Annotated in this window: 53 protein-coding genes (2 of these 53 running past the window's edge); 32 read left to right on the top strand and 21 right to left on the bottom strand. The window is 70.2% G+C overall.

The genetic code is table 11. The features are described 5' to 3' along the window. The 3 genes in view from AA0Y20_RS03510 to AA0Y20_RS03500 are tightly spaced (each overlapping or abutting the next) and all read right to left on the bottom strand, a layout consistent with a single transcriptional unit that may run on beyond the window. A protein-coding gene (locus tag AA0Y20_RS03510; RefSeq protein ID WP_412937505.1) for a carbohydrate ABC transporter permease crosses the window boundary here: on the bottom strand, positions 1 to 566 show its 5' portion. Its footprint begins 400 nt before the window's first position; the window shows 566 of its 966 coding nt (coding positions 1–566); its start codon is at positions 564 to 566; its stop codon lies beyond the left edge, outside the window. Next, the gene (locus AA0Y20_RS03505) at positions 563 to 1,510 is read right to left on the bottom strand and encodes a carbohydrate ABC transporter permease (RefSeq protein ID WP_218125786.1); all 948 of its coding nucleotides are present in this window, start codon (positions 1,508 to 1,510) and stop codon (positions 563 to 565) included. Before AA0Y20_RS03505 ends, AA0Y20_RS03510 begins: the two co-directional genes overlap by 4 nt. After that, positions 1,507 to 2,832 carry a glycoside hydrolase family 125 protein gene (locus AA0Y20_RS03500; protein ID WP_412937502.1) on the bottom strand — a complete coding sequence of 442 codons (1,326 nt, stop codon included), beginning with the start codon at positions 2,830 to 2,832 and terminating at the stop codon, positions 1,507 to 1,509. The genes AA0Y20_RS03505 and AA0Y20_RS03500 overlap by 4 nt, the downstream gene beginning before the upstream one ends. Before the next feature lie 195 nt (positions 2,833 to 3,027). Here AA0Y20_RS03500 and AA0Y20_RS03495 point away from each other — a divergent pair, with 195 nt between their 5' ends. Then, positions 3,028 to 4,545: a glycoside hydrolase family 76 protein gene (locus AA0Y20_RS03495; protein WP_412937500.1), complete on the top strand. Its 1,518-nt coding sequence runs from the start codon at positions 3,028 to 3,030 to the stop codon at positions 4,543 to 4,545. Positions 4,546 to 4,552: 7 nt separating this feature from the next. Here AA0Y20_RS03495 and AA0Y20_RS03490 read toward each other — a convergent pair whose 3' ends face one another. Both AA0Y20_RS03490 and AA0Y20_RS03485 read right to left on the bottom strand, forming a co-directional pair. Further along, positions 4,553 to 5,395 (bottom strand): response regulator transcription factor, encoded by an 843-nt coding sequence (locus AA0Y20_RS03490; RefSeq protein ID WP_412937499.1) that lies wholly within the window; start codon positions 5,393 to 5,395, stop codon positions 4,553 to 4,555. Positions 5,396 to 5,503: 108 nt separating this feature from the next. Beyond that, positions 5,504 to 6,526: a hypothetical protein gene (locus tag AA0Y20_RS03485; protein ID WP_412937497.1), complete on the bottom strand. Its 1,023-nt coding sequence runs from the start codon at positions 6,524 to 6,526 to the stop codon at positions 5,504 to 5,506. Positions 6,527 to 6,729: 203 nt separating this feature from the next. Between AA0Y20_RS03485 and AA0Y20_RS03480 the strand changes: the two genes are divergently transcribed. From AA0Y20_RS03480 to AA0Y20_RS03460, 5 genes are all read left to right on the top strand, one after another. Continuing rightward, complete coding sequence (locus tag AA0Y20_RS03480; protein ID WP_412937496.1) at positions 6,730 to 7,119, top strand: VOC family protein; 390 nt, start codon at positions 6,730 to 6,732, stop codon at positions 7,117 to 7,119. Between the two features lie 161 nt (positions 7,120 to 7,280). Beyond that, a complete protein-coding gene (locus AA0Y20_RS03475) occupies positions 7,281 to 7,427 on the top strand; it encodes a hypothetical protein (protein WP_412937494.1) in 147 nt (48 codons plus the stop codon). 94 nt (positions 7,428 to 7,521) lie between these two features. Then, a complete protein-coding gene (locus tag AA0Y20_RS03470) occupies positions 7,522 to 7,743 on the top strand; it encodes a hypothetical protein (RefSeq protein WP_412937492.1) in 222 nt (73 codons plus the stop codon). Between the two features lie 43 nt (positions 7,744 to 7,786). Beyond that, entirely contained in the window at positions 7,787 to 8,182 is a 396-nt protein-coding gene (locus AA0Y20_RS03465; protein WP_412937491.1) for an ester cyclase, read from the top strand. Between the two features lie 30 nt (positions 8,183 to 8,212). Further along, on the top strand, positions 8,213 to 8,800 hold the full coding sequence (locus AA0Y20_RS03460; RefSeq protein ID WP_412937489.1) for a DUF1349 domain-containing protein: 588 nt from the start codon (positions 8,213 to 8,215) through the stop codon (positions 8,798 to 8,800). On the opposite strand, the gene AA0Y20_RS03455 is transcribed toward AA0Y20_RS03460, so the two are convergent. Further along, positions 8,736 to 9,386: a hypothetical protein gene (locus tag AA0Y20_RS03455; RefSeq protein ID WP_412937488.1), complete on the bottom strand. Its 651-nt coding sequence runs from the start codon at positions 9,384 to 9,386 to the stop codon at positions 8,736 to 8,738. The genes AA0Y20_RS03460 and AA0Y20_RS03455 overlap by 65 nt on opposite strands. Positions 9,387 to 9,434: 48 nt before the next feature. On the opposite strand from AA0Y20_RS03455, the gene AA0Y20_RS03450 reads away from it, so the two are divergent. From AA0Y20_RS03450 to AA0Y20_RS03435, 4 genes are all read left to right on the top strand, one after another. Next, the gene (locus AA0Y20_RS03450) at positions 9,435 to 11,192 is read left to right on the top strand and encodes an alkaline phosphatase family protein (RefSeq protein WP_412937485.1); all 1,758 of its coding nucleotides are present in this window, start codon (positions 9,435 to 9,437) and stop codon (positions 11,190 to 11,192) included. Between the two features lie 124 nt (positions 11,193 to 11,316). Then, on the top strand, positions 11,317 to 13,638 hold the full coding sequence (gene purL / locus AA0Y20_RS03445) for a phosphoribosylformylglycinamidine synthase subunit PurL (protein ID WP_412937482.1): 2,322 nt from the start codon (positions 11,317 to 11,319) through the stop codon (positions 13,636 to 13,638). A gap of 7 nt (positions 13,639 to 13,645) precedes the next feature. Continuing rightward, positions 13,646 to 13,804, top strand: a complete 159-nt coding sequence (locus AA0Y20_RS03440) for a hypothetical protein (RefSeq protein WP_412937479.1) — start codon at positions 13,646 to 13,648, stop codon at positions 13,802 to 13,804. A 131-nt stretch (positions 13,805 to 13,935) separates the two neighbouring features. Further along, positions 13,936 to 14,769: a hypothetical protein gene (locus tag AA0Y20_RS03435; RefSeq protein ID WP_412937477.1), complete on the top strand. Its 834-nt coding sequence runs from the start codon at positions 13,936 to 13,938 to the stop codon at positions 14,767 to 14,769. Positions 14,770 to 14,818: 49 nt separating this feature from the next. Here the strand turns inward: AA0Y20_RS03435 and AA0Y20_RS03430 are convergent, their stop codons facing one another. The 4 genes from AA0Y20_RS03430 to AA0Y20_RS03415 form a co-directional block, all read right to left on the bottom strand. Further along, positions 14,819 to 15,730 (bottom strand): glycine betaine ABC transporter substrate-binding protein, encoded by a 912-nt coding sequence (locus AA0Y20_RS03430; RefSeq protein ID WP_412937474.1) that lies wholly within the window; start codon positions 15,728 to 15,730, stop codon positions 14,819 to 14,821. A gap of 72 nt (positions 15,731 to 15,802) precedes the next feature. Beyond that, positions 15,803 to 16,726 (bottom strand): ABC transporter permease, encoded by a 924-nt coding sequence (locus AA0Y20_RS03425; RefSeq protein ID WP_412937472.1) that lies wholly within the window; start codon positions 16,724 to 16,726, stop codon positions 15,803 to 15,805. Then, positions 16,726 to 18,009 carry a quaternary amine ABC transporter ATP-binding protein gene (locus tag AA0Y20_RS03420; RefSeq protein WP_413331977.1) on the bottom strand — a complete coding sequence of 428 codons (1,284 nt, stop codon included), beginning with the start codon at positions 18,007 to 18,009 and terminating at the stop codon, positions 16,726 to 16,728. The genes AA0Y20_RS03425 and AA0Y20_RS03420 overlap by 1 nt, the downstream gene beginning before the upstream one ends. A gap of 412 nt (positions 18,010 to 18,421) precedes the next feature. Further along, positions 18,422 to 18,718 carry a chorismate mutase gene (locus AA0Y20_RS03415; protein ID WP_023953263.1) on the bottom strand — a complete coding sequence of 99 codons (297 nt, stop codon included), beginning with the start codon at positions 18,716 to 18,718 and terminating at the stop codon, positions 18,422 to 18,424. Between the two features lie 89 nt (positions 18,719 to 18,807). On the opposite strand from AA0Y20_RS03415, the gene AA0Y20_RS03410 reads away from it, so the two are divergent. After that, positions 18,808 to 19,956 carry an AI-2E family transporter gene (locus AA0Y20_RS03410; RefSeq protein ID WP_412937468.1) on the top strand — a complete coding sequence of 383 codons (1,149 nt, stop codon included), beginning with the start codon at positions 18,808 to 18,810 and terminating at the stop codon, positions 19,954 to 19,956. Between the two features lie 34 nt (positions 19,957 to 19,990). Here the strand turns inward: AA0Y20_RS03410 and AA0Y20_RS03405 are convergent, their stop codons facing one another. The 3 genes from AA0Y20_RS03405 to AA0Y20_RS03395 all read right to left on the bottom strand — a co-directional run bounded on the left by AA0Y20_RS03405 (position 19,991) and on the right by AA0Y20_RS03395 (position 23,086). Then, positions 19,991 to 21,166, bottom strand: a complete 1,176-nt coding sequence (locus AA0Y20_RS03405; protein WP_412937466.1) for a lactonase family protein — start codon at positions 21,164 to 21,166, stop codon at positions 19,991 to 19,993. 1 nt (position 21,167) lies between these two features. Then, entirely contained in the window at positions 21,168 to 22,454 is a 1,287-nt protein-coding gene (locus tag AA0Y20_RS03400; RefSeq protein ID WP_412937464.1) for an adenylosuccinate synthase, read from the bottom strand. A gap of 83 nt (positions 22,455 to 22,537) precedes the next feature. Beyond that, the gene (locus tag AA0Y20_RS03395; RefSeq protein WP_412937461.1) at positions 22,538 to 23,086 is read right to left on the bottom strand and encodes a TetR/AcrR family transcriptional regulator; all 549 of its coding nucleotides are present in this window, start codon (positions 23,084 to 23,086) and stop codon (positions 22,538 to 22,540) included. A 44-nt stretch (positions 23,087 to 23,130) separates the two neighbouring features. Here AA0Y20_RS03395 and AA0Y20_RS03390 point away from each other — a divergent pair, with 44 nt between their 5' ends. The 20 genes from AA0Y20_RS03390 (at position 23,131) to AA0Y20_RS03295 (ending at position 45,967) form a co-directional block, all read left to right on the top strand. Next, on the top strand, positions 23,131 to 23,925 hold the full coding sequence (locus AA0Y20_RS03390; protein WP_412937459.1) for an SDR family NAD(P)-dependent oxidoreductase: 795 nt from the start codon (positions 23,131 to 23,133) through the stop codon (positions 23,923 to 23,925). Between the two features lie 119 nt (positions 23,926 to 24,044). After that, positions 24,045 to 24,542 carry a transporter substrate-binding domain-containing protein gene (locus AA0Y20_RS03385; RefSeq protein ID WP_412937458.1) on the top strand — a complete coding sequence of 166 codons (498 nt, stop codon included), beginning with the start codon at positions 24,045 to 24,047 and terminating at the stop codon, positions 24,540 to 24,542. Continuing rightward, positions 24,539 to 25,528, top strand: a complete 990-nt coding sequence (locus tag AA0Y20_RS03380) for a cation transporter (RefSeq protein ID WP_412937456.1) — start codon at positions 24,539 to 24,541, stop codon at positions 25,526 to 25,528. Before AA0Y20_RS03385 ends, AA0Y20_RS03380 begins: the two co-directional genes overlap by 4 nt. 86 nt (positions 25,529 to 25,614) lie before the next feature. After that, positions 25,615 to 26,634 carry an LLM class flavin-dependent oxidoreductase gene (locus AA0Y20_RS03375; protein ID WP_412937455.1) on the top strand — a complete coding sequence of 340 codons (1,020 nt, stop codon included), beginning with the start codon at positions 25,615 to 25,617 and terminating at the stop codon, positions 26,632 to 26,634. Between the two features lie 16 nt (positions 26,635 to 26,650). Continuing rightward, complete coding sequence (locus tag AA0Y20_RS03370) at positions 26,651 to 27,214, top strand: dihydrofolate reductase family protein (protein ID WP_412937453.1); 564 nt, start codon at positions 26,651 to 26,653, stop codon at positions 27,212 to 27,214. 92 nt (positions 27,215 to 27,306) lie between these two features. Further along, complete coding sequence (locus tag AA0Y20_RS03365) at positions 27,307 to 28,497, top strand: LLM class flavin-dependent oxidoreductase (RefSeq protein ID WP_412937452.1); 1,191 nt, start codon at positions 27,307 to 27,309, stop codon at positions 28,495 to 28,497. After that, entirely contained in the window at positions 28,494 to 29,819 is a 1,326-nt protein-coding gene (locus AA0Y20_RS03360; RefSeq protein ID WP_412937451.1) for an NtaA/DmoA family FMN-dependent monooxygenase, read from the top strand. Before AA0Y20_RS03365 ends, AA0Y20_RS03360 begins: the two co-directional genes overlap by 4 nt. Next, positions 29,816 to 31,705, top strand: a complete 1,890-nt coding sequence (locus tag AA0Y20_RS03355; RefSeq protein ID WP_412937449.1) for an FAD/NAD(P)-binding protein — start codon at positions 29,816 to 29,818, stop codon at positions 31,703 to 31,705. Before AA0Y20_RS03360 ends, AA0Y20_RS03355 begins: the two co-directional genes overlap by 4 nt. A gap of 48 nt (positions 31,706 to 31,753) precedes the next feature. Continuing rightward, entirely contained in the window at positions 31,754 to 32,806 is a 1,053-nt protein-coding gene (locus tag AA0Y20_RS03350; protein WP_412937448.1) for an iron-siderophore ABC transporter substrate-binding protein, read from the top strand. Beyond that, on the top strand, positions 32,796 to 33,848 hold the full coding sequence (locus AA0Y20_RS03345; RefSeq protein ID WP_412937446.1) for a FecCD family ABC transporter permease: 1,053 nt from the start codon (positions 32,796 to 32,798) through the stop codon (positions 33,846 to 33,848). Before AA0Y20_RS03350 ends, AA0Y20_RS03345 begins: the two co-directional genes overlap by 11 nt. Beyond that, the gene (locus AA0Y20_RS03340; RefSeq protein ID WP_412937444.1) at positions 33,845 to 34,891 is read left to right on the top strand and encodes a FecCD family ABC transporter permease; all 1,047 of its coding nucleotides are present in this window, start codon (positions 33,845 to 33,847) and stop codon (positions 34,889 to 34,891) included. The genes AA0Y20_RS03345 and AA0Y20_RS03340 overlap by 4 nt, the downstream gene beginning before the upstream one ends. Continuing rightward, positions 34,888 to 35,691, top strand: a complete 804-nt coding sequence (locus tag AA0Y20_RS03335; RefSeq protein WP_412937443.1) for an ABC transporter ATP-binding protein — start codon at positions 34,888 to 34,890, stop codon at positions 35,689 to 35,691. Before AA0Y20_RS03340 ends, AA0Y20_RS03335 begins: the two co-directional genes overlap by 4 nt. Positions 35,692 to 35,915: 224 nt before the next feature. Continuing rightward, complete coding sequence (locus tag AA0Y20_RS03330; RefSeq protein WP_412937441.1) at positions 35,916 to 37,571, top strand: ABC transporter substrate-binding protein; 1,656 nt, start codon at positions 35,916 to 35,918, stop codon at positions 37,569 to 37,571. A gap of 30 nt (positions 37,572 to 37,601) precedes the next feature. Continuing rightward, positions 37,602 to 38,558 (top strand): ABC transporter permease, encoded by a 957-nt coding sequence (locus AA0Y20_RS03325; protein ID WP_412937439.1) that lies wholly within the window; start codon positions 37,602 to 37,604, stop codon positions 38,556 to 38,558. A 12-nt stretch (positions 38,559 to 38,570) separates the two neighbouring features. Further along, positions 38,571 to 39,503, top strand: coding sequence for an ABC transporter permease (locus AA0Y20_RS03320; protein WP_412937436.1), 933 nt, complete (start codon positions 38,571 to 38,573; stop codon positions 39,501 to 39,503). Further along, positions 39,500 to 41,149 carry a dipeptide ABC transporter ATP-binding protein gene (locus AA0Y20_RS03315; protein WP_412937434.1) on the top strand — a complete coding sequence of 550 codons (1,650 nt, stop codon included), beginning with the start codon at positions 39,500 to 39,502 and terminating at the stop codon, positions 41,147 to 41,149. Before AA0Y20_RS03320 ends, AA0Y20_RS03315 begins: the two co-directional genes overlap by 4 nt. After that, complete coding sequence (locus AA0Y20_RS03310) at positions 41,146 to 42,489, top strand: M20/M25/M40 family metallo-hydrolase (RefSeq protein WP_412937432.1); 1,344 nt, start codon at positions 41,146 to 41,148, stop codon at positions 42,487 to 42,489. Before AA0Y20_RS03315 ends, AA0Y20_RS03310 begins: the two co-directional genes overlap by 4 nt. Beyond that, a complete protein-coding gene (locus AA0Y20_RS03305) occupies positions 42,486 to 43,361 on the top strand; it encodes a DUF1684 domain-containing protein (RefSeq protein WP_412937430.1) in 876 nt (291 codons plus the stop codon). The genes AA0Y20_RS03310 and AA0Y20_RS03305 overlap by 4 nt, the downstream gene beginning before the upstream one ends. Further along, positions 43,358 to 44,458 (top strand): LLM class flavin-dependent oxidoreductase, encoded by a 1,101-nt coding sequence (locus AA0Y20_RS03300; protein ID WP_412937428.1) that lies wholly within the window; start codon positions 43,358 to 43,360, stop codon positions 44,456 to 44,458. Before AA0Y20_RS03305 ends, AA0Y20_RS03300 begins: the two co-directional genes overlap by 4 nt. A gap of 15 nt (positions 44,459 to 44,473) precedes the next feature. Next, complete coding sequence (locus AA0Y20_RS03295) at positions 44,474 to 45,967, top strand: MFS transporter (RefSeq protein ID WP_412939695.1); 1,494 nt, start codon at positions 44,474 to 44,476, stop codon at positions 45,965 to 45,967. On the opposite strand, the gene AA0Y20_RS03290 is transcribed toward AA0Y20_RS03295, so the two are convergent. The 8 genes from AA0Y20_RS03290 to mmsA form a co-directional block, all read right to left on the bottom strand. Beyond that, positions 45,957 to 47,564 carry a molybdopterin-dependent oxidoreductase gene (locus AA0Y20_RS03290; RefSeq protein WP_412937426.1) on the bottom strand — a complete coding sequence of 536 codons (1,608 nt, stop codon included), beginning with the start codon at positions 47,562 to 47,564 and terminating at the stop codon, positions 45,957 to 45,959. The two genes, AA0Y20_RS03295 and AA0Y20_RS03290, sit on opposite strands and share 11 nt — an antisense overlap. A gap of 187 nt (positions 47,565 to 47,751) precedes the next feature. Further along, positions 47,752 to 48,861 (bottom strand): GNAT family N-acetyltransferase, encoded by a 1,110-nt coding sequence (locus tag AA0Y20_RS03285; protein WP_412937424.1) that lies wholly within the window; start codon positions 48,859 to 48,861, stop codon positions 47,752 to 47,754. Positions 48,862 to 48,891: 30 nt separating this feature from the next. Next, positions 48,892 to 49,884, bottom strand: coding sequence for an ABC transporter substrate-binding protein (locus AA0Y20_RS03280; protein WP_412937422.1), 993 nt, complete (start codon positions 49,882 to 49,884; stop codon positions 48,892 to 48,894). 64 nt (positions 49,885 to 49,948) lie between these two features. After that, positions 49,949 to 50,716, bottom strand: a complete 768-nt coding sequence (locus AA0Y20_RS03275) for an amino acid ABC transporter ATP-binding protein (protein WP_412937419.1) — start codon at positions 50,714 to 50,716, stop codon at positions 49,949 to 49,951. Continuing rightward, entirely contained in the window at positions 50,713 to 51,726 is a 1,014-nt protein-coding gene (locus AA0Y20_RS03270) for an amino acid ABC transporter permease (protein WP_412937417.1), read from the bottom strand. Before AA0Y20_RS03270 ends, AA0Y20_RS03275 begins: the two co-directional genes overlap by 4 nt. 179 nt (positions 51,727 to 51,905) lie before the next feature. Then, positions 51,906 to 53,024, bottom strand: a complete 1,119-nt coding sequence (locus AA0Y20_RS03265) for a substrate-binding domain-containing protein (RefSeq protein WP_412937416.1) — start codon at positions 53,022 to 53,024, stop codon at positions 51,906 to 51,908. Positions 53,025 to 53,074: 50 nt separating this feature from the next. Then, positions 53,075 to 54,418 carry a multiple monosaccharide ABC transporter permease gene (gene mmsB / locus AA0Y20_RS03260; RefSeq protein WP_412937414.1) on the bottom strand — a complete coding sequence of 448 codons (1,344 nt, stop codon included), beginning with the start codon at positions 54,416 to 54,418 and terminating at the stop codon, positions 53,075 to 53,077. Continuing rightward, on the bottom strand, positions 54,415 to 56,007 hold the full coding sequence (gene mmsA, locus AA0Y20_RS03255) for a multiple monosaccharide ABC transporter ATP-binding protein (RefSeq protein WP_412937411.1): 1,593 nt from the start codon (positions 56,005 to 56,007) through the stop codon (positions 54,415 to 54,417). The genes mmsB and mmsA overlap by 4 nt, the downstream gene beginning before the upstream one ends. A 109-nt stretch (positions 56,008 to 56,116) precedes the next feature. Between mmsA and AA0Y20_RS03250 the strand changes: the two genes are divergently transcribed. Further along, a protein-coding gene (locus tag AA0Y20_RS03250) for a LacI family DNA-binding transcriptional regulator (protein WP_412937410.1) crosses the window boundary here: on the top strand, positions 56,117 to 56,712 show its 5' portion. 412 nt of this gene lie beyond the right edge of the window; the window shows 596 of its 1,008 coding nt (coding positions 1–596); it begins with the start codon at positions 56,117 to 56,119; its stop codon lies off the right edge, out of view.

Raw genomic sequence — 56,712 nt, 5'->3', positions numbered from 1 at the left:
ACGGCCCAGTAGGTGTTGATGAGACCGAGGCCGCCCTGCCCCAGGATGTCGTTTCCTCCCGCGAACGGGATCGACCGCAGGATCAGGAACGACGGGATCATCGTGATGATGCCGGGGATCATGAGCGACGACAGGAAGACCGCGAACACCGCCGTGCGGCCGCGGAACCGCAGCTTGGCGAGGGCGTAGCCGCCGAGCGCGCCGAAGAAGATGTTCGTCGCCGCGCCGCCGATGCCGAGCACGAGCGAGTTCACGAAGTACCGCCCGAACGGCACCTCGTCGAACACCCGGACGTAGTTCTCGATCGTGGGGTTGTCGGGGATGAGCGACAGGGCGCCGGAGAGGATCTCGGAGGCCGGCTTGATCGACGTCGAGATCGTCCAGACGAGCGGTGCGACCGTGACGATGCTGACGAGGATCACTCCGACGTACCAGGCGACCGTCCCCGCGCGCTGCCGCGGCGTCCGTGGACGGGCGGTCGGAGCCGCCGCGACCGGCGTCCGTGCCGCGAGGGCGGTCTGGACGGCGCTGCCGCCGTCCACGGAGCCGTTGAGCGTGTTCGTCATCGGACGCCTCCCCGATTCGTGAGTCGCGCGTTCACGAGGGAGAACACGAGGATGATGAGGAAGAGGATGAACGACAGCGCCGAGGCATAGCCCATCTCGAGGGCCCCGAACCCCTTGTTGTAGATGTAATAGACCATCGTCACGGTGGAGTTGCCCGGCCCACCCTTGGTGAGGACGTAGGCCTGGTCGAAGACCTGGAACGCGCCGATGATCAGCAGCGTCGATACGAGGAACGTCGTGCGCGTGAGAGACGGCAGAGTGACGTACCGGAACTGCTGCCAGGCGTTCGCGCCGTCGAGACGAGCGGCCTCGTAGAGCTCGCCGGGAACGCCCTGCAGTCCGCCCAGGAAGATGATCATGTTGGCGCCGAAGCCGGCCCACACGCTCATCATGACGATCGCGATCATGGCCCACTGCGACTCGTAGAGCCACGCGGGGCCGTCGATGCCGAACCAGCTCAGCACGACGTTGAGGAGGCCGTTCTGCGGGTTCAGCATCCAGAACCAGATGGTCGCCGTCGCCACCGTCGACGCGACGACGGGGATGTAGAAGAGCGTGCGGAAGATGCGGACGGCCCGCTGCCGCCGGTTGAGGAGCAGGGCCGTGCCGAGCGCGACGACCAGACCCGCCGGCACGTAGAGCACCGTGTAGTACGCGGTGTTGCGCAGCGCGATCCAGAAGAACGGATCGACGGCGATCTCGGCGTAGTTCTGCAGGCCGAGCCAGTCGAAGTCTCCGACGATGGCGTAATCGGTCAGGCTCAGCACGAGCGCGATCGCGATGGGCAGCGCCATGAAGACGAGGAAGAGCACACCCGGCACCAGCAGGAACAGCCAGGCGCTCCGGGTCATCTGCCGGGCCGACGGGTTGCCGGGGCGGTGCGCACGACGAGGGGCGGGTGCCTGTTCGGCCGAGCTCGGCCGCACGGCGGTCGACGCGCTCATGACCGCCGCGCCCCGGCGACGGCGCCGCGGGTCAGCACGCGCAGACCCGCGAGGTCGAGCACGAACTCGCAGAACATCGCGTTCGCCCACGAGAACCACTCGCGCGTGAACGTCTGGGGGTCGGTCGCGAGGAACGACTCGTGCATGAGCCCGGTGCCGGCGTCGGTGTCGAGGAGCAGCCGCAGGATGCGGCTCCGCTCCTCCTCGTCGGAGGTCGTGAGCCCCTCGATGCAGAGGCCGATGGGCCAGATGTGACCGGCGGGCGTGTGCGGGCTGCCCAGGCCGCGCACGTCGCCGCCGTCCGGCAGGACACCGCGGACGAACGTCGGGTTCGCGTCGCTGAGGATGAAGCGGCGGGTCGCGAGATACCGGTCGTCGTCCGGCCGACACCACCCGATGAGCGGCAGGGAGAGCAGACTCGGCACGTTCGCGTCGTCGAGGAGCAGCGTTCCGCCGCGACCGTCGACCTCGTAGGCGTACAGCTCGCCGTGCTCGGAGTCGACGACCAGACCGTGCGCAGCGACCCCGCGCTCGATGTCGTCCCGCAGGTCGCGCGCGGTGCGGGCGAGCTCCGGATCGGCGAGCACGCTCTCGGCGATCTCGGCGATGTGGCCGAGCTCGACCGCGGCGAACATGTTGCCGGGGACGTTGTAGCCGTATGCGCACGCGTCGTCGCTCGGGCGGAACGCCGACCACGTCATGCCGGTCGGCACCGTCTCGGGGCCGCGGCCGTCGCGCACGAGCGTGTCGCTCGACGGGCAGTCGAACCGCTGGAACCGGTACGGCGATGCCGACTCGTGATCCTGCTCGACACGCCACAGCTCGATGATCCGGCGTGCGGCCTCGGCGAAGTCCGCCCCGAGATGATCCGTCCGACCGCTCACCGTCCACAGGTCGTGCGCGAGCTGGATCGGGTAGCAGAGCGAGTCGACCTCGTACTTGCGCTCCCACACCCAGGGCGAGCCGTCCGTGAGGTCGTCCTGGTGGCCGTTGCCGTTGGCCGCGGCATTGAAGGCGTTGGCGTACGGGTCGATGAGGACGAAGGCGATCTGTCTCCTCGAGACGGCGGCGATCATGTCGGAGATCGCGGTGTCCTCGGCGGCGAAGTGCAGGTAGGGCGCGAGCTGTGCCGTGGAGTCGCGCAGCCACATGGCGGGGATGTCGCCCGTGAGCATGAAGAGCGTCCCGTCGGGCATCGCCGTGAGCGTCGTGCCGAGGGTGTTCTCGAAGCAGCGCTCGAAGGTGTCGGCGACCTCGTCGTCGAGACGTTCCCGCACGCGATCGGAGACGGAACGGATGAAGGCCGAATGCACGTGAGCCACGTTGCTCCTTGGGTGGTGTCGGGCCCGCCCGGCGGTGGACGGTAGGCCCGAGTATAGGTCGGATCTCGCAATCCGTCTATTAAAACGTATAAATATGTGCAACGCTGTGTCCCGCGCGACCCGAGACGTCGAAGCCATGAGAAGGCGGCGTTGACCGGTCGGCAATCAATATGTTTTTTCAGCGAGGAGAGAACGATGAAGAGATCCATGACCATCCTCGGGGCCACGCTGCTCGCAGCGGCCCTGCTGGTCCCCCAACCGGCGCACGCGCTGACCTCGACCCAGTCCGAGACGGCCTTCGACGACTTCGTCGACGTGTTCTGGGACGACTCCGCGAACTACTTCTTCACATACAGCGACCATCAGATCCACCCTGAGCACGCGCACGGCCCGCAAGGCGGCCTGTACACGGACTACTGGTGGGAGGCGCAGCTGTGGGAGACGATCATGGACGTCTACGAACGCACCGGCAGCACCGACGCCCGCCAGATGATCGATGACGTCTACGACGGCTTCCAGGCGCAGTATCCGGACTTCCGCGACAACGACTGGAACGACGACATCGGCTGGTGGGCCCGCGGCGCCATCCGTGCGTACGAGCTCACCGGCGACGTCGAGTACCGCGACGATGCGATCGAGATGTTCGACTTCATCACGCAGTACGCCGACTCGACGTACGGCGGCGGCATCTGGTGGAAGAACGTCGACATCGGCGACGGCGAGCGCAACGAGAAGAACGTCGCCACCAACGCGACGGCCGTCTACACGGCGATGCGCATCTATGCCGCCACAGGCGACGTCTCGTACCGCGACCAGGCGCGGACCCTCTTCTCCTGGCTCGACGCGAACTTCTACGTCGGCGGCAAACTGCGCGACCACATCGAGGGCACCGGCCAGTTCGTCGACTGGGACTGGACCTACAACCAGGGCAACTACGCCGGCGCCGCCCTCGAGATGTACCTCGACTCGGGTGATCCCGCGGAGCTCTCGCGCGCGGTGGCCGCGGTCGACTGGGCCGTGGCGAACATGACCTCGTCGGGGACCTTCCTCTTCGAGGGTGTCGACGACACGGGCGGTTTCAAAGCCATCCTCACGCGTAACATCCGCGCGCTCATCGACGATGCCGGGCAGACGCAGTACGAGCAGCTGCTCACCGACAACGCGACCCAGGCAGCCAACCACCTCAACTCCGCGGGCATCGGGGCCTACGACTGGACCGCCCCCGCACCCGAGCTCGGCACGACCGCCATCCAGAGTCTCGCCGCGGCTGCGAGCGTCGCGGTCATGAGCCAGGCGACTCCCGACGGCTACACCGGCCCCGTGGAGGGCACCCGCGTCTATGAGGCCGAGAACACCGAGCGCTCAGGGGTGATCTCCGAGAGCGGGCAGTCGGGCTACAGCGGGCGCGGATACATCGGCGGCTGGATCGGCGACGGCACCGGGGCGACCTTCCACGTCAACGTGGCGGCCGCGGGCACCTACGAGCTGCAGTTCCATTACGCCGCCGCGGCTGGTGTCGCCTCGCGGGCCCTGACCGTCAACGGCGCGGCGACCCCGCTGTCGTTCCCCGCGACGTCCGGCTGGGGTGACTGGCAGACGCGTACGGTGACCGTCTCGCTCGATGAGGGGTACAACCGCGTGGACCTGCGTGTCGACAGCGCGTCGGGCAGCGCGAACTACATCAACCTCGATCGCATGACGGTCGCGGACTGACCCAGCGCTACCGGATCGAGTGGTGGTCGGCGGACCCGGCAGGTTCGAGGAGCCGATTGCCCCACGCGAAGGCGATGAGCTCGCTCCGCGACGAGAGCCCGAGCTTCTTCAGGATGCTGCCGACATGGGTCTTCACCGTCGTTTCACTGATGAACGCGTGGGCAGCCACCTCCGCATTGGACCGGCCCCGGGCGACGAGGTCGAACACTTCGCGCTCGCGAGTCGAGAGCGTGGCGAGCGCCTCGTCGGCGGGGTCGGCGGTCTCGGGGCGGGTGGGCGAAGACGTGCGCACCCGCCCGAGCCGCCAGCTGAGCCAGGCGCCGACCACGCTGAGCGTCACGCATAGTGCGATGGCGTCGAGACCGCCCGCCAGTTCCTTGCCGCTGATGGTCCCCCACCGGCCCGAGAGCGAGAGCGCGGGCACGGCCAGCAGCCCGCCGACGACGACCGCGGAGGCGAGCACCGCGGCCAGGGTCAGCCGTCGGCTGCGGATATCCGAGTTCCGCGAGAGGAACGCGGGCAGGGGCAGCAGGAGGACATAGCCGATCCAGCTCAGCTGGCTGAACCGGGCGGGCCAGAAGAGCACCTGCACGATGAGCAAGACGACCAGGAGCACCGTCGACCAGCCCGGACGGATGCGCGCGAGCGCGATCGCGCCGGCGAAGCCGACCATGACCGCGACGCCGTAAGCCGAGGTCGCGAAGGTGTCATCGCGCCCGAGCACGACGTCGAGACGATCGAGCTGCGCCATGCCGATCCAGATCGCGAGAGCGAGGAGCCCGGTGATCGGCTCGAGGGCGGGTCCGGCGACGGACCGCAGGCGCAGGGGCCACGTGGTGAGGCGTGTCATGGGGCGATGCTAAGGCACCGAGGCGGCTCGCTCGGGGTGAATCCGGCCACTCGGGCGCGAGATCATCCGAAGGTCGGACCCTCCTCCCGAGGTAGCACCCGCCTCGCGTCAGTAGTCGCGCGCCTCGTCGAACCAGCGCAACGCGTCGTCCGCGGTGACGCCGAGCTGGGCGGGACATCCCTGGGCTTGCAGCTGCAGCACCGCGTCGCCGACATCCTCGCGTTCGGTCGTCTCGATGCCGGGCACGCTGTTGAAGCGTTCGACGAAGGCGATGATCGCCGCGCGAGCGGCGCTGACGTCCTCTGCATCGGCGAGCGACGCGAGGGCGGCGTCGTACGCGGCATCGGCGATCTTCGCGCGGCGCACGTCCCACCCGGCGAACGGGCGGCCGTACTCCTGCTGCCACCACTCGGGCTTACGCAGCTTCACGACCGATGCGTAGTCGGCCCGCGGCCGCGTCTTCGCCCGTGCACGCATCTGCGATCGGAGGATCTTCCCGCCCGCTTCGTCGACGTTGAACGCGATGAACCGCTCCAGCGACGGCCAGGTGTCGAGCGACGGCATCCCGTCGAGGTCCGGTGCGAAGCGGATCTCGAGTCCGCGGAGCCCGTCGAGCTCGCTCAGCACCTCCCAGTCGGTGAAGCTCCCGTGCAGCGAGAGAGTCTCGATCCGGGTGAACTGTCGGAGCGAGGTCAGCGATATCGGACGACCGAACGGCGCGCCCGACAGCGTCACCGCGTCGACGTCTCGCAGCGGGCCGACGTCAGGGACGACGACGGGCTCGCTCGTCGTGCGTCCGAGCGCCGGGAGCAGCGCGAGCGCCCGCGGGAGCACCCCGTCCGTCCGAAGTCGGCCGAGGTCGCCCGCGACGCTGAGGTGGTAGACGTTCGGCATCGTCAGACGCAACGAGCCGCGCAGGTCACCCAGACGGAGGAAGAGGCTGTGGATGTCGGCGCCCGCAGCATCCACGTCGCGGTCGCCGGTGAACTCGGGCGTCCAGGAGAAGTTCTCGATGGGGCGGCGGCGCGCCCAGGCGAAGAAGCCGGAGTCGTTGCCGCGATAGGCGATGTGACGCGGCCACGGAGAGCCCGCAGGAGTCGCGAAGGGGTCGAACGCCGACCAGTCGATCACGTCGTCTGGTCCGACCTGCAGGTCTACCGGCTTCCCCCCACCCGGCCCCAGAGAGAGGTCCCCCCGCCCGGGCTGGATCGTGAGCACATGGCTGCCGGGACCGGTGAGATGTATTCGATACGACCCCCACTCGCTGACGGAACCCCGCCGCAGCATAGCCACCGCGGGACGAGGATGTCGGGCCGCTGCGCCAGACTGGACCCATGGCCGGTTTCCATCACGTCGAGCTCTGGGTCGGCGACATCGAGAGCGCGCGCACCGAGTGGGGCTGGCTGCTGCGACGCGTCGGCTTCGAGCTCGAGAGCACGTGGCCGCAGGGTGAGTCGTGGGCCGCAGGCGGCGCCTACCTGACGCTCACCACCTCACCGAACACGGTCGGCGCCGAGCACGATCGTCGGCGCCCGGGCCTGAACCATCTGGCGTTCCACGGCGGCTCCCCCGCCGAGGTCCACGCGATCATGACCGACGCCCCCGGTGCCGGCTGGACTCCGCTGTACGCGGAGCGCTACCCGCACGCGGGGGGCCCGCAGCATTACGCCGGCTGGCTCGAGAACGCCGCGGGCTTCAAGGTCGAGGTCGTCGGCGAGGTCTGATCAGCCCCGGAAACACCGCGACGCTCCTCCCATCCGGAGAAGTCTCGACGTTTCGCGTCACGTTCTGCGCCCATCGGCGTCCCACATGCATGACCACCATGATGATCGCCGATGAACCGAGACGCGGACGCCCCACCCGTGGCGAATCGCCCAGCATGCCGGTGACCGTGCGCCTCACGCACGAAGAGCGCGACGCCGCCATCCGTCACGGCTGGGAAGAGGGGATGGTGCTGTCCGAGACGATCCGCGCGGCTCTCCTCTACTGGATCTCGGCGCCGCTGGACGAGCGTCGCCGCTCCCGCACGTGACTTCCCGATCCCGCTGCGGCAATCCGGAATGCCGCGAGCTACCAAGACTCTGTGCACTTGCGCACAGCGCGCGCACCCAAAGGGGGGAGCAGCCATGCAGGCGTCGCCGCTGAACGAGCCGAGACGCGGACGCCCCACCCGCGGCGACTCGGCCAGCATCCCCGTCACCGTGCGCCTGACACCGGAGGAACGGGATGCCGTCGTCGCGCGCGGCTGGCAGGAAGGCCTGGTGCTGTCGGAAGCGATCCGCACCGCCCTTCTCTCCTGGGTCTCCTCGCCTCCCGGGAAGACGCGCTCCACGCCTGACGACGCCTGACCTCCCGCCGCCGACTGCTCACCCTCCCACCGATAATGGGCGGATGGAGCCGTGGGAGATGCACGCCTGGTACGCCGACTACCTCGAGGCCTGCAACCGCCACGACCTCGACGCCATCCGCTCCTTCGTCGACCCGGACGTGCGGCGAGCGCACCTTCCGGGCGGAGCCGACGCCTGGATGACCGATGTCGTCGAGGTGCTCGATGCCTTCCCCGACTGGCAGGTGCGCCGCATCCAACTGGTCGTCGAGGACGACCGCATCGCCGCGCACGTGCGCGCGAGCGGCACGCACACCGGTCCGTTCCGCGGCATCCGACCCACCCGACGTCACGTCAATGTCGCGGAGTTCGGGTTCCTGCGGCTGGCGGGAGGCCGCATCGTCGAGTTCGCCGGCACCACTGATCACGCCGCGCTGCTGACCCAGCTGCGCGTAGCGTGAGGGACACCGTCGATCGGAGATAGGACGCGCATGACCGACATCGAATGGTCCGAGGGCGAGTGGACCAACAAGCCCGCGCAGGCGGTGCGCGACGGCGACGAGCTGCTCGTCACGGCACACGAGGGAAGCGACGCGTGGCGCGTCACGTCGTACGGGTTCGTGCACGACGACGAGCACGCCCTGCTCGCACCGATGGCACCCGATACCGCAGTCGAGGTCGCGTTCGTGCTCGACTTCACCGATCAGTTCGATCAGGCGGGCGTCTTCCTGCGTGTCGACGACGAGACCTGGATCAAAGCCGGAATCGAGCACAGCGACGGCGCCGACAGTCTGGGCGCGGTCGTGACCCGGGGGATGTCGGACTGGTCGCTCTCCCCCGTCGCCGATTGGGCGGGTCGGATCGTCACGGTGCGCGCCAGCCGGTCGGGCGATGCCGTCACGATCAGGGCCCGGGTCGACGACGAGGACTGGCGTCTCGTGCGGGTGGCGCCTCTCGACCCGGATGCAGACGTCGCGGCCGGACCGTTCTGCTGCGCGCCGACGCGCGCCGGGCTCACGGTTCGCTTCGTGTCGTGGCGGAGCGCGCCCGCCGACGCGTCGCTGCATCCCGATCACTGAAGCGCCGTCGCGCCCACCGGTCGATGGCGACCGACGCCCACACGGCGGCGAGCCCTCCGACGATGACGATGCCCTGCATCGCCAGCGCGTAACCGCCGCTCGTGACGTTCGCCTCGACCAGTCGCGGACCGATGATCGGCGGCACGAGAGCGACGATCACGACGACCCACGACAGCGGATGCCGCCCCCGGGCGACCACCCAGCCGCCCACCCCGGCCAGCAGCGCGATGAACCCCTGATTGAGCACGACCTCCCACAGCGGGTCGAGGTGCGCGAGATGGCCGGCTCCGCGGAGCAGCCCGAAGGTCGCCCACAGGAACAGCGCGACGCAGGCGAGCGTCACTCCTCCGACGCGACGCATCGGCGAGGTGGGCAGCAGCGCGAACGCGGCGACGAGCGTCGCGACGACGAGCACGAACTGGAGCGTGTCGACGTAGGGCATGTCGTTCGTGATGGTGCCGGCGTACATCTCGGCCTGGACGATCGCGGAGAAGTCGGATGCGACGGCGAGGTAGGTCGCGAACATCGCCGCGACGACCGCGGCACCGTACCGGGCTCCTCGATCGAGACGCAGGCCGTCGTCCATGCTGTGAGAGTAGCCTGATCGCCGAGCACCGAGCGAGGGAGGGGACCCGTGGCCGACGCCGACAGCGACGAGACGGATGCCTCCTGGTCGAGCCGCCGACCGTCGCGTCGCGACTTCCTCCGACGTGCGGGCCTGGGCGCCGCCGGCCTCGCCGTCGGAGGCTCGGCCGGGGCTGCGGTGACGGCGGCGATGACGGCGCATCCCCCCGAGTTCGCGCCGCTCGCCGCGCGGAGCGTGGCCGGGTTCGACCACGTCGTGGTGCTCATGTTCGAGAACCGGAGCTTCGACAACCTGCTCGGCCACCTGTACACGGCCGAGGAGAAGAGCGCGGCCGACTTCGACGGCATCCTGCAAGGCGACCACGCCAACACGGCCCCCGACGGCACGGTCGTCCCCGCGCACGTCTACACGGGCGCGACCGACCACATCATGCAGCAGCCGCAGCCCGACCCCGGCGAGACCTACCCCCACGTCAACACGCAGCTGTTCGGGACGATCGACCCACCCGCGAACGCCGACATCGCCCGCAACGGACTGCAGCCGCCGTACAACGCGCCCGGGACCGGGAGCGCGCCGCGCAACGACGGGTTCGTGCACGACTACATCGTCAACTACCGCCTCGCGAAGAAGCGCGAACCGACCGCCGACGAGTACGCCACCGTCATGGGCGGCTTCTCGCCCGAGATGCTGCCGGTCGTGTCGACGCTCGCCCGCGAGTTCGCCGTCTACGATCGCTGGTTCGCCGGGGTGCCCTCGCAGACCTTCTGCAACCGCAGCTTCTTCCACGCCTCCACGTCGCACGGCTACGTGGTCAACCACACCGGCGACAACTACGACAAGTGGATCGACGCGCCCGCGGCTCCCACAATCTTCAACCGCCTCGAGGACGCCGGCCTGTCGTGGCGCGTCTACTACGACGCGACGCAGCTCGTATCCCTCACCGGCATGCTCCACGCGCCGGTGCTCGAGCGGTACTGGAAGACCAACTTCCGCGTCATGGAGCAGTTCTACGAGGATGCCGCCAACGGCGACCTTCCCGACTACGCCTTCATCGAGCCGCGCATGGTCTTCAACCACAACGACATGCATCCGCCGTGGGGCGCGACCCGCGAAGGCGAGCTCGAACTGCCCGACGGCAGCCGCATCCGCATCACCAACAGCGCCGACAGCGACGTCCGCGCCGGTGACAAGCTCGCACAGGACGTGTACGACGCGATCCGCACGAGCGCGTCGACATCCGGCTCGAACGCCATGAACACCGCGCTCGTCATCACCTTCGACGAGCACGGCGGCACCTTCGACCACGTCGCCCCACCGGCCGCACCGCCGCCCGATGCGAGCGGCCCCGGCGAGATGGGCTTCACCTTCGACCGCCTCGGCCTGCGGGTGCCGGCCATCGTGGTGAGCGCGTACACCGCCGCGGGAACCGTGATCCACGACGAGATGCACCACGGTTCGGTGACCAACACGCTCTGCCGGCTGCATGGGCTGCGGCCGCTCAACGTGCGCGACGAGACGGCGAACCCGATCTTCAACGCGGTCAATCTCACGACGCCGCGCCAGCCGTACACGTGGCCGCAGCCGCAGTCGCTGTACGTGCCGGCGAACCCCGAGAAGGGGGCGACGAAGGCCCCGGACGAGAAGCACCACAAGCGGCCGCTCACGCCACCCGCGCGCGGGCTGCTCGGTCTGCTGACCTCGCGCTTCGACCCCGGCAGCACGCTGCCCGCGACCTACGGCGAGGCGTACGACGCCCTCGTCGAGCACGGCACCGGCCTCTTCGGCGCATACGACGCGCCCTCCTGAGCGTCGACTCGCCAGAAAGTGCGGATGCCGGACCGCCCGCATCCGCATTTCCTGGCGACTCGACGGTTCGGCGGGACAACTAGACTGATCGCGTCCGGCATCCCGAGTCCTGGAGTCCAGCCGCGTGAGCACCCCTGTCGCAGATACCGTCGAGAACGCCACCGCCACTCCGGAGCGTGATCAGCCCTACGGAGCCCTGGGCCTCAAGCCCGACGAGTACGCGAAGATCCGCGAGATCCTCGGCCGACGTCCCACTTCGGGCGAGCTGGCGATGTACTCGGTCATGTGGAGCGAGCACTGCTCCTACAAGTCGAGCAAGAACTACCTGCGCCGCTTCGGCCAGAAGGTCTCCGACGAGATGAAGACCCGCCTCATGGTCGGCATGGGTCAGAACGCGGGCGTCGTCGACGTCGGCGAGGGCTGGGCGGTGACCTTCAAGGTCGAGTCGCACAACCACCCGAGCTACATCGAGCCGTTCCAGGGTGCCGCGACCGGCGTCGGCGGCATCGTCCGCGACATCATCTCGATGGGGGCGCGCCCCGTCGCCGTCATGGACCAGCTGCGCTTCGGCGCCATCGACCACCCCGACACCGCCCGCGTGGTGCACGGCGTCGTGAGCGGCATCTCGTTCTACGGCAACTGTCTGGGCCTCCCGAACATCGGCGGCGAGACGGTCTTCGACTCGGTCTACCAGGGCAACCCGCTCGTCAACGCCCTCGCGGTGGGCGTCATGCGCCACGAGGACATCAAGCTGGCCAACGCCACCGGCGCCGGCAACAAGGTCGTGCTGTTCGGAGCCCGCACGGGCGGCGACGGCATCGGCGGCGCGTCGATCCTCGCGTCCGACACCTTCGCCGACGGCGGACCCACCAAGCGCCCCGCGGTGCAGGTCGGCGACCCGTTCGCCGAGAAGGTGCTGATCGAGTGCTGCCTCGAGCTGTACGCGGGCGAGCTCGTCGAGGCCATCCAGGACCTCGGGGCCGCGGGCATCTCATGCGCCACGAGCGAGCTCGCCGCCAACGGCGGCTCGGGCATGCGGGTCGACCTCGAGAACGTGCTGCTGCGCGACCCCTCGCTCACGCCCGAGGAGATCCTCATGAGCGAGAGCCAGGAGCGGATGATGGCGATCGTCGCGCCCGAGAAGCTCGACGCCTTCCTCGCCGTCGTCGGCAAGTGGGACGTCGAGACGAGCGTGCTCGGCGAGGTGACCGGCGACGGCCGCCTGCAGATCTTCTGGCACGGCGAGCAGATCGTCGACGTCGACCCCTCGACCGTCGCGGTCGACGGCCCCGTCTACGACCGCCCGGTCGCCTACCCGACCTGGATCGACGGCCTGCAGGCCGACTCGGCGGCATCCCTCCCCCGCGCCGCCGACGGCGACGCGCTGCGCGACGAGTTCCTGCAGCTCGTGGCGAGCCCGAACCTCGCCGACACGTCGTGGATCACGAACCAGTACGACTACTACGTGCTCGGCAACACGGCGCTGAGCTTCCCTGACGACGCCGGAATGATCCGCGTCGACGAGGAGTCGGGCCTCGGTTTCGCGATCGCCACCGACTGCAACGGGCGCTACTGCCAGCTCGACCCGTACGCGGGCGCACAGCTGGCCCTCGCCGAGGCCTACCGCAACGTCGCCGTGACCGGCGCGAACCCCACCGCCGTCACCGACTGCCTCAACTTCGGCAGCCCCGAGAACCCCGAGGTCATGTGGCAGTTCGGTCAGGCCGTCGACGGCCTCTCCGACGCGTGCCTCGAGCTCGGCGTCCCGGTCACGGGCGGCAACGTGTCGTTCTACAACCAGACCGGCGACCAGCCGATCTTCCCGACCCCCGTCGTGGGCGTGCTCGGCATCGTCGACGACGTCGCCCGCCGCATCCCGTCGGGCTGGCAGGATGCCGGCGAGAACATCTACCTGCTCGGCACGACCGCCGAGGAGCTCGACGGATCGGCCTGGGCCGACACCATCCACGGCCACCTCGGCGGACGCCCCCCGAAGGTCGACCTCGCGGGAGAGAAGCGGCTCGCGGGCCTCATCCAGGCGGCGTCGCAGCAGGGTCTGATCTCGGCTGCGCACGACCTGTCGACGGGCGGCCTCGGCCAGGCCCTCGCCGAGGCGACCACCCGCTTCGGCGTCGGCGCCCGCGTGTGGCTCAGCGAGATCGTCGAGCGCGACGGCGTGGATGTCTCGACGGCGCTGTTCAGCGAGTCGACCGGTCGCGTGATCGTCTCGGTCCCGCGCGAGGAGGACGTGAAGTTCCGCGGCCTCTGCGAAGGCCGCAACTACCCCGTGATCCGCATCGGCGTGACGGATGCCGCCGAGGGCGTCGAATCCGTGCTCGACATCCAGGGTCTGTTCTCGGTGCCCGTCGCCGAGATCCGCGCCACGTCGCGCGCGACCCTGCCCGCCGCCTTCGGCGACATCGTCGACGAGGTGCCCGCGTCATGAGCCGGTCATGAGCGGTCGCGACCTGACGCCGCCGGGCGACGACGACGAGTACGCCGGCTTCGCCCGCGGGCGCTCGCGTCGCATGCGGGTGACCGCGTGGGTCGCGATCGTCTCGCTGATCGTGGTCGGCGGGGGCTCGACCGTCTTCGCGCTGCTCTTCGGCTGATACAGCTGCAGGACTCGTGGGGCTGGTGCGGCCTCACGGCGGGTTCGACCGTGCACCAGCACCGCCGATCCGACAGGTGTATCCCCAGCCGGCACGAAGACTGCACGCGGCGAGGTGCGTAGGCTGAAGTCGTGGATCCGATCCTCGCGCTCGCGGCCGAGTGGTGGTGGATCGCGCCGGCGGGAGCCAGCGCGGGCGCCCTCGGCTGGGCCGGCCTGCGCCGCAGCCGACCGTCGCAGCGTCGACTCGAGCTCGATGCCGCGCAGCTCGACCTCCGCCGCGCGCAGCAGGGCGTGACGCACGCCCGCGCACAGCTGAAGGTTGCGCGGGCCGAGCTGATGCGAGCGCAGGCCGAGAAGTCGACGCCGAGGGCCACCGCAGGAGCCGTGCCGGAGGCGCGACGACGCCTGCAGATCGCCGAGCGCCAGGCGCGCGCCGCCGTCGCCGAACTCAAAGCACGTCGCGCGGGCGTGCAGGCTGCACGCGCAATGATGCCCGGTTCCCGCAAGGAGATCGACCGGATGCCGCTCGCTCGGCTGATGGCGGAGCACGACGCTCTCCTGGCGCGGTGGATGGACTACGAGACCGATGCCGCGAAGGCGATCGGGTTCCCGATGATGCTCGACGCCCGCTGGCCTCCGATGGACCTCTTCCTGCGCGAGCACCAGCAGGCGTCATGGCTGCGGCCGGCCTCGCGCGATGCGCGCATGGCGCCGGCCGACTACAGCGCCTATCGCGAGGCCGTCCGTCGCGCGACCCATGCCTTCGACGCGGCCGAGCGCGCAGCCCGGCAGGGAACCCCCCGCGAGCTTCCCGAGCCCGACGATCGTTCACCCGATTGGGCGGAGGTCGCGCAGGACCTCCTCGACAACGCTCAGCGCGCGATCACGCGGTCGACCGAGATGTGGAATCGGATGCGGCGCGACCGCCCGTCACGTCCGGAACGCGGCGACCGGCAGGAGTGACGGAACCCCCAGGGCACGCCCCGGGGGTTCCGTTCTGCATCAGGCGAGATCAGCTGGTCTGCAGACCCTCGACCTGGCTGCCGTACTCCTCGAGCCAGGCGGTGATCGCCTCGGCTTCCTTGCCCTCGCCGTATTGGTTGACGACCATGTCCTCGAGCGCGGCGTACTGCTCGTCGTCCAGCTGGATCTTCGCGATCAGCTCGGCCGCCTCGGGGTACTCGTCGGCGAAGCCGGACGTCGCGAGGAAGTGCAGCGCCTCGGTGTCGCCCATCGCGCCGCGCGGGTCCTCGAGGTCCTTCAGGCCGTAGCGCTCGTTGGCCCAGAACGGACGCCACGACGTCACGACGATGTCGCGCTGAGCGGCGATCGCCGTGTCGAGCTCGGTGAGCATCGCGGCGGTCGACGAGGTGACGAGCTCGTACGTGCCGTCGAGGCCGTACTCGGGGATCATCGACTCCTGCGTCTGCTTCGTGAGGCCCGCGCCCGGCTCGATGCCGTAGATCTGCCCGCCGAAGCGGTCGGCGTTGGCGGCGAGGTCTTCGATCGAGGTGATGTCGACATACTCGGGCACCGCGATCGTGAGCTTGGCGTTGTCGTAGTAGGCGCCGAGATCGTCGATCTGGTCGCCGTAGCGCTCCATGTACGAGGCGTGGGTGAGCTCGGGCCATGCCGACGGGTAGATGTCGACGTCGCCCTGCGCGAGGCCGGCGTAGAGCGGTCCCGCCTCGGTGAGCTCCTGCATCTCGACGGTGTAGCCGAGCTGCTCGAGCTGGTTCTCGAGCAGGTATGCGGTGCTGAGGCCGTCGGTCCACGAGGGCAGGTAGCCCAGCGTGATGGTGCCCTTGCTGTCGCCGTTCTCGCCAGAGCCGCCTTCGGCCTGGTTACCGCTCGCGCATCCGGCGAGGGCGAGGGATGCCGCGGCGCCGAGCGCCACGATCCCGGTGAGGTGTCGCTTGTTCATCGTGTGCCTTCCGTATGGATTCATTCGTTCCGTATGGGTGGTGCAGGGAGGATACGTTCGGGATGCCGCGGCTCAGGCGGCCGTGGCGAGCTCGCGCTTCTCCGCGGCGGTGGCAGCCGCCGCGGCTGTGCGCCGTCGGCTGAGCACGCCGAGGATCGAGCCCTTCTGGCCTTTCATGTCGCCGAGGGCGGACGTCAGCCGATCGAGGTAGATCGCGAGGATCACGACGCTGAGGCCGGCCTCGACACCGGTGCCGATGTTGACCGTCGACATCGCCTGCACGATCTCCTTGCCGAGCCCGGGGGCACCGGCGATGCCGGCGATGACGGCCATCGAGAGCGCGAGCATGATCACCTGGTTGACGCCGGTCATGATCGTCGGCATCGCGAGCGGCAGCTGAACGCCGCGCAGGATCTGGCCCGGCGTCGCGCCGAACGCGTGACCGGCCTCGACGGTCTCGGAGTCGACGCTGCGGATGCCGAGCTCGGTGAGACGCACGCCCGGGGGCAGCGCGAAGATGACGGTCGCGACGAGACCCGGCACGAAGCCGATGCTGAAGAACACGATCGCGGGGATCAGGTACACGAACCCGGGCATCGCCTGCATCAGGTCGAGCACGGGCTTGATGACCGCGCTGAAGCGGTCGCTGCGCGCGGCGAGGATGCCGAGCGGCACGGCGATGACGACGGCGATGATCGTGGCGATCAGCACGAGCGCGAGTGTCTGCATCGCGGTGACCCACTGACCGACGCCGAGGATGATCGCAAATGAGATGGCGGTGCCGATCGCGAACTTCCACGACCGCAGGAACCAGCCGAGCAACGCGGCGACGATGATGACCACGACGATCGGTGCGCTCAGCAGCAGGTCGGCGAGCGAGCCGACGAGCCAGCCGACCGCCGTCGAGATCGCGCCGAGCAGCCACGAGACGTTGTCGCGGATCCAGTCGACCGCGACCTCGGCCCACTGGCCGAGCGGAATACGGAAACCATCCATCAGCGCACCTCCCCGTTCTGGAGGGTTGCGCCGTCGACGGCGGTCGCCTCCGCGAGCACCTCATCGATCGCGGCCTGCGGCATCGGCTGCAGGGGGATCGTGATCTCCTCCGTCGCACCGGGGCCGGGGCCGAGAGCGGCGAGCAGGGTGATGCGGGGGATGACGCCGACGAGGCGTCCGTCCGCGTCGGTGACGGCGAGCGGCAGCGGCGACTCGACGGCCGGGACGAAGAGGTTCATGAGCACCTTGTCCTGGCTGACGGTCTGCGGCGCGGGCTTGATCACCGACGACAGCGCCGACTCGCCGCGGCGGACGAGCTTGACGGCGTCACGGTCGGTGACGACGCCGAGCAGCTTGCGGTCGCGGCCCACGACGTAGGCGGCCGACATGAAGGCATCCCGCATCTGCTTGAGGGCGACGCGCGGTCCGGCGGATTCGGCGACGACGGGCCGCGGGCGCTCCATGACGTTCGCGGCGGTGAGGACGCGCGCGCGGTCGACGTCCTGCACGAACTGCTCGACGTAGTCGTTGGCCGGATCGGTGAGGATGTCTTCGGGCGTGCCGATCTGCACGATGCGACCGTCGCGCATGACGGCGATGCGGTCTCCGAGGAACATCGCCTCGTTGAGGTCGTGCGTGATGAAGATGATGGTCTTCTGCAGCTTCTGCTGCAGCTCGAGCAGCTGCTCCTGCATCTCGCGTCGGATGAGGGGGTCGAGCGCGCTGAAGGCCTCGTCCATGAGCAGGATGTCGCTGTCGGCGGCGAGCGCGCGGGCGATGCCGACGCGCTGCTGCATTCCGCCGGAGAGAGCCGACGGCAGCTTGTCGCCCCAGCCTTCGAGCCCGACGAGGGCGAGGATCTCCTCCGCCCTGGCGAGGCGCTCGGCTTTGCCGACGCCGCGCAGCTCGAGCGGATAGGCGACGTTGGCGGCGACGGTCCGGTGCGGGAGCAGAGCGAAATGCTGGAAGACCATCGCGATGCGCTCGCGACGGATGCTGCGCAGCCGGGCGGGCGCGACGTCCGTGATCGAGTCGCCCTTCACCGTGATCGTTCCGGCGGTGGCGTCATGGAGACCGTTGAGCATGCGGATCAGGGTCGACTTGCCCGAACCGGAGAGGCCCATGATGACGAAAATCTCACCGGGCTGAACGGTGAAGGACGCGTCGATGACGGCGGCGGTCCCGGCGTCGGAGATCTCGTTCCGCTGGGCTCCCGCCCGCAGCTTCTCGACGACGGACTTCGGGTTGCGCCCGAAGACCTTGTACAGATTCTTGGCTTCCAAAGCGGGGGAGGTCGTTTCCCCCGAAGAAGACGGACTGGTCACAGGTCACCTCGGCAGCCGGTGCAGGCTGCATCGGTTACGCCCGGGTGGCGACCTCTCGGCGCGTCTCGCGACGGCGTCTCGGCTGCGGATGTCGGACCCACGAGCACAGGCCGCCGACCATACGCTCGCCGGTCTGGCACCTCAGGAGATTGCCACCAGCGACCGCGGACTGGTCGGGTAGTGGCCCGCGGAGGGCCTCATCCAACGTTTCACGTTCACGGGGAGGTCGCAAATCGGATCCGAGATTTGACCCCTGATCGGCCATTCCGCTATCACGCGCGCGTGCGACGAGAAAATCGTGTGATTCCCGTTGCAGCGCTCCGCCGTCGAGCGCTTGATCCGGCAGCTCGCGGATGCGGGCGGCTGAGCGTCAGTCCGCGATGTCCTCGGCTGCGATCCGGTGGTGCCGGATCACTTCGGCGACAACGAACCCGAACCACTTCTGAGCGAACTCGGGATCGAGGTCGGCCTCTTCCGCGAGGCGGCGCAAGCGGGCGATCTGTCGCTCCTCGCGACCGGGGTCGGAGGCGGGCATCCCGTGCGTCGCCTTGAGCTCACCGACCTGCTTCGTGCACCGGAACCGTTCGGCCAGCATGAAGACGAGCGCGGCGTCGATGTTGTCGATGCTCGCGCGCAGGCGGTGGAGTTCTGTCGTGGCGTCGGTCATGGTGGCTCCTTCCCCCGCCGACCCTATCTTCTCGGCGGGTGCTCGCCGGCCCGCCGCGGGCGCGGATGCCCCGGCTCTAGAGTGTGACCATGACGAAGCCTCGCTCGACCGGCACCGCGCCCGCCGGCCCCATCGCCCCGGTCGCCGAGCCGGCGACACGCGACCAGCCCATCTGGGGCGCGCTCTCCCGGCCGTTCGCCGCGGGCTTCTTCCTGGCCCTCGGCGCTCTCGCGGCCATCGTGCTCGGCCTGGCGATCTCCAGTCTGTCGACGGTCCTCATCTATGTGGCGATCGCGCTGTTCGTCGCGCTCGCCCTCGACCCCGTCGTCCGGTTCCTCGTGCGCCGCGGCATCGCGCGGGCGTGGGGCATCGTCATCACGTTCGCCGCGCTGGCGCTGATCATCGCCGGCATCCTGTGGGTCGTCCTCCCGCCGGTCGTCCATCAGATCGAGCAGTTCGCGAAAGACGTGCCGAACATCGTCAGCGACGTACTGAAGAGCGACACCGTGCGATGGGCCGAGGACACCTTCGGCGACAGCCTGAGCGACGTTCTCAACGAGGTGCAGAGCTTCGTCACCAACCCGTCGAACATCGCGGCGATCGGCGGCGGCCTGCTGCAGGTCGGCGTCAACGTCGTCACCGCCATCTCGGGCTCGATCATCGTGCTCGTCCTGAGCCTCTACTTCCTCGCTTCGCTCCCCCGCATGAAGAACGCGCTCGTTCGCATCTCGCCGGCACGCTCGCGCGCCACGGTGGCCGACATGACGCGGCAGATCACCGAATCGATCGGTGGCTACCTCTCGGGCATGGTCGTCCTGGCTCTGATGAACGCGACGTTCGCTTTCATCCTGTTGACGATCCTCGGCGTTCCGTTCGCGGCGCTGATGGCCGTGCTGGCGTTCGCGATCACGCTCATCCCGCTCGTCGGAACGGTGATCTTCTGGGTGGGTGCGTCGGTCATCACCCTGCTGACGAACCCGACTGCTCCGGTGCCGGCCATCATCTTCGCTGCCGCCTATCTGCTGTACATGCAGGTCGAGGCATACATCCTCACACCACGCGTCATGAACCGCACCGTCTCGGTTCCCGGATCGCTCGTCGTCATCGGTGCGCTCGTCGGCGGGACGCTGCTGGGCCTGCTGGGCGCGCTCGTCGCGATCCCCGTCACCGCGTCGATCCTGCTGATCATCAACCAGATCGTGATCCCGCGTCAGGACGCGAAGAAGCTGCCGCACTGAGTCCGATGCCGCGTCCCGTTCGCGGGACCCGGCATCACGCGACCGGCAGGATGCAGGTCGGGCTCGGCGCCGCGACGCGGTGGCGCGCCCGCCCGGGGACACCGGTGCGCGGGTCGCGCGTCATCGAGACGACCTCGTTCGAGAGCTGCCCGGCGACGAGCAGGGTGTCGCGGACGACGACGTGGTGCCGCGGCCAATCGACACCGGCATCGACGAGCGCGAGCTGCTCGAGCTGGTCGCCGGCTCCCCGAACGCGCAGCACCCCGAGGGTGTTGCTGCCGCGGACTCCGGCGTAGACGGTCTCGCCGTCGGGAGTCATGGCGACCTCGGCCGCCGTGTCGTCGTCGAGCGCCCCGAGGATCCCGGTCGCCGACAGCATCCGCCAGTCGCCGGCACGATCGGGGCCGAGCACGAACACCTCGCGCGAGAGCTCCGTGAGCACGTAGAGGTGACCGCTGGGGTGCCAGAGGGTGTGACGCGGGCCGCTGCCGAGCGGCAGTGCGACCTGCTGCACGAGGCGGAGCCCGCGGGGGCGGTCGCGCCAGAAGCGCACGAGGTCGAGGCCCATGTCGGTCGTGACGATCAGACCGCCGGGCAGGTATCGCGCCTGGTGCGACCGGGATGGGCGTGCAGCCGCGGCATCCTGATCGGGACCGGGACGGGGCGGCGCGGGCACGTCGGAACCGGGCACGAGATGCGCGAACTCGGGACCCGCCGCCTCGCGCAGCGCCCGAGCGGCGGCGGCGAGGTCGAGGTCCTCCGCCGTCGGCTCGGCGGAGGCGTCGGGTCCATAGGGGTCGACGGCGGCGGGGGCGATCACCGGGGCCGACGGGACACCGGCGGCATCGACCGTCATCCGCACGACGCGACCGTCGCTCCAGCAGCTCGCGATGAGCGACGCTCCGTCGGGGGCGACCGCGACGTGGCACACGGCCTCGCCGGCCGGGACCGGACCTCCGAGCGGTGTCCACGTGTCGGGGCCGGTGCGCCGGTAGGCCTGCACCTCGCCGCGGAACTCGAGCGCCGCGTAGACGACATCCAGGCGCGGATGACGGGCCACCCACGACGGCGACGACGCAGTCACGACCTCCGTGCGCAACGAGAGCTGGCCGTCGGCGGTCGGCCCGTCGGCGTCGCCCGCGTGCAGCAGGCCGATGCCCGCGGCTTCGCCACCCATGTCGGCGGTGTAGCCGCCGAGCAGCAGGCGCACGTCAGTCGACGAGGTCGTGGCGGACGATGACGGCGTCGCGGGCGGGCCCGACACCGATCACCGAGATGCGCGTGCCGCTCATCTTCTCGAGCGCCAGCACGTACTCCTGAGCCGCGGAGGGGAGGTCGTCGAACGTGCGCGCCGTCGAGATGTCCTCCTTCCAGCCGGGGAAGTACTCGAGGACCGGCTTGGCGTGGTGGAAGTCGGACTGGTTGACCGGCACCTCGTCGAACCGCTCGCCGTCGACGTCGTAGGCGACGCAGACCGGGATGCGGTCGAGCCCGGTGAGGATGTCGAGCTTCGTGAGCACCAGGTCGGTGATGCCGTTGATGCGCGTCGCGTACCGCGTGATCGGGGCGTCGTACCAGCCGACACGGCGGGGGCGGCCGGTCGTCGTGCCGAACTCGAAGCCCCGCGAGCGGAGGAAGTCGCCGTTCTCGTCGAACAGCTCGGTCGGGAACGGACCGGAGCCGACGCGCGTCGTGTACGCCTTCACGATGCCGACGATGCGGTCGAGCCGGTTGGGACCGACCCCCGATCCGGTCGCGGCGCCACCGGCGGTGGCCGACGACGAGGTGACGAAGGGGTACGTGCCGTGATCGACGTCGAGCATGGTGGCCTGCCCGCCCTCGAACACGACGACGTCGCCGTTGTCGAGCGCGTTGCTCAGCAGCAGGCCGGTGTCGCAGACCATCGGCCGCAGGCGATCGGCATAGGAGAGCAGGTCGTCGACGATCTCGTCGGCGGTGATCGCGCGGCGGTTGAAGACCTTGACCAGAAGGTGGTTCTTCTGGTCGAGGGCGCCCTCGACCTTCTGCCGCAGGATGTTCTCGTCGAACAGATCCTGCACCCGGATGCCGACGCGGTTGATCTTGTCGGCGTAGGCCGGTCCGATGCCGCGGCCCGTGGTGCCGATCTGACGCTTGCCGAGGAAGCGCTCGGTCACCTTGTCGAGCGTGCGGTGGTACTGCGTGATGAGGTGCGCGTTGGCGCTCACCTTCAGACGCGAGATGTCGAGCCCGCGCGCCGACAGCGCCTCGAGCTCGGCGAAGAGCACCTCGAGGTCGACGACGACGCCGTTGCCGATGACGGCGTTGACGCCCGGCGAGAGGATGCCGCTGGGCAGCAGATGCAGGGCGTACTTCTCGTCACCGATGACGACGGTGTGCCCGGCGTTGTTGCCGCCGTTGAACTTGACGACCCAGTCGGTGCGGTCGCCCAACAGGTCGGTGGCCTTGCCCTTGCCCTCGTCGCCCCACTGGACGCCGACGATGACGATTCCCGGCATGCGGATCTCCCTTTCTGTCGAGGAGGGATTGCACCCCATCCTATCGACACGGACGCAACGCCCCCCGGTCGAGGCCGGTGGCGTCAATCCGCCGGACGAATTCCCGCCCGGATGACCTCGAAGAGTCGCCGGCCGGGCGGACTCACGGCCGTCACACCGAGCGTGCGGGCCGAGTACGCCAGCCCGCAGAGCAGCGCGAGCAGTTCGGCGGAGGTCAGTCCAGGCGTCAGAGTGCCGGCGTCGACCTGTTTCCGCATGAGGTGACCCAGCCCGTCGATGAGGTCGTCTCGCAAGAGCGTCGTCTGGTCCAGTGCCGGGTCTGGACGGGAGGTCACAGCCGCGAACAGCGGATCGCTCACCATGAGCTCGTAGTACCGCTCGAGGAGACCGGCGAACCCCGCAGCCCCCTCGACCTGGGCCATCGCGGCATGCAGCTCGCGGAAACGCTCCCCGACGAGCGACTCCTCGAGCGCCTCGACGGAAGGGAAATGCCGATACACGGTCGCCACCCCCACACCGGCGGCGTGCGCCACGGAGTTCAGCGTCAGCGCATCACCACGCGCGACCGAGCCGCGAGCCGCATCCAGGATCCGCACCCGGTTCTGCTCTGCGTTGCTCTTCCGCGACCCCATCCGTCGAGGCTAGCCCTTTCGGCTTTAGCGGATAGATTATCCGCATGACGCAGACTCGCTATGACAAGCCGGCCGGGAGCCACGCTCCTCGGCCCGTCGCCCTGATCCTCGGGGCGAGCTCCGGCATCGGCCGGGAATTCGCCCGTCGCTACGCACGGGAGGGTTTCGACGTGATCCTCGTCGCCCGCTCGCGCGATGCCCTCGCCGAGCTCGCTCTCGAAATCTCCGAAACGCACACTGTCGAGGCTCAGGTCCGCGTCGCCGACCTGTCCCGGCGGGACGATGTCAGCTCGATCGCGGCCGTCATCGACAGCCTCCCGAGGCTCGACCACATGGTCTTCAGCGCGGGCTCAGCGCCCGAGGGCGACCTGACGCGGTCCGACCCCGTTTCGCTCCGCTCTATGGTCGATCTCAACATCACCGCGCTCACGCTTCTGGGTCGCGCCGCGGTCATCCGGATGCGGCGGTCGGGGCGCGGGACGATCATCAACATCGCCAGCGTCGCCGGATATCAGCCAACCCCCTACCTCGCCGCTTACGGTGCGTCGAAGTCCTACGTTCGCACCTTCAGCGAAGCGCTCTACGAGGAGAACCGCCGCCACGGAGTTCGTGTCATCGCCGTCTCGCCCGGAGATACAGACACCCCGATGAACCCCGGCGCTGCCCGAGGCAAGCGGCAGCCGGAGGACGTCGTGGACACGGCTTGGAGAGCCCTGTCCGGACGCGCGCCGGCGGTCATCGACGGAGCACGCAACCGGGCGCTCGCGGGCCTCGCACGGCTGCTGCCCACGCGTGCGACGCTCCTCATCGCGGAACGGATGTTCCGTTCCCAGGCGTGAACGAGAATGCATGCGGTTCGAGCGCGTCGGAGCAACCCCCTTACGGAGATCGCGGCGCGCGCGCCAGGGTGATGGCGCAGATCGGATGTATCGATCGGACACGCACGGAGGAGGGTCTCATGCACCACCGGCTCGCCGCAGCGGTCGGCGCGGTCCTGTTGCTGCTGACGTCGTCGTTCGCACTCGCGGGGTGCGGGCTGACGATCCCGACCGACCCGTCGGGCACGCTCGCCTCGGTCGAGGGCGGCACGCTCCGGGCCGGTGTCTCGCCGGACGGCGACTGGGTGCAGGTCGACGACGAGGAACCGCAGGGCACCGAGCCCGATGCGATCCGCGCATTCGCCGAGTCGCTCGATGCCGACGTGGAATGGACCGTCGGCTCGGAGGAGGCGCTGGTGCGCGAGCTCGAGAACGGCGGGCTCGACCTCATCGCGGGCGGCATCTCCGACCAGACGCCGTGGACCGACAAGGCGGGAGTCACGCGCCCGTACGCCGAGGCGACGGCGAAGGACGGCAGCACGCTGAAGATCGTCATGCTCGTGCCGCTCGGCGAGAACGCGTTCCTTTCGCGCCTGGAGACGTTCCTCCCGGAGCGGGCGGAGGCGGGTGGGCTATGACCCGGTCGGAAGTGCGATTCGGCCAGACGGAGCTGCCGGAACGCCAGGTCGAGGTGCTGCGACGGGCGGTGCGGCTCGAATGGATCACGATCGCGTTCCTGGCGGTCACCGTGACCCTCGTCTTCCTCGTGCTCGGCAACTCGCAGGCGATGAAGGCGGCGTGGATCGAGGACCTGCTGTCGTTCATCCCACCTCTCGCGTTCCTCATCGCGATCCGCGTCAACCGGCGGCGGCCGACGCTCACACATCCCTACGGCTATCACCGCTCGGTCGGCGTCGGCCACCTGGTCGCCGCCGTCGCACTGTCGACGATGGGCACCTACCTCATCGTGGAGTCGGGGATCGGCCTGCTGAGCGGCGAGCACCCGACCATCGGAACCGTCGAGCTCTTCGGGGTGTCGATCTGGCTCGGGTGGCTCATGATCGGCGTCATGGCGCTGACGGCCGTGCCGCCGGTGCTGCTCGGACGGGCGAAGATCCGGCTGGCGCGCGAGCTGCACAACAAGGTGCTCTACGCCGACGCCGACATGAACAAGGCCGACTGGATGACGGCGGTCGGCTCGATCGTCGGCGTCACGGGGATCGGCCTCGGCCTGTGGTGGCTGGATGCCGCGGCCGCACTGTTCATCGCGGCGGGCATTCTGCGCGACGGGCTGAAGAACCTGCGGGCCGCGATCGTCGACCTCATGGATGCTCGGGCGACGACCTTCGACGACGCGGAGCCGCATCCGCTCGCGGGCGAGATCGACGCGTACCTCGCCGGCCTGCCGTGGGTGTCGGCGGCGGGAAGCCGGGTGCGCGACGAGGGCCATGTGTTCCACGTCGAGTCGTTCGTCGTGCCGCACGACGGCCGCATGCCGAGCCTCGACGAGCTCGAGGCCGCCCGCGAGGGCTGTGTCGAGCTCGACTGGAAGGTGCAGGACATCGTGCTGGTGCCCGTCCGCGAGCTGCCGATCATCGTGCCGGTCGCCGAGTCGCCGGCATGAATCCCCGGGGGCGAGGCGTCTCCGACTGTGTCGGCGTGTGAACACGCTCGGGCCCCGGGTGGATCGGGCATGGCTAGCGTGAAGTCGTGACCGGTCGACTGCGCAAGCTGGGGTTCCTCCACATCGTCCCCTTTCGCCGGGACGACCCGGCGACGGGTCTCGAGGAAGCGTTGCAGCTGTTCTCGTACGGCGAGGAGCTGGGCCTCGACGGCGGCTGGATCCGCACGCGGCACCTGCAGTACGGCGTTCCCTCGTCGGCCGTGTTCCTCGCCGCGGCGGCGCAGCGCACGCGCCGCATCGACCTCGGCGTCGCGGTGATCCCGACCGCCTACGAGTCACCGCTGCGACTGGCCGAGGACCTCGCGACGGCCGACCTGCTCTCGGGCGGCCGACTGCAGCCGGGACTGAGCGTCGGGGCTCCCCGGCTCCCCGACGACGTCGCCGATCGCGTGCTGGGCGAGCGCTGGCGCGAGGAGGACATCAGCTACGGCCGCATCGAGCGCATCCTCGGGTTCATCCGCGGCGACGCCGTCGATCGCGAGCGCGAGATCGGGCTCGGCGGGGTCACCGAGCTCTCGTCCGACCGCGTCGAGCCGCACAGCCCCGGCCTCGCATCGCGCCTCTGGTACGGCGGCGGATCCCTGCGTTCGGCCGGATGGGCGGGAGGCGCGGGGCTGAATCTGCTCGTCAGCAACATCTCCACCGCAGAGGACTCGGAGGTCTTCTCCGAGGTGCAGCGACAGCAGATCGACCTCTTCCGGTCGCGGCATCCGCTCGGCGACGCCGCGACGGTCGGAAAAGGCCACGTCATCCTGCCGACCGACAACGCCACTCCCGAGCAGCGCGAACGCTTCGCTGCTTACGTCGAGACGCGGACGCCTCGCACGCTCGCGCCGCAGGGACCGGGCCGCACCCTGATCGCCCGCGACATCATCGGCTCGACCGCCGAGATCGTCGACACGATCGCGAACGATCCGGCGTTCACCGCTGTCGACGACCTGTTGCTCGAGCTGCCCTTCTCGTTCAGCGCCGAGGACCAGCGGCATATCGTGCGCGAGCTCGCGACGAACCTCGGCCCGGCACTGGGCTGGACCGCGAAGGTGTGAGCAGACAGGATGAGGCATGAGACCTCTCCGATACTCGATCAACGTGACGCTCGACGGCTGCTGCCACCACGAAGCGGGGCTGCCGCCCGACGAGGAGTCGATGGACTTCTGGACGGCTCAGATGGCCGGGGTCGACGCGCTGCTGCTCGGCCGGGTGACGTACGAGATGATGGCGGCCGCCTGGCGTCGCCCCGCATCGGGCGAGTGGCCCGCGTGGATGGACGAGGCGGAGGTCCGCTTCGCCGAGGCGATCGACGGCGCGCGGAAGTACGTCGTGTCGTCGACCCTCAGCGACCCCGACTGGAACGCCGAGCTCCTCACGGGTGACCTGGAGACGGCCGTCCGGGCGCTGAAGGCCGAGCCGGGTGCCGGCCTCTGGGTGGGCGGCGTGGCGCTGCCGACGGCCCTCGCGAACCTGGGGCTGATCGACGAGTTCGAGTTCCTCGTGCAGCCGGTCGTCGCGGGGCGCGGACCGACTCTGCTCGCGGGCCTGGACCGGCAGATCGACCTCCACCCCGTCGACCGCACGCCGTTCCGGTCCGGGGCCGTGGCGACGCGATATCGGCTCCGCAGCGCCTGACCCGGGCTCCCGCCGCGAACTCCGGTTACGACAGGTGTCGCCGAATGACGCGCGCCCTTGGCAGCGCCGAGGGTGAGGTCGACAGTGGGCTCATGTCTCACCGCATCCATCTCGCCGTCGCTCTCGAGCGGGCCGGCTGGCACCCCGCCGCGTGGCGCGCCGCGGGCCTCTCGCCACGCGCGCTCACCACTCCGCGTCACTGGGCCGACCAGGTGCGCGTCCTCGACCGGGCGGGCGTCACCTTCGCGACCATCGAAGACGCGCTCACCCTGACCGATCGCTCCGAGAACGCCGACGCCCCCGACCCGCAGCGCCTGCACGGCCGCGTCGATGCGGTGCTGCTGGCCGCTGCGCTCGCGCCTCTCACCCACCGGATCGGCCTGATCCCGACGGTCACGACGACGCACACCGAGCCGTTCCATGTGGCCACCGGCATCCAGACGCTCGACTTCGCCAGCCGCGGCCGCGCGGGCGTGCGCCTCGTCGTCGGCGGCTCGGCCGCCGAGCGGGCGAACTTCGGGCGCCGCGACGAGCTCGACCTCGAGACCGGGTTCCGCGAGGCGGGCGAGGTCGCCGACGCGCTCGGACGGCTGTGGGACTCGTGGCAGGACGACGCGATCATCCGGGATGCCGCGAGCGGCCGATTCGTCGACGCCGACCGCATCCACAACATCGAGTTCACGGGCGAGTTCTTCTCGATCACCGGCGCCTCGATCGTGCCGCGGTCGCCCCAGGGCCGCCCGATCATCTCGGTGCTCGCGCACCAGACGGTGCCGTTCCGACTCGCAGCCGAGCACGCCGACGTCGTGTTCGTCACGCCGCACGATGCGTCCGCGGCCACCGGGATCCTAGCCGAGCTCGACGGGGCCGCCACCGAGCTGCGCCGCTCTCCCGACCGGCTGCGCGTCTTCGCCGACGTGATCGTGCTGATCGAGGAGACCTCGGCCGGCGCGCGCGACGCGCTCGCGCGGCTCGACGACCTCGCGGGAGCCGAGTTCCGCTCCGACGCGCGGGTCGTCGCAGGCACGGCCACGGAGGTCGCGGAGCACATCCGCGCCCTCGCCGAGACCGGAATCGACGGCGTGCGGCTGCGGCCCGCGCGCCAGCCCGACGACGTCGTCGCGATCGCCGAGCGGCTCACCCCGCTGCTGCGCGCGACCCGCGTGCTGCGAGACGACGACGCCGCCACCCTGCGCGGCCGCCTCGGCCTGCCGCGTCCCGCGAGCAGGTACGCCGCCCCCACGCAAGACTCCGCCCCGGCACGAGAGAAGGTCGCCCTGTGAGCCGTTCACCCCGCCAGATCCACCTGGCCGCACACTTCCCCGGCGTGAACAGCACGACCGTCTGGACCGATCCCACGTCGGGCAGCCAGATCGACTTCGCGGCCTTCGAGTACTTCGCCCGCACCGCCGAGCGCGGCTTCTTCGACTACGTGTTCCTCGCCGAGGGCCTGCGGCTTCGGGAGCACAAGGGCCGCGTGCACGAGCTCGACGTGCTCGGCCGCCCCAACACCCTCGCGATCCTCGCGGCGCTCACGGCGGTCACCGACCACGTGGGTCTCGTCGGCACCCTGAGCACGACGTTCAACGAGCCGTACGAGCTCGCCCGTCAGCTCGCCTCGCTCGACCACCTGTCCGGCGGCCGCGCCGGGTGGAACGCCGTGACGAGCTCCGACGCCTTCCACGGCGCGAACTTCCGCCGCGGCGGGTTCCTCGACCACGCCGACCGCTATGAGCGCGCGAAGGAGTTCGCCGCCCTGTCGAAGAAGCTCTGGGATTCGTGGGACGAGGACGAGGCGCTGCCCCGCCGCATCCGCCACGCGGGTCCGCAGTTCGACGTCGACGCCCTTTTCGATGTCCCGCGCTCGCCGCAGGGGCGCCCGGTGATCGTGCAGGCCGGCGACTCCGCCGACGGGCGCGACTTCGGAGCCGAGCACGCCGAGGTCATCTTCTCGCTGCACCAGGACTTCGACGCGGCCCGCGTGTTCTACGACGACGTCAAGGGCCGCCTGGCCGCGTGGGGTCGTGACGAGGACTCGCTGAAGATCCTGCCCGCCGCGACGTTCGTCATCGGCGACACGGATGCCGAGGCGCGCGAGCGGTCGCGCGAGATCGCGCTTCAGCAGGTGCGGCCCGAGCAGGCGCTGACCTACCTCGAGCAGGTCTGGGGTCGCGACCTCAGCGGCTACGACCCCGACGGTCCGCTGCCCGACGTCGAACCCGACACCGGGTCGGAGACGGCACGCGGCTGGGCCAACCGCCACAAGGCCGTGCAAGCCCGCATCGCCTCGTTGCGCGACCTGTCCGCGGCGGAGGGTCTGAGCGTGCGCGAGCTCGTCATCCGGCTGACGGCGAAGCACACGTTCGTCGGCACGCCCGAGCACATCGCGGGCGAGATCGACCGCTACGTGCAGGAGCGGGCGACCGACGGCTTCACCGTCGTCGGCCATCTGACGCCGAACGGGCTCGACGAGTTCGCCACCCGCATCGTCCCCCTCCTGCAGGAGCGCGGGTCGTACCGCGACACGTACGACAAGGGTGCGACGCTGCGCGACCTGCTCGGGCTGCCAGCCGCGGTTCCGGCCCCCGCATCCGTACCGGCGTGAGCGTCCACCGGCTCGTCTTCGTGGGCGCCGGCCCGCGCGCGATCATGCTCCTCGAGCGGATCGTCGCGCGGTTCGGCGCCGCGGCGGGCACGGCGGACGCTCGTACCGTGGGTGCACCGCGGCTGCACGTCGAGCTGATCGACCCGCATCCCCCCGGTGCCGGCCGCATCTGGCGGCGAGCGCAGTCGCCGCTGCTGAAGCTCAATTCGATGGCGCGCGACGTGACGGTCTTCACCGACGACAGCTGCACGATCGACGGTCCGATCCGGCCGGGGCCCTCGCTGATCGAGTGGGCTGAGCTCTGGCGCAGCGGCGAGCTGACCGCGACCGGCCGGGGCATCGAGATCGACGACGAGGTTGCCGCGGCCGAGGCACGTGGGCTGCGCGGCGACAGCTTTCCCACGCGGCGGCTGCACAGCTACTACCTGGAGTGGTTCTACCGTCGCACGGTCGCCGAGGCGCCGACCGGCGTCACGGTGCGCTGGCGGCCCGACACCGTCGCGAGCGTGGGCCCGGAGAATCGCGTGACCCTATCGAGCGGCCTCGAGCTCGAGGCCGACGGCGTCGTGTTCGCGCTGGGTCACACCGGTCGCGAACCGGATGCCGCCACCGCCGACCTCATCGCGGGAGCCCACCGCGGACGGCTGCAGTACGTGCCGCCGGCTTTCACCGCCGATGCCGACCTCTCCCATCTCGGGGCCGGCGACGACGTCATCGTGCGCGGTATGGGGCTGGCCGCAGTCGATCTCGTCGTGCTGCTCACGCAGGGGCGTGGTGGACGCTTCGTCGACGACGACGGCACCCTGCGGTACGTCGCCTCGGGCCGCGAGCCCCGCCTGCATCTCGGGTCGCGCCGGGGTGTGCCCTACCGTTCCAAGGTGTCGTCGGCGATACAGGGCGACGCGCCGCAGCGCGAGGTGCTGACGCCCACGGCGATCGCCGAGCTGGTGGCCCGCCCCGGTCTCATCGACTTCGAGGCCGATGTCTGGCCGCTCATCGCGGGCGAGCTGCTGCACGGCCACTACCGCGAGCTGTTCACGGGCCACCCCGACCGTGTCGTGGGCGACTGGTCGACCTTCCGTGCGGTGCTGCAGTCGCACGCGTGGGACGACCCGGCGCTTCTGGAGGCGATCGCGGCGACGGTGCCCGACCCGCTCGACCGGTTCGACGTCGCGTCGCTCGACCGTCCCCTGGCCGCGACGACCTTCACCGATCGCGACGACGCGCACGACCGCGTGCGCGCCCACATCGTCACCGACCTGCATCTGCGCACGTCACCGAAGCGCAGTGCCGCGCAGGGCGTCTTCCTGGCCGCCTTGTTGTCGTTCCTCGCGCTTGCCGAGATCCCTGCGGCGCGGTGGAACGAGCGCTCGCGCACGCAGTCGCTGCCGGGGCGGTGGCACACCTTCTTCAGCTATGTCGCGAGCGGCCCGCCGGCACATCGCCTCGAGGAGCTCCTCGCCCTCGCGGATGCCGGGGTCGTCCGCTTCCTCGGACCCGAGATCGATGTCCGCATCGATCCGCAGCGCGGCTTCGTCGCCTCGAGCACCCGGGTCCCGGGCGAGACGGTCGCCCGCAGCCTCGTCGACGCGTGGCTCCCCGGACCCGGCGCCGCCCTCAGCGAGAACCCCGTGCTGCGCGCGCTCGCCCGGCAGCAGGGCTCGGAGGCGCGGGTGCTGACCGACGCCGACGGCCGCGTGCTGACGGCGGGCGGCGTGCCGGCGCCATCCGTCTTCGCGCTCGGACCGTTCACGTCGCTGCCCGAGAGCGGCGCCTTCACCCGCCCGGGGTCGAACGCGCTCTCGATCCGCCAGACGGATCGCACCGCCGGCGCCATCGTCGCCACCGTTCTCGACGCAGCCGTGCCGCTGGTTAGGGTAACCTAACGTGCGACCGGATCACCGGTCGCACAACCCTCTCCAGCCAGGATCCTCATGCACACCGCTCTCTCACGTCCGGCGGGCCGCGCCGCCGCGGCCGTCGCCGCCCTCATCATCACCGGAGCCGGCCTCGTCGCCTGCTCCGCCCCCACGGACCAGAACGCGAGCACGGCACCCGCCGCGGACGGCTCCGACGCTGCCGGCTTCCCCGTCACCGTCACGTCCGCCCTGGGCGACGCGGTGATCCCCGAGAAGCCCGAGCGCATCGCGACATGGGGCTGGTCGACGCAGGACGCGGTGCTCGCGCTCGGCGTCGTCCCGGTCGCCATGCCCGCGTTCGCCTACGGCGGCGTCGACGGCGTGCTCCCCTGGGATGCCGACGCGATCGAGGACCTCGGCGGCGAGACCCCCACGCTCCTGACGGGCGGCGACACGGGCGAGCCGAACATCGAAGAGTTCGTCGAAGCCCGCCCCGACGTCATCCTCGCGCCCTACTCGGGGCTGACACAGGAGCAGTACGACGCCCTCAGCAAGGTGGCGCCCGTCGTCGCGTACCCCGACCAGCGCTGGGCGACCTCGTGGGAGGACCAGACCGCCATCGTCGGCCAGGCGCTGGGCCTGACGGATGCGGCCGCCGACCTCGTCGCTCAGGTCGACGCCGACATCGCCGACCTCGCCGCCGAGTATCCGGCGCTCGCAGGCACGTCCTTCGCCTACGGAGCGAACAACCAGCCCGAGATCTTCAACGTCTTCCGCGATGACGACCCGCGCGTACAGCTGCTCACCCAGCTGGGCATGACGGTCGCCCCCTCGGTCGAGACGCTCGCCCCCGACGACGACAGCTACTTCTACCAGCTCGGCTTCGAGAACCTGAACGCCCTCGAGTCCGACGTGCTCGTGGCCTACTTCGGCACACAGGCAGACGTGGACGCGTTCGTCGCCGACCCGCTCGTCGCCGCCATGCCGCAGGTGAAGGAGGACCGCTTCGCCCCGATCGTCGGCGAGTCGTTCGTCATGGCCTCGAGCGCGCCCACGGTGCTGTCGATCCCGTGGATGCTCGACCAGTACGTTCCGCAGCTCGCCGCCGTCGCCGAGCGTGTCGGCTGACACCCTCGCGCTTCCCCGGGGCAGGGGCCGCTCGCCGCGGTCGCTGCCCCGTCGGCGCGTCTGGGCGGGGGCGGCGGTCGCGCTCGCGCTCGGGGGCGTCGTCGTCGCGAGCCTCGCGGTCGGGACGTCCGAGATTCCTCTCGGCACCGTCTGGCATGCGCTGACGGCCTACGACCCCGCCGATCCGGAGCACATCGCGATCGTCGAGAAACGTCTGCCGCGCACGGTCGTCGGCATCATCGTCGGCGCCGCGCTCGGACTGTCGGGCACCCTCGCCCAGGGGGTGACCCGGAACCCGCTCGCCGACCCCGGCATCCTCGGCGTCAATCAGGGAGCCGCCCTCGCTGTGGTCGCAGCCATCACGGTCTTCGGTGCGACCGGGCCGAGCTCGTATCTCTGGTTCGCGATCGTCGGCGCGGCGATCGCCGCCGCCATCGTCTGGGTGCTGTCGTCGCGAGGTCGCGACGGGGCCACCCCGGGCAAGCTGGCCCTCGCGGGAGCGGCCGTGTCCGCCGCGCTGTTCTCGCTCGTCTCGGCGGTGCTCATCGTCAGCCGCGAGGCGCTCGACGCCATGCGCTTCTGGCAGGTCGGCGCCCTGGCGGGACGTGGTCTCGACGTCCTCGTTCCGGTGCTGCCGGTGCTGATCGTCGCGGCCGCCGTCGCGCTGGCGTCGGGTCGGACGCTGAACCTCTTCGCCCTCGGGGATGAGACCGCCGCGGCCCTCGGCCTGCGGGTGAACCGCGCGCGCCTGCTTCTGGCGATCGCGCTGGTCGTTCTCGCTGCCGGCGCGACGGCGGTCGCGGGTCCCATCGCCTTCGTCGGTCTGATCGTGCCGCACGCCGTGCGCAGCATCGCGGGCCCGGATTATCGGTGGATCCTGCTCTTCGCGGCGCCGACCGCCGCCGTCCTCCTCGTCGCGGCGGACGTCGTCGCCCGGATCGTCGCGCGACCGGGCGAGCTGCAGGTCGGCATCGTGGTCGCGGCGGTCGGCGCGCCGTTCTTCATCGCGCTCGTGCGGCGGGGTCGGATGGCGGGGCTGTGACGGGCGCGGTTCCCGCAGCTCTCGCTCAGCCGCTCCGCCGAGCAGCTGCCCGCCGGGTCGTGATCGTCTCGGCGAGCGCCGCCGTCGCGGTCGCCGTCCTGTTCGCCGTGGCGCTGCTGCTGGGACCGGCGGCGCTCTCGCCGGCTGAGGTCATCGAGGCGATCACGGGCCGCGCCCAGCCGGTCGTGTCACTCGTCGTCTGGGAGCTCCGGATGCCGCGCGCCCTCGCTGCCGTCGTCGTCGGCGCCTGCCTCGGCGCCGCGGGGGCCGTCTTCCAGTCGGTGCTGCGCAACCCGCTCGCGAGCCCCGACGTGCTGGGGGTCACGGCGTCCGCCGGGACGGTCGGTGTGGCCGCCGTGCTCGGTCTCGGTGTCAGCGGCATCGCACTGACCGGTCTCGTCGCCGGCGGGTCGGTCGTCGCCGCGGCGCTCATCGGCGTCCTGGCCTGGAACCGCGGGCTGCACGGCATGAGGCTCATCCTCGTCGGCGTCGGGTTCTCCGCCTTCGCGACGGCGCTCACCGGAACCGTGCTGACCCGTGCGGAGATCCGCGATGTCAGCGTCGCGTACACGTGGCTCGTCGGCAGCCTGAGTGGCTCGTCGTGGGCCGTCGTCGGGACGAGCGGGGTCGTCGCGGTCATCGTGTTCGCCCTGCTGGTCCTGCAGGTGCGGGGTCTGCGTGGGCTCGAGCTCGACGACGCGACCGCCGCGGCCCTGGGCGTGCGCGTGCAGCGGGTCCGGATCGGTGTGCTGCTCACCGCCGTCGTCCTCGCCGCGATCGCCGTCGGAGCGAGCGGACCGATCGGCTTCGTCGCCCTGATGGCGCCGCAGATCGCGCGACGCCTCGTGGGTCCGGGGTCGATCTCGCTCGTGGCCTCGGCCGCCGTCGGCGCCGCCCTCGTCAGCGCGGCGGATCTCATCGCGCAGTACGCGGTACCCGGCATCCCCTTTCCCGTCGGGGTCGTGACGGGAGCGATCGGCGCGCCCTACCTCGCCTGGCTGCTGACACGTTCCGACCCCACCCGACCGGGAGGCACCCGATGACCACCGCCGACCACCGACTCAGCGCCGAGGCGATCACGCTCGGCTACGACGGAGTCACGATCGTCGACGGCCTGTCGCTCGCCGTGCCACCCGGGCGGATCACCGTGATCGTCGGAGCGAACGCGTGCGGGAAGTCGACGCTGCTGCGGGCTCTCGCCCGGCTGCTCACGCCCACCGCGGGCGCGGTGCTGCTCGACGGCGCCGACATCCGTTCGCGGCCGACCGCGGAGGTCGCGCGTGTGCTGGGGCTGCTGCCGCAATCGCCGGTCGCTCCGGAGTCGATCCTGGTGGCCGACCTCATCGCCCGCGGACGGTATCCGCATCAGAGCTGGCTGCGGCGACGCGCATCCGAAGACGACGCGATCGTCGACGCTGCGATGCGCACGGCAGGGGTCGCCGAGCTCGCCGACCGCTCCGTCGATACCCTCTCGGGCGGTCAGCGCCAGCGCGTCTGGATCGCGATGGCCCTCGCGCAGCAGACCGATGTCATGCTGCTCGACGAACCGACGACCTACCTCGACATCAGCCACCAGATCGACGTGCTGGACCTGCTCGTCGACCTCAACCACCAGCGCGGCACCACGATCGTGATGGTGCTGCACGAGCTGTCGCTCGCGTGCCGTTACGCCGACCATCTCGTTGCCATGTCGGGCGGGCGCATCGTCGCGGAGGGCGCTCCAGCCGATGTCGTCACAGCCGACCTCGTGCGCGAGGTGTTCGGCATCGACGCGATCGTCATCCCCGACCCCGCTTCCGGGGCGCCGCTCGTCTCGCCCCTCGGCCGCCACCACCGCGCCTGAGGTGCGCCTCCCCCTCCCCCCCCCCCCCCGGAGGTCGACTCGCCACGTATTGCGGATGAGGGGGCGTCAGCATCCGCATTCTCTGGCGACTCGACGCAAGGCGGGAGGGGATAACCCTGCGCTGGATGACGCTGCGTGACGGGGTGTGAAGCTGGGTGTCGGGGTCTTCCGCTGTGTGACGGGGGCGCGCGCGGGCCGCGTCGACGGTCGCGAGCCTGGGACGCATGCCTCTCCTCCACGCCCGTTCCCGCGCCCGCACTCGTTCTCGTGCGCTCCGCGTCACCGCACCGACCGCGCTCCTCGTCGGCGCGGCGGCCGGGGCCCTCCTCCTGTCCGCCTGCAGCTCGACGACCGCCGGCGCGAGCCCCTCGCCGTCGGGCGAACCCGTCTCGGGCGGCACGCTGACCTTCGCGATCTCCGTCGACAGCCAGTGCATCGATCCGCAGCAGGTCGGGAACAACGACGCGATCGCGATCGCCCGGCAGACCGTCGCGTCGCTGACCACGCAGGATGCCGAGACGGGCGAGATCCTGCCCTGGCTCGCCGAGGACTACGAGGTCAACGCCGACGCCACGAGCTTCACGTTCACGCTGCGCGACGGCGCGACCTACGCCGACGGCGCTCCGATCGACGCCGCCTCGGTGAAGACGAACTTCGAGGCGATCCAGGCGCTCGGCGCGAAGGCGCCGCTCGGGTCGTCGTACCTGGCCGATCTCGCGAGCATCGACGTCGTCGACGACAGCACCGTGACGATCGCGTTCTCGCGTCCGAGCGCGCAGTTCCTGCAGGCGACGTCGACGTTCAGCCTCGGGCTGCTCTCGCCCGCGACCGCCGCGGTGAGCCAGGCCGACCGCTGCCTCGGCGACTACGTCGGCTCGGGCCCGTTCTCGGTCGAGAACTACACGCCGAACCAGGGCGCGACCCTCGTGCGTCGCGAGGGCTACGACTGGGGCCCCTCGACCAACGATCACACCGGCGAGGCCTACCTCGACGCGATCGAGTACGTCGTCGTTCCCGAAGCAGGCAACCGCACCGGCAGCCTGCAGTCGGGGCAGATCGACGCGACCACCGGTATCTCCGCGACCGACGCCGTGCTGTTCGAGGGCGACGGCTTCTGGAGCGAGAACCGCGCCAACCCCGGCGTCGTCTACAACCTCTACGCGAACCAGTCGACCCCGAAGCTCGCCGACCCCGACGTGCGCCTGGCGATCCAGAAGGGCATCGATCGCGAGGAGATCACCGCGACCCTGCTCGGACCCGACGACAAGCCGGCGGTGTCGCCGCTCGCCTCCTCCACGCCGTACTTCACCGACCTGAGCGACGTGCTCGAGTACGATCCGGATGCCGCGGGCGACCTGCTCGACGAGGCCGGGTGGACGGTCGGCGCCGACGGCATCCGTGAGAAGGACGGCGAGAAGCTCAGCTTCCTCGTCACGTACTGGCAGTCGCCCAAGGAGGTGCTCGAGCTCGTCCAGCAGCAGCTGCGCGAGATCGGCGTCGACCTGCAGCTGAAGTTCGCCAGCATCGCCGACTCGCAGGCGGCATCCGCCGACGGCACCTACGACTTCGTCTACGGCAACCTGACCCGGTCCGACCCCGACGTGCTGCGTACGGTCTTCACGGCCGACAACCCGACCGGCAACACCCGGCGCACCACACGCACCGCCGTCGACGACCTGCTCGACGAGCAGTCGGCGATCACGGATGCCGCCCAGCGTCAGACCGTCGTCGACGACGCGGCACGCGCGCTCGTGACCGAGGGCATCACCATCCCGATCTACGAACTGTCGACCACCATCACCGCGTCGTCCAAGGTGCGGGGTCTCACGTTCGAGGCGTCGAGCCGTCTCGACTTCTACGACGCCTGGATCACCGAGTAAGCGCGCCGAACGGACGGGGAACGGATCATCATGTGGCTGGCATACATCGCGCGACGCGTCGGACAGGGCCTGGTCGTGCTCTGGGCGGCGTACACGATCTCGTTCCTCGTCCTCTATCTGCTGCCCGGTGACGCCGCGGCGTTGTTCGCCGGCGGTGCCGACCAGGAAGCGGTCGACCCCGAGCTCGTGGCGCGGCTGCGCGCCGAGCTCGGGCTCGACCGGCCCCTGTGGGAGCAGTACCTCACGGCGCTCGGCCGGGCCCTGGTCGGCGACTTCGGCACCTCGACGCAGACCGGTCGTCCCGCCGCCGACCTGCTCGGTGAGGCGCTGCCTCCGACGCTCGCCCTGACCGGCTTCGCCTTCGTCCTGTCGATCGTCCTCGGCGCGGTCCTCGCCCTCGGGGCCTCGCTCACGCGCACCCCGTGGCTGCGCAACCTGCTGTTCTCGCTCCCCCCGATCGGCGTCTCCATCCCGGTGTTCTGGATCGGTCTCCTGCTGCTGCAGGCGTTCTCGTTCCAGCTGCGACTGTTCCCGGCGATGGGCGACGACGGCTTCGTGAGCCTCGTGCTGCCCGCCGTGACGATCGCGATCCCCTCGGGGGCGTTCATCGCCCAGCTGCTCTCGCGCAGCCTGCGTTCCACCCTCGCGCAGCCCTACGTCGAGGTCGTCCGCGCGAAGGGCGCCGGCGAGGCCCGCGTGCAGTTCGGCCACGCGCTGCGCAACGCCGTCATCCCGACCCTCACGATGGGCGGCGTTCTCGTGGGCGGGCTGCTCTCGGGCGCCGTCGTGACCGAGACCGTCTTCTCGCGCCTCGGCATCGGTCGGCTGGTGGTGACCGCCGTCAACAACCGGGACGTGCCCGTCGTGCAGATCGTCGTGGTGTTCGCCGCCCTCGTGTTCGTCATCGCCAACCTGCTCGTCGATCTCGTCTACCCGCTCGTCGACCGCCGCATCACGCTCGCGCGCACGGCGTTCGTCGCCGCCTGAGCCGGAGGAACCATGGCCATCATCCTCGACGCACCCGCCCGTCCCGCCGACCCCGCCGACCCCACCGGCCCGGGGCCGAGCGGCAGCCGCCGACCGCCCCGTGCCGGAGCGGATCGGACGCGCGCCGCGCGCGGCATCCGGTCGTTCCTGCGCCAGCCGACGCTCGTGCTCGCCGTCGCGGTGCTCGCCCTGGTCGTGCTGTGGGCATTGGTGCCGACCTGGTTCACGTCGTGGGACCCGATCGAGGGGGTGGCCCGCGACCGGCTGCAGCCGCCGTCGGCCGAGCACCTGTTCGGCACCGACAACCTCGGCCGCGACCTGTTCGCCCGGGTCGTGCACGGCTCGGCCACCTCGCTCGCCGCGACGAGCGTCGCCGTCGTCGTGGGGCTCACGGTGGGCTCGGTGTTCGGGCTGCTCGCCGGCTTCCTGCGCGGATTCGTCGACGACGCGATCATGCGCTTCATGGACGTGCTGCTGGCGATTCCGAGCCTGCTGCTCTCGCTCGCTCTCATCACAGCGCTGGGCTTCGGGACGATCAACGTCGCTATCGCGGTCGGACTCGCGAGCGTCGCGTCGTTCTCGCGCGTCATGCGCGCCGAGGTGCTGCAGGTCGCGACGGCCGTCTACGTCGAGGCCGCCCGGGTGTCGGGCGTGCGGTGGTACACGATCCTGGCGCGCCACGTGCTGCCGAACGCATCGGGACCGGTCGTCGCCCTCGCCGCCCTCGAGTTCGGCGTCATGGTGCTGGCGATCTCGTCGCTGTCGTTCCTCGGGTTCGGCGCACCGCCGCCGACACCCGAGTGGGGATCGCTCGTGTCGGGCGGCCGTGACTACCTCGCGGTCGCCTGGTGGCTGACGACGCTTCCGGGACTCGTGATCGTCGCCGTCGTACTGTCCGCCAACCGCATCTCACGCGCTCTCGAACGCAACGGAGGAACCCGATGACCGCCCCGCGCACCCCCCTGCTCGAGGTCGACGGACTGGCCGTGTCGTACACGGTCGACGGCGAGACACGCACGGCCGTGACGGATGTCTCGTTCTCGGTCGACCGTGGAGAGGTCGTCGCCATCGTCGGCGAGTCGGGTTCGGGAAAGAGCACGACCGCGCATGCCGTCATCCATCTGCTCGCACGCAATGCCCGCGTCGACGCCGGTGCCATCCGGTTCGACGGCGAAGACCTCACCGGGCTGTCGTCCCGGGCCTGGCGCGAGGTGCGCGGTCGCAAGATCGGTCTGATCCCGCAGGACCCGGGAACGAGCCTGAACCCGGTGAAGCGCGTGGGTCGCCAGGTCGGCGAACCGCTCGTGATCCACGGACGCGCCTCGCGCCGCGCAGCCGACCGGCAGGCGGTGCAGTTGCTCGGGCTCGCCGGCATCCCCGAGCCCGAGGCCCGGGCGCAGCAGTTCCCGCACCAGTTCTCGGGCGGGATGCGGCAGCGCGCTCTCATCGCCGCGGCGCTCGCGGCCGAGCCGCAGCTCGTGATCGCCGACGAGCCGACGAGCGCCCTCGACGTCACGGTGCAGAAGCAGATCCTCGACCACATCGACACGCTCGCCGACACCCTCGGCACCGCCGTACTGCTCATCACGCACGACCTCGGCGTGGCCGCCGACCGGGCCGACCGCATCATCGTGATGCAGCACGGGCGCATCGTCGAGCAGGGACCGGCGAGCGCCGTGCTCGGCGACCCGCAGCATCCCTATACGCGCGCGCTCATCGCGGCGGCGCCGGGGCTGCGGGCGACCGGTCTGCGAACGGCGGATGTGCAGCCTGCAGCGCATGTGCAGCCTGAAGCGGATGTGCAGCCCGCCCCTCTCCTCGAGGTCTCCGGGCTGCGCAAGGAGTTCGCGCTTCCCGGACGTCGCCGCCTCGTCGCGGTCGACGACGTGACGTTCACGGTCGGACGGGGCGAGACCCTCGCGGTCGTGGGCGAGTCGGGGTCGGGCAAGAGCACGACGGCGCGGCTCGCGCTGCGGCTCGAGCAGCCCACGGACGGCGGCATCCGCTTCGACGGGGTCGATCTCGTGAGCGCCGGCCGCGAGCAGCTGCGGTCGCTCCGCCGTCGGTTCCAGCTCGTGTACCAAAGCCCGTACGCCTCGCTCGACCCGCGGTTCACGATCGCGGACGTCATCGACGAGCCGCTGCGCGCGTTCGGCATCGGTGACCGGACACGACGCGCAGCCCGCGTCCGGGAGCTGCTCGATCGGGTCGCACTGCCCGCCGACACCGCGCGGCGCCGACCCGCCGAGCTGTCGGGCGGGCAGCGCCAGCGCGTCGCGATCGCCCGCGCTCTCGCGACGGATCCCGACCTCGTCGTCCTCGACGAGGCGGTCTCGGCCCTCGACGTCTCGGTGCAGGCGCAGATCCTCGATCTGCTCGTCGAGCTGCAGCAGCAGCTGGGGGTGTCGTACCTCTTCATCAGCCACGACCTCGCCGTCGTACGCGAGATCTCGGACCGTGTCGCGGTGATGCAGAAGGGGCGCATCGTCGAACAGGGGGCGACCGCCACGGTGCTGACGTACCCGCGCGAGGAGTACACGCGCCGCCTGATCAACGCCATCCCCGGACGCGCACGAGAGGCCGTCGCATGAGCGGCATTCCGGGGCTCGCCGAGCAGACGACCGAGCTGCTGCGGCAGCTGATCCGAAACGCCGCGGTCAACGACGGCACCCCCGACTCGGGGCAGGAGTGGCGCCAGGTGCACACGCTGCAGGAGTTCTTCGCCGGCTCGGGCGTCGAAGGCGTCGTCGTGGAACCGCATCCGGGACGTCAGTCGCTGATCGTCCGGATCGAGGGCACCGACCGCGGCGCTCCGTCGCTCGCGCTCGTCGGCCACACGGATGTCGTGCCCGTCGAGCCGGCCGGCTGGGAGCGCGATCCCTTCGGCGCCGAGATCGTCGACGGTGTGCTGTGGGGACGCGGAGCGATCGACATGCTCAACCTCACCGCGGCCTACGCCGTCGTCACCCGGGCGATCGCGACGAGCGGCTTCCGTCCGCGCGGCGACCTCGTGTTCGCGGCCGTCGCGGACGAGGAGAGCGGCAGCAGGTTCGGTGTCGGTTGGCTCACCGAGCACCGACTCGACCTCATCGACGCCGACTACGTCCTGACCGAGTCGGGTGGCGCGCACGCCGGCTCCACGCCGTCGCTCGGAGTCATGGTGGGAGAGAAGGGCGGAGCCGGCCGCCTGCTGCGGGTGCGGGGCGTGCCGGGCCACGGCTCCGCGCCGTGGGGGACCCGTAACGCCGGCGTGATCGCAGCGGAGGCGGTGACGCGGCTCGCGCGATTCCGCGGCCCCACGGTCATCACACCGCAGTGGCGCGCCTACGCGGAGGCCCTCGAGCTCGACCCCGACGTGAGTGCGGCGGTCACCGATCCTGCGCGGTTCTTCGAGGGCGTCGACGCGCTCGGAGACCTCAACGGCTTCGCGCACGCATCGACGCACACGACCATCTCGCCCAACGTGGTGCGCGCGGGCGAGAAGGCCAACGTCATCCCTGGCGAGGCGACCGTGCAGCTCGACATCAGGATCTTGCCGGGTGTGACGCGCGATGACGTCCACGGCTACCTGCGCGAGGCGCTCGGCGATCTGCTCGAGCACGTCGAGATCGAGGGCGACTGGTTCGGCGAGTCGACGATCTCGCCGACGGACACGCCGCTGTTCGCCGCGCTCGGAAGCGCCGTGCGCCGGGCCTACCCCGGCGCGGAGCTGCTTCCGATGCTCGGCATCGGCGGCACCGACGGCCGGTTCTACCGGCGGCGCGGCATCCCGGCCTACGGGTTCGGCGTGCTCAGCGAACGCTGGGACTACGGCACCTTCCGCCGGCTGTTCCACGGCCACAACGAGCGCATCGACCTGGCCTCGCTCGACCTCACCGTCCACGCGCTCGACCACGTCGTGCGCACCTTCCACGATCAGGAGAACACATGAGCACGACGATCGACGACAGTATCCCCGGGGGCACCATCGACCGCGCGGCCTTCGGGCGCGACTGGGAGACGTGGCACCGCGAGCACGAGGCGCGGCGGGCCGACCCGCACGGTTTCCTCGCGGTGACGGGGCTGCACTGGCTCGGCGATACCGCCGTCACGCTGCCCGACGCACCCGGCACGTGGACGCTCGGGCCCGACGGGCCGGTCGTGAGCCTGGCCGACGGCGAGACGCTCGACCTCGACGGCGAGACGCTGCGCGGCGAGCACGCCTTCGGCGAGATCCCCGAGCGCGGCGGTGTGAACCTCGGCTTCGCGGACGGCGATGTCACCGGGGTGATCGAGCTCGCGCAGCGAGGCGGTCACACGATCGCGCGTCCGCGGCGCGACGATCATCCCTTCCTGGCGTCGTACACCGGCACGCCCACGTACGTTCCCAATCCGCGCTGGCGGGTCGCGGCGCGGTTCCGGGCGTTCGACGAGCCCCGTCCGACCGAGGTCGGCGCGGCCGTCGACGGCCTCACGCACGTTTACGACGCTCCGGGAGTGCTGGAGTTCTCGTGGCGCGGTGAGACGTTCTCGCTGACCGCTTTCCCGGGCCACGCCGGGCCGGGAAGCCTGCTCGTCCTCTTCACCGACGCGACGAGCGGACTCACGACGTACGCCGCGAACCGGTCGGTCTCGGTCGCGGCGCCCGACGACGACGGCTGGACGGTCATCGACTTCAACCGCGCCGTGAACCTGCCGTGCGCCTACACCGACCACGCGACGTGTCCCCTGCCCCCGGCGGAGAACCGGCTGCCTATCGGCATCGAGGCGGGCGAGAAGACCCCGCTCGCCCGCGTCAGCGCCGACACGGAGGTGTCACGATGAGGTTCCAGCTGCTCGACATCGTGCCCTACCGCCCCGATCCCGTCACCGGCCGCCAGGTGTCACCGGCCGACCGGTTCGCCGAGACCGTCGAGCAGGCGGTCCGGGCCGAGGAGTGGGGGCTGGATGCCGTCGCCGTAGGCGAACGCCACGCGGGCCACTTCATCTCGTCGTCGCCGACCGTGCTGCTCGCGGCGATCGCGGCGCGCACCAGCCGCATCCGACTCAATTCGGGTGTCACCGTGCTGTCGGTCCTGGATCCCGTGCGGGTCGCCGAGGACTACGCGACGATCGACCAGCTCTCCCGCGGCCGCCTCGACATCACGATCGGGAAGGGCAACGAGGTCGCGCAGTTCCCGTTGTTCGGCCTCGACATCGACGATCAGTGGGAGCTGCTGGCCGACAAGTACGCGCTGCTACGCACGCTCTGGCGCCATGAGGACGTGTCGTGGCCGGGCTCGCGCTACACGCGACCGCTGACGGGCGTCACGACCCTCCCCCGCCCGTTCGCCGGTGCGCCCCGGGTCTGGCACGGCTCGGCCACCACCCTGTTCTCGGCGGCGCTGGCCGCGCAGTACGGCGATCCGCTCTTCAGCGCCAACGCCATCCAGCCGCTCGAGAACTACGGTGTGCTCGTCGACCACTACCGCGCCGAGTTCGCCCGGCACGGGCACGATCCCCGCGGCGCGTTCGTCGGGGCGGGGTCGGGTGCGCTGTTCATCGCGGACACGACCCAGGAGGCCATCGCGGCCTACGGCCCGGTGTACAACGCGCTCGTCGCGGCGACGAACGTGCCCGGCAACAACACCCCGTTCCGCGACATCGAGCACGCGGTCGCCGAGGGGCCGGCACTGGTCGGCACGCCGCAGCAGGTGATCGACAAGATCGCGCGCTTCCACGGCCGGCTGGGGCACGACCTGCAGTCGATCAGCCTTCCCACGACTGTGCCGTTCTCGCACCAACTGGAGATCCTGCACCGCTTCGCCACGGAGGTCGCCCCGGTGCTGCGGCGCGAGCTGCCGACGGATCTGTGGACCGAGCTCGACCCCGCCGCGGATCGGGCGCGGGCCGCCGCCGCCCAGGTGCCCGTGCCCGCGTGAGTTCGCGGGGCGGCGCTGTGGGCATGCCTGGCGGCCGGCTTCGCGACGCTGTTCGACGCGACCGTCATCACGTACGCGGCGCCGGATGTCGCCGCATCCCTCGACGCGTCGACCGCCGGCGTGCAGTGGCTGCTCGCATCGTTCTCGCTCACGTTCGGCCTGGGGCTGATCCCCTCAGGCCGACTGGGCGACGTCTACGGGCGGCGCCGGCTGTTCCTGCTCGGCCTGGCGGTCTTCCTCGTCGGCGGGATCGCGGCGGTGACGGCTCCGTCGATCGGGCTGCTGGTGGCGGCGCGCTTCGTCCAGGGCCTCGGTGCGGGTGTCATCAGCGCGCAGGTGCTCGGCACGATCCAGGACCTCTTCACCGGGGCAGCCCGCTTGCGGGCGCTCGGCGCCTATACGGCGACGGGAGCCCTCGCGGGACTGCTCGGGCCGGTGGCGGCGGCCCTCGTGTCGACCGCGGCACGCGCAGACGGAGCCTGGCCCGACGGAGGGTGGACGGACGGGGCCTGGCGCATCGTGCTGCTGATGCCGCTGCCGTTCGTGCTCGCGGCGCTCGCGCTCGGGGCTCGCGGACTGCCCGGTCCCGTCCGTCTCGGTCCGTCGGACGGTCGCCGCGTCGCCCTCGACCTGCCCGGCATCGTGCTGCTCTGCGCGATCGTCGTGGCGGCCACCCTGCCGGTCGTCGAACCCGGCCTCTCGGGAGTCGCCGGGATCATCGTGGCGGCCGCCGCCGGCGTGCTGATCGTGGCCCTCGTCGCATGGGAGCGTCACTACGGCCGGCGGGGACGGCTGTCGCTGTTCGCGCCGGCTCTCGTGCGCTCGCGCGGCTTCGTCGCAGGCAACGTCTCGGCGCTGCTGTGGTTCGGCAGCGGCATGGCCTTCGCCTCGGCGGTGACCCTGTACTTCCTGCAGCGTCCCGGGCTGACGCCGTTCGCGATCGCCCTGCTCTTCGCCCCGGGAGCGGTGGCCAGGCTCGTGGCCTCCCTGCTGAGCCAGCGGGTGTTCGCGAGGATCGGCATGGCGACCGTGTCGCTCGGGCTGACGATCCAGCTCCTGTTGCTGGCGCTGATCGCGGTGGCCGCGCCGCTCGTCGACGACGGCGCGCTGCTGGTCGTCGCGGCTGCGGCCCAGGTCGGCCTCGGGTTCGCCGGCGGTCTGGTCGAGCCGCCGATCCGCGCGCTCACGCTGTCGTTCGCGTCGGCGCGACTGCACGGCGTCGCGGCATCCTTCCTGCAGCTGACGCAGCGGCTGGCGGCGACGTTCCTCGTGGCGCTGACGACCGGCATCCTGCTGACCGCCAGCGGTCAGGCGACGGCCGGTTCGCTGCAGGCCGCGGTCGCCGTCTGCGCCCTCGCGAGCGCGCTGTCTCTCGCCGTTGCGCTGCACCCCGCGCTCCGCGGCACCCCTGTCGAGTCGCCAGGAACTGCGGATGCGGCGGGTCCAGGATCCGCAGTTTGTGGCGAGTCGACGGGGGGTGTCGCAGCGGCAGCGGGGGTCAGGCGCTGACGGTGACGAGCACCCGCTGCCAGCCGCTCGAGCCGTCGGGGGCGATGGGCGCGCGCTCCTCGACCTGCGTGTCGCCGTTCTTGTTGACGGCGCGCACCTCGACGTAATGGGTGCCGGCCTCGGCCTGCCACTCGAGCATCCACTGGACCCAGGTGTCGGCATTGATCGGGGTGGAGATCGTCGCGGCCTGCCAGTCGCCGTCGTCGATACGCACCTCGACCCGGTCGATTCCCACCGTCTGCGCCCATGCCATTCCGGCGATGGCGACGGTGCCGGCCGCGACCGGCGTGCCCGTCCGGGGCGTGTCGATGCGCGACGAGAACTTGATCGGCGCTTCGGCCGCGTATCCGCGCGGGGTCCAGTACGCCTCGTCGGCCTCGAACGTCGTGACCTTGAGCTCGGTGACCCACTTCGTCGCCGAGACGTAGCCGTACAGCCCGGGGACGACCATCCGCACCGGGAAGCCGTGCTCGAGAGGCAGCGGCTCACCGTTCATCGCGACCGCTAAGATCGCATCCCGCGCGTCGTCGGTCAGGGCTTCGAGCGGAGTGGATGCCGTGTACCCGTCGACGCTCTTCGACAGCACCATGTCGGCGCCCGACTGCGGGCCGGCCATGCGCAGGATGTCGCGGATCGGAACGCCCTGCCAGATGGCGTTGCCCACCAGTCCTCCGCCGACCTCGTTCGACACGCAGGTCAGCGTGACCGCGTACTCGTCCAGGCCCATGCCGACGAGGTCGTCGAAGCTCAGCTCGACGCGCTGGTCGACCATGCCGTCGATGACGAGGCGCCACGTGGTCGGGTCGACCGACGGCACCGTGAGCGCCGTGTCGACGCGATAGAAGTCGGCGTTCGGGGTGATCAGCGGCGAGATGCCCTCGACGTCGAGCTCGGCGCCATCGGGGATCGTGACCGTCGTCCGGGGCTCGGGGATGCGCAGCTCACGCCGGAGCGCGTCGACCGATGCGGACGTCGCGTTGAGCAGGCGTGCGCCGACTCCGACGATGACAGCTGCGAGGCCCACGCCTCCCGTGGCGACGAGGAACGATCGACGACCGAGCCCGCGCTGCTCGGCGGCCGGGGCCGCGGGAGTGTCGGCATCCGCGGCATCCGCAGCGCCCGCCCATCGGCGGAGGCGAGTGATGAGGAACACGAGCACGATCACCCCGACCAGCGTCCCGATCACGGGAGGGACGAACGCGAGTGGGCTGGCACCGGTGCGCGTGACGATGGCGGCGGTCGAGATCACCCCGGCGAGAGCGATGACGATGACCCCGAACGGCCGAGCGAAGAACTGCAGGATGCCGGCGATCGCAGCGGCGATCACGACGGCGAGCGCCAAGCTGCCGAGCAGGACGATCTTGTCGGCCGAGCCGAAGGTCGCGATCGCGAACTCCTTGAGCGGCTGCGGCACGATGTCGATGACGAAGGCCCCGACGGCGAGGATCGGGCTGCTCTCGCGTGCGACGAGCAGTGCGATCAGCTCGGCGACGGCGAGGAAGGCAGCCGCGCTGACGACGCCCGCGAGCGCGCTCCAGAGGCCCCAGACCCAGCGCCTGCCCTTCGGCTGGTCCGTGGATGCGGTCGATTTCGCCATCGCTGTCGCCTCTCGATCGGCAGATCACTCCTACCGTGCATAGTGTCTTCGTGGCCGAGCCCGCAATGGATGGAAATCCGGCGCGATTGATGCCGCGAGAACGTACCGTCGTCGCGAGAACCTACGGTGCGACGTGCGTTCTCGCTGAAACGGTGCGTGCTCGGCGGCGGCAGCGCGGCAGCGCGGCCTACAGGGGCTTGGCGAAGCAGCGAGAGAACGCGTAGTCGGTGTATGGCGCGTAGATCGGGATCGGGGTGTAGCCGAGGCGCTCATACAGGACGACGGCGTCGTGCTGGCGGTCGCCGGTCTGCAGGATGACGCGTGCCGCGCCCCGATCGCGCGCGATGCGTTCGAGCTCGGCGAGCAGCGCACGGCTCGCACCGAGGCCGCGAGCCCGGGGGTGCACGTACACGCGCTTGATCTCGAGGTCGCGGATGCCGTCGTGCGCGAGGTCTCGCAGTGCGCCGTGGCCGACGGGCTCGCCCGCGGCATCCGTCACGAGCACCGTCGCCACGATCGTCGCGGGATCGAGGGCGAACGCTCGTGCCGACCGGGCGGCGGCCTCGGGGTCGGTCTCGTCGAAGCGGTCGGCGTAACGCGGGCCGACCTCGCGGTCCATCTCAGCCCGGAGGGCGGCTGCGCGCGGGTCGTCGTAGTCGATGTGCTGGAGCACCCACGTCGGCGCCGGTCCCCCGGCATCCGCCGCCGGGGCGCCCGACGGCTCGAGGTCGTACCCGAAGGCGAGCAGCTCGATGAAGCGGCCCGGCTCGACCTCGATGCGGCCCTCCCGTTCGGGCAGGCGCGAGAAGCCGAGCTTGGCGTACAGCGCGTGCGCGGCGGTCATCTCGGGCCCGCTGTTCATGACGACGCGGTGCGAGCCGCGCTCTCGGGCGAGTTCGATGACGTGCCGCGTGAGGGCCTCGCCGACGCCGCGTCCGCGGGCCTCGGGAGCGACCGCGAGCTGTCGGAAGTCGGTCTCGCCCGGCTGCGCGATGCCGGCCAGCGGCCGGTTGGGTCGGGCCACCCAGACGGTCCCGAGGATCTCGCCCCCGCCGTCAGGAGCCCTCTCCCCGCCGTCGCCCGTGTCCCCGCTACCGTCCCGGTCGCCGCCGTCGTCCACGGCCACCCAGACGTCGCCGCTCCGCACGCGGCCGGCGACGTCGCGCAGCGAGGCGAGGTACTGCTCCGAGAGCCCGCCGTAGCTGTGCTGGTAGGCGCGAGCGGTCAGCTCGCCCGCCCGAGCGAACTCCTCGGTGCGGACGAGCCGGATGGTGAGCGCTGTCGCGGTCGAAGTCACGAGGTGACGCTACCTCTCACCGAGACCCGATCATGACGCCGGCAGGCCGGGAGGGTTGATCTCGCTCTTCTCGATGCGCTCCGACTCGAGGCCCCACGTTTCGAGGACCTCGTCGTACTGGCCGCCCTCGATGATGGCGTTGATCGCGATCGACACGGGCTCGATCAGGCCGTTGCCCTTCGCCGTCGCCGCGGCGATGTTCGCGGTCTGCGGCCAGCCGCCCGGCACGAGGCCGACGAGCTTGGTGTCGCCGGTCTCGCGCGCCGACCAGGCCGAGGTGGCGTTGGGACCGAAGGTGGCGTCGACGCGCCCCGACTGCAGCGCGAGCACGGCGGCGGCGTTGTCGTCGTAGTACTGCAGCTCCGCCGGCGCCTCACCGGCGGCCTCGAGCTCCTCGTTCCAGGCGAGCAGCACCTGCTCCTGGTTGGTGCCCGAGCCGACGACGATCTTCAGACCGGAGATGTCGGCGGCCTCTTCGATCTTGTCGATGTCGCTGTCGGCGCGGACGTAGAAGCCGAGCAGGTCCTCGCGGTAGCTCGCGAAGTCGTAGAGCTCCTTGCGCTCTTCCGTGACGGTGACGTTCGAGGTGATGAGGTCGTATTTGCCCGACTGGATGCCGAGGGGCCAATCGGCCCACGCGACGACGACGGGGTTGTACTCGAGCCCGAGCGCTTCGGCGATGAGTGATCCGATGTTGGGCTCGGTTCCGGCGGCCTCGGTCTCGCCCTCGGGGATGTAGCCGAGCGGGGGCAGGTACGCGGAATGGGCGACGGTCAGCTTCCCCTCCTCGACGGGCTGGAAGCCGCTCGCCTCGAGGGCCGCGACGGCCTCGGCGACAGGCTCGTCGAGGTGCACCCAGTGGATGTCGTCGGTCGCGACGTTCGCCGTGGTCGCCGCGGGCGCGGCGGCCTCGGCCTCGGCGGGCCGGTTGAGGTTCACGGCGGTGACGATGCCGCCGACGATCGCCGCTACCGCGACGACGCCGAGTCCGGCGGCGATGCCCTGCTTCTTGCTGATGGCCATGCTGTGGGTCTTTCTCGAAAGGGTGGGGTGCGGGTGGGGATTGCGGGGGAACGGGAGGAGGCGCTCAGGCGAGGACCTTGGCGAGGAACTCCTGCACGCGCGGGTGCTTCGGTGCGACGAGCACCTCGGTCGGCGGGCCCTGCTCGATGATCCGGCCGCCGTCGAGGAACACGACGCGGTCGGCGACCTCACGGGCGAAGCCGATCTCGTGAGTGACGATGATGAGCGTCGTGCCGAGCTGCGCGAGGTCGCGGATGACGTCGAGCACCTCGCCGACGAGCTCGGGGTCGAGGGCGCTCGTCGGCTCGTCGAACAGGATCACCTTCGGCTTGAGAGCCAGCGCACGAGCGATCGCGACCCGTTGCTGCTGGCCGCCGGACAGCTGCCGCGGGTAGTGGCCGGCCTTGTCGCCGAGACCCACGCGGTCGAGCAGCCCGAGGGCGAGTTCGCGGGCGTCGTCCTTCGACAGGCGCCCGAGGGCGACGGGCGCCTCGGTGACGTTCTCGAGGGCGGTGAGGTGCGGGAAGAGGTTGAAGTTCTGGAAGACGATCCCGATCTGGGTGCGGCGCTCGAGCACGGCCTTCTCGCGCAGCTCGTAGAGCTTGCCGTTCCGCTGCTCGTAGCCGATGAACTCGCCGTCGACCGTGACCGATCCGCGGTCGACCGTCTCAAGGTGGTTGATGGTGCGCAGCAGCGTGGACTTGCCCGAGCCGCTGGCACCGAGGATCGCGACGACCTCGCCCGGCTCGACCGTGAGGTCGATGCCGCCGAGCACCTCGACGCCCCCGTAGCTCTTGTGGACGTTGTGGATCTCGACGAGACCGATGGTCATGACTCTCCTCCGGGGGCGAGCGGGCGGGGCGCCGGTGCGTCGTCGCCGAGGCGGGCCCACTGCACGGCGATCCAGTGACGCGCGCGCTGCACGGGAGTGGGCGGCAGCACCCGCACGGATCCCCGCGCGTAGTGATGCTCGATGTAGTACTGCAGGATGCTGAGCACCGTGGTGATGATCGTGTACCAGACCACCGCGACGAGCAGCAGCGGGATGACGCGGCTGTTGCGGTTGTAGATGACCTGCACCGCGTAGAACAGCTCGGGGATCGCGATGACGAACAGCACCGAGGTGCCCTTGACGAGCCCGATCACCTCGTTGGTGGCGTTGGGGACGATCGATCGCATGGCCTGCGGCAGCACGATGCGGCTGAGCCGCCGACGCGGCGGGATGCCGAGCGCCGCGGCCGCCTCGAGCTGACCCTGGTCGACCGACAGCAGACCGCCGCGGATGATCTCGGCGGAGTAGGCCGCCTGGTGCAGGCTCAGACCGAGCACGCCCGCCGCGAAGGCGCTGATGAGCTGGACAGTGGGGAACTCCACGATCCAGAAGTCGGTCGTGAACGGCGTGCCGAGCCCGAGCGTCGGATAGAGGTAGCCGAGGTTGTACCAGACCACGAGCTGCACGACGAGGGGAACGGAGCGGAAGAACCAGATGAAGCTCCACGACGCCGCGTTCAGCAGCGGCGACTTGGCGAGCCGCGCGAGCGCGAGCACCGTTCCGAGCAGGAATCCGATCGTCGCCGACACCGCCGTGTAGACGAGGGTGAGGCCGAGTCCCTGCAGCACCGGGTCGGAGAAGAAGTACTGCGCGAAGTAGCCCCACTCGTAGTTCTCGTTCGTCACGAGCGACCACAGGAACTGCGCCACGACGAACACGATGATCGCGGCGATGGCCCAGCGGAACCAGTGCCGCGTGCGCACGACGGGGATGTCGCCGAGGTCGACGCGCTGCGCGGTCGACGCGGGATCGTCGACGGTGCGGTCGACGCGCGAGACGGTGTCGGTCATGCGGATCTCCTCGGGACGTCGCGGATGCAGCGGAGGCTGCGGATCGCACGACAGTAGGACTCGGAGGAGCCCGGTGTCGCGGCATCCGCTCACACGACGACACGAAGAGAGATACGGCGTAACACGAGGAACCGGCCCCCAGTGAGAGAGCTGGGGGCCGGTTCCGAGAGCGCTTCGGGCTACTGCGCCGCCTGCACGATCTCGAGGAGGCTCGGGACGTTGGCGTACGCCTCTGCCGCGTTCTCCTTCGTGACGATCACGGGCTCGAGCAGGTAAGCCGGAACGACCTTCACGCCGTTGTCGTATTGCTCGGTGTCGTTGACCTCGGCATCCTTGCCCTGCTGCAGCTCGCCGATCATCTTGACCGTCTGCTCGACCAGCAGCGTCGTGTCCTTGTTGATGGTCGAGTACTGCTCGCCGGCCATGATCGACTTCACCGACTCGACCTCCGAGTCCTGACCGGTGACCGTGAAGGTCGCGACATCCTTGCCCGCCTGCTTCACCGAGGTGAGGATGGCACGGGCCAGGGTGTCGTTCGGCGAGAGCACGCCGTCGAGCGTGTCGGTGCTGTAGGTCGACGTGAGGATCGAGTCCATGCGGCTCTGCGCGTTCTCGGCCTTCCAGCCCTGCGTCGCCGTCTGGGCGATCTCGTCCTGACCCGACTTCACGACGAGGGTGCCGTCGTCGATCTTCGGCTGCAGCACGTCCATCGCGCCGTTGAAGAACACCGCCGAGTTCGCGTCGTCGGGCGACCCGGAGAACAGCTCGATGTTCCAGGGCGCGCCATGGCCCGACCGAGCTTCGAGCCCGTCGAGCAGCGCCTGCCCCTGCAGCTGTCCGACCTTGAAGTTGTCGAACGCCACGTAGTAGTCGACGTTCTCGCTGTTCTCGAGCAGCCGGTCGTACGCGATGATCGTCACGCCCGCGTCGGCGGCCTGCTGGAGCTGAGTACCCAGCTGCTTGCCGTCCTTCGCGCCGATGACGATGACCTTCGCACCGTTCGTGATCATCGCGGAGATCTGGTTCTGCTGCTCGGCGACCGTGTTCGATGCCGGCGCGTACTGCACGTCGGCCTTGAAGCCGGCGGCCTCGAGGTCCTTCGTGAACAGGTCGCCCGCGAGCACCCAGTTCTCGCTGGTCTTGTCGGGCAGGGCGACGCCGATCGTCGCGTCGGCCGCGAAGCCCGCCGCAGCGGAGGCGTCGCCGCCGGCGCCCGCGTCGGTGCGCGCGTTGGAGCACGCCGACAGGGCCAGCGCCGTGACCGCGAGCGCGGTGACGGCGAGAGCGATCTTCTTCATTGCATTCATCTCTTTTCTTCGGTGCGGAGAGCCATCAGCGAGCGGTGTCGTCATCGACGACCGGCATCGACGGGCTGACTGGTCTCATTGGTTCCGGCGGTCGGCAAGACAGTCGGAGGTGTGGGGGCGTCGGCGCGGGCTCGGCGGCGTGCCGACCAGAGGCCGATGATCGACGGGCGCCCGGTCGCCTTGCTCAGCACGTCGATGCCGACGGCGAGCAGCAGCACGAGGCCCTTGATGACCGATACGAGGTCGGCGCCGGTGCCCACGAGCTGCAACCCGTTGTTGAGGAAGGCCATCACGAGTCCACCGATGATCGCGCCGATGACGGTGCCGATGCCGCCCGAGACCGCCGCGCCGCCGATGAACACCGCCGCGATGGCGTCGAGCTCCCAGCCGTTGCCGTCCTGCGGGCCGGACGCGCCCGATCGGGCGACGAAGATCATGCCGGCGAGCGACGCCAGTACCGACATGTTCATCATCACGAAGAAGTCGACGCGCCGATCCTTCACCCCCGACAGCGTCGCGGCGAGACGGTTGCCGCCGACGGCGTAGATGCGCCGGCCGAACGTCGTGTTGTTGGTGATGAACGAGTACAGGATGACGAGGGCGACGAGGATGACGCCCGAGATCGGGAACCCGGTGCCCGGTCGCCCGGTCGCGAAGAGGTAGGCGGCGACGAGGATGACGCCGCCCACGACGACGACCTTGAGGATCGAGACCCACAGCGGGGCCGACTCGGCTCCGGTCTTGACCTGACGCCGGCGCAGGCGGATCTCGTTGACGACGATCCAGAGCGCACCGAGGATGCCGAGCGCGAGGGTCAGTACGTTGAACGGCAACGGGATGAAGGGGAGCTCGGGCAGGTACCCGGCACCGATCACCTGGAAGTCGGCGGGCACGGCGAGGGTCGTCGACTGCCCGACGATCTGGTTCAGGCCCCGGAAGATCAGCATCCCGGCGAGCGTGACGATGAACGCCGGCACGCCGACGTAGGCGACCCAGAACCCCTGCCAGGCGCCGATGAGCACGCCGACGACGAGTCCGAGCACGATCGCGAGGTACGACGGCAGGTTCCAGTCGGCCATCGACTTGGCGACGACGATGCCGGTGAAGGCGGCGACCGACCCGACCGAGAGGTCGATGTGGCCCATGATGATGACCATCACCATGCCGATCGCGAGGATCAGGATGTAGGAGTTCTGATTGATCGCGTTGATGAGGTTGCCCGACGACAGCGTCAGGCCGTTGGTCCAGATCTGGAAGACGAGGATGATCAGCACGAGCGATCCGAGGATGCCGAACTGCCGCAGCGTGGATTGTCCGCCACCGAACGCTTTGCGGATGTCGGCCAGCCCGCCGGTGCGGACGGGGGCGGTGTCGGGCTGAGTCATGCGGTCACTTTCTTTCCACGGTCTGCGGTCATGCTCCGCATCAGTTCCTCGGGTGTGGCTCTGCGTGCGTCGATCTCGTCGGTGATGCGCCCCTCGAAGACCGTGTAGATGCGGTCTGCCATGCCCAGCAGCTCGGGCAGCTCGCTCGAGATGAGGAGCACGCCCTTCCCCTGAGCGGCGAGGTCGTTGATGATCGAGTAGATCTCGTACTTCGCCCCGACGTCGATGCCGCGAGTGGGCTCGTCGAGGATGAGCAGGTCGGGATCGGTGAACATCCATTTGGCGAGGACGACCTTCTGCTGGTTGCCGCCCGACAGCTTCGAGACGCCATTGTCGACGTTCGACGTCTTGATGCGCAGCCTCCCCCGGTAGTCGTCGGCGACGGCGCGCTCCTCGTCCTTGTGCAGCACGCCGTGCGGCGCGATCTTGCGGAGCTTCGCGGACACCACCGATCGCCGGATCGGGTCGAGCAGGTTGAGCCCGAGCACCTTGCGGTCCTCGCTGACGTAGGCGAGCCCGTGCGAGATCGCCGACGGCACATCCTTGAGCGTCACGGGCTTGCCGTCGATGAGGATCTGACCGCCCTCGTAGAGGCCGTACGAGCGGCCGAACAGGCTCATCGCGAGCTCGGTGCGGCCGGCTCCCATGAGGCCCGCGAGACCGACGACCTCGCCGCGGCGGACGGTGAGGTGCGACGACTTCGCGACGAGCCGGTCGGCGTTCAGCGGATGCCGCACCGTCCAGTCGCGCACCTCGAAGAAGACCTCTCCGATCTTCGCGTCGCGCGGCGGGAACCGGTTCTCGAGCGAGCGCCCGACCATGCCGCGGATGATGCGGTCCTCGTCGACGTCGCCGGCGTGGACGTCGAGCGTCTCGATCGTCCGACCGTCGCGGATGATCGTGATCGAGTCGGCGATCTGGGCGATCTCGTTGAGCTTGTGGCTGATGATGATCGAGGTCACGCCGCGGTCTCGCAGATCGGTGATGAGGCCGAGCAGGTGCTGCGAGTCGTTCTCGTTCAGCGCGGCGGTCGGCTCGTCGAGGATGAGCAGCTTGACGTTCTTCGACAGGGCCTTGGCGATCTCGACGAGCTGCTGCTTGCCGACGCCGAGCTGCTTGATGGGGGTGGCCGGGTCATCGCGCAGGCCGACCCGTTCGAGTAGCTCGCGTGCCCGGGCTCGCGAGGCGTCCCAGTCGATGCGGCCGAAACGCGAGATCTCGTTGCCGATGAAGATGTTCTCCGCGATCGACAGCTCGGGGATGAGGGCGAGTTCCTGATGGATGATCGCGATGCCGGCATCCTCGCTCGCCCGGATGTCGCGGAACTGGGCCGCCTGCCCGTCGAAGACGATGTCGCCCTCATAGGTCCCGTACGGGTAGACCCCCGAGAGCACCTTCATGAGCGTCGACTTGCCGGCGCCGTTCTCGCCGCAGATCGCGTGGATCTCTCCGGCCTGCACCGTGAGCGACACGTCGGCGAGAGCGATGACGCCGGGGAAGCGCTTCGTGATGGAGCGCATCTCGAGCAGGGGCCGTCCGGACGCACCGGATCCTGAATCGATCACCAAAGCTCCTCTGCCCCAGCTCATCGGATGTCAACGTTGTCATTGAGCGACGTCACTCTACGCTCCACCCTGCGATGTGTGAAGTATCGCCGCACAGATAGAATGTCCACCGTTGTCATCGGAGGGAGCAGGGATGCCGAATCCGACGCGGGCGACGATTCAGGATGTCGCCCGACTCGCGGGGGTGAGCGCGAAAACCGTCTCGCGCGTCTTCCACGGTTCGGACCAGGTGCGTCCGGACACGCGCGAGCGGGTGAAGGCGGCGGCGGAACGTCTGCGATTCCGTCCGAACCGCGTCGCGCGCGATCTGCGCCGCGGCGGGGTGACCAGCACCGTGGGCTTCGTGATCGGCGACATCCAGAACCCGTTCTACTTCTCCGTCGCCGGGGGCATCGAGTACGAGCTGGCACAGCACGGGTACACGATGCTGCTGGCCACGACGGATGACTCGGCCGAGACCGAGCGCCGCGTGGTCGACGCGGTCCTGTCACAGGGCGTGCGGGCGCTGCTGCTGATCCCCGTCGCGGACGATCAGTCGTACCTCGAGGGCGAGCGCCACTTCGGCACGCCGATCGTCGGGGTCGACAGGCCTCTCGAGAACCTGCTGTCCGACACGGTGCTGCTCACCAATCGCGCCGGGATGGCAGAGGCCGTGCGATCGCTGACCGCCCTCGGACACCGCCGTATTGCGTTCGTCGCGAATCCCGCGTCGGTGCACACGGTGCGGGA

The sequence above is a fragment of the Microbacterium pratiae genome (assembly GCF_047302165.1).
Classification (GTDB): Bacteria; Actinomycetota; Actinomycetes; order Actinomycetales; family Microbacteriaceae; genus Microbacterium.
This window is presented reverse-complemented; position numbering and strand designations above follow the sequence as displayed.

Excerpts from the sequence above, each read along its gene's own strand:
- AA0Y20_RS03505 (WP_218125786.1), bottom strand. The coding sequence starts at position 1,510 with ATGAGCGCGTCGACCGCCGTGCGGCCGAGCTCGGCCGAACAGGCACCC.
- AA0Y20_RS03495 (WP_412937500.1), top strand. The coding sequence starts at position 3,028 with ATGAAGAGATCCATGACCATCCTCGGGGCCACGCTGCTCGCAGCGGCC.
- AA0Y20_RS03490 (WP_412937499.1), bottom strand. The coding sequence starts at position 5,395 with ATGACACGCCTCACCACGTGGCCCCTGCGCCTGCGGTCCGTCGCCGGA.
- AA0Y20_RS03480 (WP_412937496.1), top strand. The coding sequence starts at position 6,730 with ATGGCCGGTTTCCATCACGTCGAGCTCTGGGTCGGCGACATCGAGAGC.
- AA0Y20_RS03470 (WP_412937492.1), top strand. The coding sequence starts at position 7,522 with ATGCAGGCGTCGCCGCTGAACGAGCCGAGACGCGGACGCCCCACCCGC.
- AA0Y20_RS03465 (WP_412937491.1), top strand. The coding sequence starts at position 7,787 with ATGGAGCCGTGGGAGATGCACGCCTGGTACGCCGACTACCTCGAGGCC.
- AA0Y20_RS03460 (WP_412937489.1), top strand. The coding sequence starts at position 8,213 with ATGACCGACATCGAATGGTCCGAGGGCGAGTGGACCAACAAGCCCGCG.
- AA0Y20_RS03455 (WP_412937488.1), bottom strand. The coding sequence starts at position 9,386 with ATGGACGACGGCCTGCGTCTCGATCGAGGAGCCCGGTACGGTGCCGCG.
- AA0Y20_RS03440 (WP_412937479.1), top strand. The coding sequence starts at position 13,646 with ATGAGCGGTCGCGACCTGACGCCGCCGGGCGACGACGACGAGTACGCC.
- AA0Y20_RS03430 (WP_412937474.1), bottom strand. The coding sequence starts at position 15,730 with ATGAACAAGCGACACCTCACCGGGATCGTGGCGCTCGGCGCCGCGGCA.
- AA0Y20_RS03425 (WP_412937472.1), bottom strand. The coding sequence starts at position 16,726 with ATGGATGGTTTCCGTATTCCGCTCGGCCAGTGGGCCGAGGTCGCGGTC.
- AA0Y20_RS03415 (WP_023953263.1), bottom strand. The coding sequence starts at position 18,718 with ATGACCGACGCCACGACAGAACTCCACCGCCTGCGCGCGAGCATCGAC.
- AA0Y20_RS03410 (WP_412937468.1), top strand. The coding sequence starts at position 18,808 with ATGACGAAGCCTCGCTCGACCGGCACCGCGCCCGCCGGCCCCATCGCC.
- AA0Y20_RS03400 (WP_412937464.1), bottom strand. The coding sequence starts at position 22,454 with ATGCCGGGAATCGTCATCGTCGGCGTCCAGTGGGGCGACGAGGGCAAG.
- AA0Y20_RS03395 (WP_412937461.1), bottom strand. The coding sequence starts at position 23,086 with ATGGGGTCGCGGAAGAGCAACGCAGAGCAGAACCGGGTGCGGATCCTG.
- AA0Y20_RS03390 (WP_412937459.1), top strand. The coding sequence starts at position 23,131 with ATGACGCAGACTCGCTATGACAAGCCGGCCGGGAGCCACGCTCCTCGG.
- AA0Y20_RS03385 (WP_412937458.1), top strand. The coding sequence starts at position 24,045 with ATGCACCACCGGCTCGCCGCAGCGGTCGGCGCGGTCCTGTTGCTGCTG.
- AA0Y20_RS03380 (WP_412937456.1), top strand. The coding sequence starts at position 24,539 with ATGACCCGGTCGGAAGTGCGATTCGGCCAGACGGAGCTGCCGGAACGC.
- AA0Y20_RS03370 (WP_412937453.1), top strand. The coding sequence starts at position 26,651 with ATGAGACCTCTCCGATACTCGATCAACGTGACGCTCGACGGCTGCTGC.
- AA0Y20_RS03365 (WP_412937452.1), top strand. The coding sequence starts at position 27,307 with ATGTCTCACCGCATCCATCTCGCCGTCGCTCTCGAGCGGGCCGGCTGG.
- AA0Y20_RS03350 (WP_412937448.1), top strand. The coding sequence starts at position 31,754 with ATGCACACCGCTCTCTCACGTCCGGCGGGCCGCGCCGCCGCGGCCGTC.
- AA0Y20_RS03335 (WP_412937443.1), top strand. The coding sequence starts at position 34,888 with ATGACCACCGCCGACCACCGACTCAGCGCCGAGGCGATCACGCTCGGC.
- AA0Y20_RS03330 (WP_412937441.1), top strand. The coding sequence starts at position 35,916 with ATGCCTCTCCTCCACGCCCGTTCCCGCGCCCGCACTCGTTCTCGTGCG.
- AA0Y20_RS03325 (WP_412937439.1), top strand. The coding sequence starts at position 37,602 with ATGTGGCTGGCATACATCGCGCGACGCGTCGGACAGGGCCTGGTCGTG.
- AA0Y20_RS03320 (WP_412937436.1), top strand. The coding sequence starts at position 38,571 with ATGGCCATCATCCTCGACGCACCCGCCCGTCCCGCCGACCCCGCCGAC.
- AA0Y20_RS03315 (WP_412937434.1), top strand. The coding sequence starts at position 39,500 with ATGACCGCCCCGCGCACCCCCCTGCTCGAGGTCGACGGACTGGCCGTG.
- AA0Y20_RS03310 (WP_412937432.1), top strand. The coding sequence starts at position 41,146 with ATGAGCGGCATTCCGGGGCTCGCCGAGCAGACGACCGAGCTGCTGCGG.
- AA0Y20_RS03305 (WP_412937430.1), top strand. The coding sequence starts at position 42,486 with ATGAGCACGACGATCGACGACAGTATCCCCGGGGGCACCATCGACCGC.
- AA0Y20_RS03300 (WP_412937428.1), top strand. The coding sequence starts at position 43,358 with ATGAGGTTCCAGCTGCTCGACATCGTGCCCTACCGCCCCGATCCCGTC.
- AA0Y20_RS03290 (WP_412937426.1), bottom strand. The coding sequence starts at position 47,564 with ATGGCGAAATCGACCGCATCCACGGACCAGCCGAAGGGCAGGCGCTGG.
- AA0Y20_RS03280 (WP_412937422.1), bottom strand. The coding sequence starts at position 49,884 with ATGGCCATCAGCAAGAAGCAGGGCATCGCCGCCGGACTCGGCGTCGTC.
- AA0Y20_RS03275 (WP_412937419.1), bottom strand. The coding sequence starts at position 50,716 with ATGACCATCGGTCTCGTCGAGATCCACAACGTCCACAAGAGCTACGGG.
- AA0Y20_RS03270 (WP_412937417.1), bottom strand. The coding sequence starts at position 51,726 with ATGACCGACACCGTCTCGCGCGTCGACCGCACCGTCGACGATCCCGCG.
- AA0Y20_RS03265 (WP_412937416.1), bottom strand. The coding sequence starts at position 53,024 with ATGAAGAAGATCGCTCTCGCCGTCACCGCGCTCGCGGTCACGGCGCTG.
- mmsB (WP_412937414.1), bottom strand. The coding sequence starts at position 54,418 with ATGACTCAGCCCGACACCGCCCCCGTCCGCACCGGCGGGCTGGCCGAC.
- mmsA (WP_412937411.1), bottom strand. The coding sequence starts at position 56,007 with ATGAGCTGGGGCAGAGGAGCTTTGGTGATCGATTCAGGATCCGGTGCG.